Annotated in this window: 46 protein-coding genes and 1 tRNA gene (1 of these 47 running past the window's edge); 22 read left to right on the forward strand and 25 right to left on the reverse strand. The window is 67.5% G+C overall.

Annotation, left to right across the window (positions count from 1 at the left end; translation table 11 throughout):
- A partial coding sequence (locus G3N64_RS09990) for a biotin/lipoyl-containing protein (protein ID WP_346778812.1) occupies nucleotides 1–694 on the reverse strand: 694 nt, incomplete at its 3' end.
- Nucleotides 695–762: 68 nt separating this feature from the next.
- Nucleotides 763–3,459, reverse strand: a complete 2,697-nt coding sequence (aceE, locus tag G3N64_RS09995) for a pyruvate dehydrogenase (acetyl-transferring), homodimeric type (protein ID WP_205783652.1) — start codon at nucleotides 3,457–3,459, stop codon at nucleotides 763–765.
- 273 nt (nucleotides 3,460–3,732) lie between these two features.
- On the opposite strand from aceE, the gene fixL reads away from it, so the two are divergent.
- The 4 genes from fixL to G3N64_RS10015 all read left to right on the forward strand — a co-directional run bounded on the left by fixL (nucleotide 3,733) and on the right by G3N64_RS10015 (nucleotide 10,308).
- Entirely contained in the window at nucleotides 3,733–6,249 is a 2,517-nt protein-coding gene (fixL, locus tag G3N64_RS10000; RefSeq protein WP_205783653.1) for an oxygen sensor histidine kinase FixL, read from the forward strand.
- Nucleotides 6,246–6,884, forward strand: coding sequence for an oxygen response regulator transcription factor FixJ (gene fixJ, locus G3N64_RS10005; protein ID WP_006493245.1), 639 nt, complete (start codon nucleotides 6,246–6,248; stop codon nucleotides 6,882–6,884). The genes fixL and fixJ overlap by 4 nt, the downstream gene beginning before the upstream one ends.
- Before the next feature lie 238 nt (nucleotides 6,885–7,122).
- The gene (folD, locus tag G3N64_RS10010) at nucleotides 7,123–7,983 is read left to right on the forward strand and encodes a bifunctional methylenetetrahydrofolate dehydrogenase/methenyltetrahydrofolate cyclohydrolase FolD (protein ID WP_205783654.1); all 861 of its coding nucleotides are present in this window, start codon (nucleotides 7,123–7,125) and stop codon (nucleotides 7,981–7,983) included.
- Between the two features lie 237 nt (nucleotides 7,984–8,220).
- Nucleotides 8,221–10,308: a M3 family metallopeptidase gene (locus tag G3N64_RS10015; protein WP_205783655.1), complete on the forward strand. Its 2,088-nt coding sequence runs from the start codon at nucleotides 8,221–8,223 to the stop codon at nucleotides 10,306–10,308.
- Between the two features lie 62 nt (nucleotides 10,309–10,370).
- Here G3N64_RS10015 and dinB read toward each other — a convergent pair whose 3' ends face one another.
- Entirely contained in the window at nucleotides 10,371–11,534 is a 1,164-nt protein-coding gene (dinB, locus tag G3N64_RS10020; RefSeq protein WP_205783656.1) for a DNA polymerase IV, read from the reverse strand.
- 137 nt (nucleotides 11,535–11,671) lie between these two features.
- Between dinB and G3N64_RS10025 the strand changes: the two genes are divergently transcribed.
- Both G3N64_RS10025 and G3N64_RS10030 read left to right on the forward strand, forming a co-directional pair.
- Nucleotides 11,672–12,364 carry an aspartate/glutamate racemase family protein gene (locus G3N64_RS10025; RefSeq protein WP_205783657.1) on the forward strand — a complete coding sequence of 231 codons (693 nt, stop codon included), beginning with the start codon at nucleotides 11,672–11,674 and terminating at the stop codon, nucleotides 12,362–12,364.
- A 324-nt stretch (nucleotides 12,365–12,688) separates the two neighbouring features.
- The gene (locus G3N64_RS10030; protein WP_205783658.1) at nucleotides 12,689–13,492 is read left to right on the forward strand and encodes a hypothetical protein; all 804 of its coding nucleotides are present in this window, start codon (nucleotides 12,689–12,691) and stop codon (nucleotides 13,490–13,492) included.
- Nucleotides 13,493–13,588: 96 nt separating this feature from the next.
- Here G3N64_RS10030 and G3N64_RS10035 read toward each other — a convergent pair.
- A tRNA-Met gene (locus G3N64_RS10035) sits at nucleotides 13,589–13,665 on the reverse strand.
- A 183-nt stretch (nucleotides 13,666–13,848) separates the two neighbouring features.
- Between G3N64_RS10035 and xth the strand changes: the two genes are divergently transcribed.
- Nucleotides 13,849–14,625, forward strand: a complete 777-nt coding sequence (xth, locus tag G3N64_RS10040) for an exodeoxyribonuclease III (RefSeq protein ID WP_205783659.1) — start codon at nucleotides 13,849–13,851, stop codon at nucleotides 14,623–14,625.
- Nucleotides 14,626–14,644: 19 nt separating this feature from the next.
- Here the strand turns inward: xth and G3N64_RS10045 are convergent, their stop codons facing one another.
- From G3N64_RS10045 to glnA, 4 genes are all read right to left on the reverse strand, one after another.
- Nucleotides 14,645–16,759 carry a prolyl oligopeptidase family serine peptidase gene (locus G3N64_RS10045; RefSeq protein ID WP_205783660.1) on the reverse strand — a complete coding sequence of 705 codons (2,115 nt, stop codon included), beginning with the start codon at nucleotides 16,757–16,759 and terminating at the stop codon, nucleotides 14,645–14,647.
- 89 nt (nucleotides 16,760–16,848) lie between these two features.
- Nucleotides 16,849–18,366 carry a nitrogen regulation protein NR(I) gene (ntrC, locus tag G3N64_RS10050; protein WP_205783661.1) on the reverse strand — a complete coding sequence of 506 codons (1,518 nt, stop codon included), beginning with the start codon at nucleotides 18,364–18,366 and terminating at the stop codon, nucleotides 16,849–16,851.
- Between the two features lie 46 nt (nucleotides 18,367–18,412).
- Nucleotides 18,413–19,555 (reverse strand): nitrogen regulation protein NR(II), encoded by a 1,143-nt coding sequence (glnL, locus tag G3N64_RS10055; protein WP_205783662.1) that lies wholly within the window; start codon nucleotides 19,553–19,555, stop codon nucleotides 18,413–18,415.
- 160 nt (nucleotides 19,556–19,715) lie between these two features.
- Nucleotides 19,716–21,131 (reverse strand): type I glutamate--ammonia ligase, encoded by a 1,416-nt coding sequence (glnA, locus tag G3N64_RS10060; protein ID WP_205783663.1) that lies wholly within the window; start codon nucleotides 21,129–21,131, stop codon nucleotides 19,716–19,718.
- 405 nt (nucleotides 21,132–21,536) lie between these two features.
- On the opposite strand from glnA, the gene G3N64_RS10065 reads away from it, so the two are divergent.
- On the forward strand, nucleotides 21,537–22,001 hold the full coding sequence (locus G3N64_RS10065) for a rhodanese-like domain-containing protein (RefSeq protein ID WP_205783664.1): 465 nt from the start codon (nucleotides 21,537–21,539) through the stop codon (nucleotides 21,999–22,001).
- Between the two features lie 123 nt (nucleotides 22,002–22,124).
- Here the strand turns inward: G3N64_RS10065 and G3N64_RS10070 are convergent, their stop codons facing one another.
- From G3N64_RS10070 to hrpA, 5 genes are all read right to left on the reverse strand, one after another.
- Complete coding sequence (locus G3N64_RS10070) at nucleotides 22,125–22,940, reverse strand: molybdopterin-binding protein (RefSeq protein ID WP_205783665.1); 816 nt, start codon at nucleotides 22,938–22,940, stop codon at nucleotides 22,125–22,127.
- Nucleotides 22,937–23,764: an EI24 domain-containing protein gene (locus tag G3N64_RS10075; RefSeq protein WP_205783666.1), complete on the reverse strand. Its 828-nt coding sequence runs from the start codon at nucleotides 23,762–23,764 to the stop codon at nucleotides 22,937–22,939. The genes G3N64_RS10070 and G3N64_RS10075 overlap by 4 nt, the downstream gene beginning before the upstream one ends.
- 109 nt (nucleotides 23,765–23,873) lie before the next feature.
- On the reverse strand, nucleotides 23,874–24,848 hold the full coding sequence (locus G3N64_RS10080; protein ID WP_205783667.1) for a sterol desaturase family protein: 975 nt from the start codon (nucleotides 24,846–24,848) through the stop codon (nucleotides 23,874–23,876).
- Nucleotides 24,849–24,864: 16 nt separating this feature from the next.
- Nucleotides 24,865–25,854, reverse strand: coding sequence for a beta-propeller fold lactonase family protein (locus tag G3N64_RS10085; RefSeq protein WP_205783668.1), 990 nt, complete (start codon nucleotides 25,852–25,854; stop codon nucleotides 24,865–24,867).
- Nucleotides 25,855–26,033: 179 nt separating this feature from the next.
- Nucleotides 26,034–30,242, reverse strand: coding sequence for an ATP-dependent RNA helicase HrpA (gene hrpA / locus G3N64_RS10090; protein ID WP_205783669.1), 4,209 nt, complete (start codon nucleotides 30,240–30,242; stop codon nucleotides 26,034–26,036).
- Nucleotides 30,243–30,265: 23 nt separating this feature from the next.
- Here hrpA and argA point away from each other — a divergent pair, with 23 nt between their 5' ends.
- Together argA and G3N64_RS10100 are read left to right on the forward strand one after the other, a co-directional pair.
- Entirely contained in the window at nucleotides 30,266–31,645 is a 1,380-nt protein-coding gene (argA, locus tag G3N64_RS10095; protein WP_205783670.1) for an amino-acid N-acetyltransferase, read from the forward strand.
- Nucleotides 31,646–31,695: 50 nt separating this feature from the next.
- Nucleotides 31,696–31,971: an oxidative damage protection protein gene (locus tag G3N64_RS10100; RefSeq protein ID WP_205783671.1), complete on the forward strand. Its 276-nt coding sequence runs from the start codon at nucleotides 31,696–31,698 to the stop codon at nucleotides 31,969–31,971.
- 139 nt (nucleotides 31,972–32,110) lie between these two features.
- On the opposite strand, the gene G3N64_RS10105 is transcribed toward G3N64_RS10100, so the two are convergent.
- The 4 genes from G3N64_RS10105 to G3N64_RS10120 form a co-directional block, all read right to left on the reverse strand.
- Nucleotides 32,111–33,526 carry an MFS transporter gene (locus G3N64_RS10105; protein ID WP_205783672.1) on the reverse strand — a complete coding sequence of 472 codons (1,416 nt, stop codon included), beginning with the start codon at nucleotides 33,524–33,526 and terminating at the stop codon, nucleotides 32,111–32,113.
- A gap of 154 nt (nucleotides 33,527–33,680) precedes the next feature.
- On the reverse strand, nucleotides 33,681–34,883 hold the full coding sequence (locus tag G3N64_RS10110; RefSeq protein ID WP_205783673.1) for a CaiB/BaiF CoA-transferase family protein: 1,203 nt from the start codon (nucleotides 34,881–34,883) through the stop codon (nucleotides 33,681–33,683).
- Nucleotides 34,880–35,698 (reverse strand): RNA polymerase sigma factor, encoded by an 819-nt coding sequence (locus tag G3N64_RS10115; protein ID WP_241020872.1) that lies wholly within the window; start codon nucleotides 35,696–35,698, stop codon nucleotides 34,880–34,882. Before G3N64_RS10115 ends, G3N64_RS10110 begins: the two co-directional genes overlap by 4 nt.
- 247 nt (nucleotides 35,699–35,945) lie before the next feature.
- The gene (locus G3N64_RS10120; RefSeq protein ID WP_027791779.1) at nucleotides 35,946–36,245 is read right to left on the reverse strand and encodes a YXWGXW repeat-containing protein; all 300 of its coding nucleotides are present in this window, start codon (nucleotides 36,243–36,245) and stop codon (nucleotides 35,946–35,948) included.
- Nucleotides 36,246–36,568: 323 nt separating this feature from the next.
- Here G3N64_RS10120 and G3N64_RS10125 point away from each other — a divergent pair, with 323 nt between their 5' ends.
- The 3 genes from G3N64_RS10125 to yddG all read left to right on the forward strand — a co-directional run bounded on the left by G3N64_RS10125 (nucleotide 36,569) and on the right by yddG (nucleotide 39,764).
- A complete protein-coding gene (locus tag G3N64_RS10125) occupies nucleotides 36,569–38,254 on the forward strand; it encodes a metallophosphoesterase family protein (RefSeq protein ID WP_205783674.1) in 1,686 nt (561 codons plus the stop codon).
- A gap of 70 nt (nucleotides 38,255–38,324) precedes the next feature.
- Nucleotides 38,325–38,612 (forward strand): hypothetical protein, encoded by a 288-nt coding sequence (locus G3N64_RS10130; protein WP_205783675.1) that lies wholly within the window; start codon nucleotides 38,325–38,327, stop codon nucleotides 38,610–38,612.
- 207 nt (nucleotides 38,613–38,819) lie between these two features.
- Nucleotides 38,820–39,764 (forward strand): aromatic amino acid DMT transporter YddG, encoded by a 945-nt coding sequence (yddG, locus tag G3N64_RS10135; RefSeq protein ID WP_205783676.1) that lies wholly within the window; start codon nucleotides 38,820–38,822, stop codon nucleotides 39,762–39,764.
- A gap of 99 nt (nucleotides 39,765–39,863) precedes the next feature.
- Here the strand turns inward: yddG and G3N64_RS10140 are convergent, their stop codons facing one another.
- Together G3N64_RS10140 and G3N64_RS10145 are read right to left on the reverse strand one after the other, a co-directional pair.
- Complete coding sequence (locus G3N64_RS10140; protein WP_205783677.1) at nucleotides 39,864–40,496, reverse strand: LysE family translocator; 633 nt, start codon at nucleotides 40,494–40,496, stop codon at nucleotides 39,864–39,866.
- Between the two features lie 123 nt (nucleotides 40,497–40,619).
- Nucleotides 40,620–41,516, reverse strand: coding sequence for a LysR family transcriptional regulator (locus G3N64_RS10145; RefSeq protein ID WP_205783678.1), 897 nt, complete (start codon nucleotides 41,514–41,516; stop codon nucleotides 40,620–40,622).
- 319 nt (nucleotides 41,517–41,835) lie between these two features.
- On the opposite strand from G3N64_RS10145, the gene G3N64_RS10150 reads away from it, so the two are divergent.
- On the forward strand, nucleotides 41,836–42,684 hold the full coding sequence (locus tag G3N64_RS10150; RefSeq protein ID WP_205783679.1) for a sulfite exporter TauE/SafE family protein: 849 nt from the start codon (nucleotides 41,836–41,838) through the stop codon (nucleotides 42,682–42,684).
- A 352-nt stretch (nucleotides 42,685–43,036) separates the two neighbouring features.
- Here G3N64_RS10150 and G3N64_RS10155 read toward each other — a convergent pair whose 3' ends face one another.
- On the reverse strand, nucleotides 43,037–43,219 hold the full coding sequence (locus G3N64_RS10155; protein ID WP_205783680.1) for a hypothetical protein: 183 nt from the start codon (nucleotides 43,217–43,219) through the stop codon (nucleotides 43,037–43,039).
- 89 nt (nucleotides 43,220–43,308) lie between these two features.
- Here G3N64_RS10155 and G3N64_RS10160 point away from each other — a divergent pair, with 89 nt between their 5' ends.
- Both G3N64_RS10160 and G3N64_RS10165 read left to right on the forward strand, forming a co-directional pair.
- Complete coding sequence (locus tag G3N64_RS10160) at nucleotides 43,309–43,563, forward strand: hypothetical protein (protein WP_027791787.1); 255 nt, start codon at nucleotides 43,309–43,311, stop codon at nucleotides 43,561–43,563.
- A gap of 282 nt (nucleotides 43,564–43,845) precedes the next feature.
- Nucleotides 43,846–44,145 carry a DUF4148 domain-containing protein gene (locus tag G3N64_RS10165; protein WP_205783681.1) on the forward strand — a complete coding sequence of 100 codons (300 nt, stop codon included), beginning with the start codon at nucleotides 43,846–43,848 and terminating at the stop codon, nucleotides 44,143–44,145.
- A gap of 99 nt (nucleotides 44,146–44,244) precedes the next feature.
- On the opposite strand, the gene G3N64_RS10170 is transcribed toward G3N64_RS10165, so the two are convergent.
- The 3 genes from G3N64_RS10170 to G3N64_RS10180 form a co-directional block, all read right to left on the reverse strand.
- Complete coding sequence (locus tag G3N64_RS10170) at nucleotides 44,245–46,035, reverse strand: diguanylate cyclase (protein ID WP_205783682.1); 1,791 nt, start codon at nucleotides 46,033–46,035, stop codon at nucleotides 44,245–44,247.
- On the reverse strand, nucleotides 46,032–47,162 hold the full coding sequence (locus G3N64_RS10175; protein ID WP_205783683.1) for an extracellular solute-binding protein: 1,131 nt from the start codon (nucleotides 47,160–47,162) through the stop codon (nucleotides 46,032–46,034). Before G3N64_RS10175 ends, G3N64_RS10170 begins: the two co-directional genes overlap by 4 nt.
- 160 nt (nucleotides 47,163–47,322) lie before the next feature.
- The gene (locus G3N64_RS10180; RefSeq protein ID WP_124577172.1) at nucleotides 47,323–48,045 is read right to left on the reverse strand and encodes an FCD domain-containing protein; all 723 of its coding nucleotides are present in this window, start codon (nucleotides 48,043–48,045) and stop codon (nucleotides 47,323–47,325) included.
- Between the two features lie 268 nt (nucleotides 48,046–48,313).
- Between G3N64_RS10180 and uxuA the strand changes: the two genes are divergently transcribed.
- The 6 genes from uxuA (at nucleotide 48,314) to G3N64_RS10210 (ending at nucleotide 55,212) form a co-directional block, all read left to right on the forward strand.
- Nucleotides 48,314–49,378 (forward strand): mannonate dehydratase, encoded by a 1,065-nt coding sequence (uxuA, locus tag G3N64_RS10185; protein WP_205783684.1) that lies wholly within the window; start codon nucleotides 48,314–48,316, stop codon nucleotides 49,376–49,378.
- 71 nt (nucleotides 49,379–49,449) lie between these two features.
- Nucleotides 49,450–50,760, forward strand: a complete 1,311-nt coding sequence (locus G3N64_RS10190; RefSeq protein WP_205783685.1) for an MFS transporter — start codon at nucleotides 49,450–49,452, stop codon at nucleotides 50,758–50,760.
- 129 nt (nucleotides 50,761–50,889) lie between these two features.
- The gene (locus G3N64_RS10195) at nucleotides 50,890–52,323 is read left to right on the forward strand and encodes a PLP-dependent aminotransferase family protein (RefSeq protein WP_205783686.1); all 1,434 of its coding nucleotides are present in this window, start codon (nucleotides 50,890–50,892) and stop codon (nucleotides 52,321–52,323) included.
- Between the two features lie 101 nt (nucleotides 52,324–52,424).
- The gene (locus tag G3N64_RS10200) at nucleotides 52,425–52,820 is read left to right on the forward strand and encodes a hypothetical protein (protein WP_205783687.1); all 396 of its coding nucleotides are present in this window, start codon (nucleotides 52,425–52,427) and stop codon (nucleotides 52,818–52,820) included.
- A gap of 179 nt (nucleotides 52,821–52,999) precedes the next feature.
- Nucleotides 53,000–54,784, forward strand: coding sequence for a nitrite/sulfite reductase (locus tag G3N64_RS10205; RefSeq protein ID WP_205783688.1), 1,785 nt, complete (start codon nucleotides 53,000–53,002; stop codon nucleotides 54,782–54,784).
- Nucleotides 54,781–55,212: a DUF934 domain-containing protein gene (locus G3N64_RS10210; RefSeq protein ID WP_205783689.1), complete on the forward strand. Its 432-nt coding sequence runs from the start codon at nucleotides 54,781–54,783 to the stop codon at nucleotides 55,210–55,212. The genes G3N64_RS10205 and G3N64_RS10210 overlap by 4 nt, the downstream gene beginning before the upstream one ends.
- Nucleotides 55,213–55,290: 78 nt before the next feature.
- On the opposite strand, the gene G3N64_RS10215 is transcribed toward G3N64_RS10210, so the two are convergent.
- Together G3N64_RS10215 and mprF are read right to left on the reverse strand one after the other, a co-directional pair.
- Nucleotides 55,291–56,574, reverse strand: coding sequence for a virulence factor family protein (locus G3N64_RS10215; protein ID WP_205783690.1), 1,284 nt, complete (start codon nucleotides 56,572–56,574; stop codon nucleotides 55,291–55,293).
- Nucleotides 56,571–57,671 carry the 3' end of a bifunctional lysylphosphatidylglycerol flippase/synthetase MprF gene (mprF, locus tag G3N64_RS10220; protein ID WP_205783691.1) on the reverse strand. 1,494 nt of this gene lie beyond the right edge of the window, so the window shows 1,101 of its 2,595 coding nt (coding positions 1,495–2,595); its start codon lies off the right edge, out of view — the gene reads right to left on this strand; its stop codon occupies nucleotides 56,571–56,573. Before mprF ends, G3N64_RS10215 begins: the two co-directional genes overlap by 4 nt.

Below are 57,671 nucleotides of genomic sequence, written 5' to 3' on the forward strand. Positions count from 1 at the left end.
TTGAATAAGCCGGCGCCCGCCGAACTCTACACCATTGTTGACACTCTTTCCCTACCCGCCGCTCTTCCGATCTAGCCGGTGCGCTCGCCTGCGGGGCCGCAGCCGCTGTGCCTGCGGCTTCGAGCAGCACGATCAGCGTGCCTTCCGACACCGAATCGCCCACCTTGACCTTGACTTCCTTCACGACGCCGGCGGCCGGGCTCGGCACGTCCATCGTCGCCTTGTCCGACTCGAGCGTGACGAGCGACTGCTCCTTCTCGACCGTGTCGCCGACCTTCACGCCGATCTCGATCACCGGGACGTCCTTGTAGTCGCCGATGTCGGGGACCTTTACCTCGAGCGTGCCGCCGGCTGCAGCCGGTGCGGCCGCCGGTGCAGCAGCAGCCGGTGCCGGCGCTGCCGCCGGAGCCGGTGCGGCCGCGGGCGCTGCCGCGCCGTTCGCCTGCGCCGCGGCGCCGCCTTCGAGCAGGATGATCAGCGAGCCTTCCGACACGGAATCACCCACCTTCACCTTGATTTCCTTCACGACGCCCGCTACCGGGCTCGGCACGTCCATCGTCGCCTTGTCGGATTCGAGCGTGACGAGCGACTGCTCGGGCTCGACGGTATCGCCGACCTTCACGCCGATCTCGATCACCGGGACGTCCTTGTAATCGCCGATATCCGGCACCTTCACTTCGATCGCTTGACTCATCTGTTTCTGTCTCCATGGCCGCGCGCGCTCCTCGCGGGAGCGACGCGCGGCATCACACGGCGTGTGCGTTAAACGGTCATCGGGTTGGGCTTCGACGGATCGAGGTTGTACTTGGCGATCGCGTCCGCGACCACCTTGCGCTCGATCGTGCCCTCGTCGGCCAGCGCGTTGAGCGCGGCGACGGTGACCCAGTGACGGTCGACTTCGAAGAAGTGACGCAGCTTCTCGCGGGTATCCGAGCGGCCGAAGCCGTCCGTGCCCAGCACGACGAAGCGGCGATCGATCTGGCCGCGGATCTGGTCGACCAGCGCGCGGACATAGTCGGTCGAAGCGATGACCGGGCCCTGCGTGTCCTTCAGGCACTTCTGCACGTGCGACAGGCGACGCTCTTCGGTCGGATGGAGCAGGTTCCAGCGCTCGACCTGGTGGCCTTCACGCGCGAGCTCGGTGAAGCTCGGCACGCTCCACAGGTCGGCGGCGACGCCCCAGTCGTTCTTCAGCAGGTCGGCGGCAGCGATCACTTCGTTGAAGATCGTGCCCGCGCCGAGCAGCTGGACGCGCGGCGCCTTCTTGTCGGCGTCGGCCTTCCTGAACGCGTACATGCCCTTGATGATGTCGGCCGCCACGTGCTCGCCCTGCGGAATCGCCGGGTGCTCGTAGTTCTCGTTCATCACCGTGATGTAGTAGTACACGTCTTCCTGGTCCGCCACCATGCGGCGCAGGCCGTCCTGGACGATCACCGCGAGCTCGTAGCCGAAGGTCGGGTCGTAGCTCACGCAGTTCGGCACCGATGCCGCCCACAGGAGCGAGTGGCCGTCTTCGTGCTGCAGGCCTTCGCCGTTCAGCGTCGTGCGGCCCGCGGTACCGCCGAGCAGGAAGCCGCGCGAACGCATGTCGCCCGCGGCCCATGCCAGGTCGCCGATCCGCTGGAAGCCGAACATCGAATAGAAGATGTAGAACGGCACCATGATCTCGCCGTGCGTCGAGTACGACGTCGCCGCCGCGATCCAGTCGCACATGCCGCCCGCTTCGTTGATGCCTTCCTGCAGGATCTGGCCGGTTTCCGATTCCTTGTAGAACATCAGCTGGTCGGAATCTTCCGGCACGTACTTCTGGCCTTCCTGGTTCCAGATGCCGATCTGGCGGAACAGGCCTTCCATGCCGAACGTACGCGATTCGTCCGGAACGATCGGCACGACGCGCTTGCCCAGCGCCTTGTCCTTCAGCAGGATGTTCAGGATCCGCACGAACGCCATCGTCGTCGAGATCTCGCGGCCTTCGCCCGTGCCTTTCAGCAGCGGCTCGAATACGTCGAGTGCCGGCACCGGCAGCGACGTCGCCTTCTCGCGGCGGTGCGGCAGGTAGCCGCCGAGGTCCATGCGCTTCTGGCGCATGTATTCGAGTTCCTTCGAGCCTTCCTCGAACTTCAGGTACGGCACGTCGGCGATCTGCTCGTCGGTGATCGGCAGGCGGAACTGGTCACGGAACTTCTTCAGTTGCTCGACCGGCAGCTTCTTCTGCTGGTGCGTGATGTTCATTGCCTGGCCCGACTCGCCCATCCCGTAGCCCTTGATGGTCTTCGCGAGGATGACGGTCGGCGCGCCCTTCGTGTTCGTGGCTTCATGGAAAGCCGCGTAGATCTTGTGCGGATCGTGGCCGCCGCGGTTCAGCGCCCAGATGTCGTCGTCCGACCAGTCGGCGACGAGCGCCTTCAGTTCAGGCGTGTTGAAGAAGTGCTCGCGCACATATGCGCCCGACTCCGACTTGTACGTCTGGTATTCGCCGTCGACGGCTTCCATCATGCGGCGCATCAGCGCGCCCGACTTGTCGCGTGCGAACAGCGCATCCCAGCGGCTGCCCCAGATGACCTTGATCACGTTCCAGCCGGCACCGCGGAACTCCGATTCCAGTTCCTGGATGATCTTGCCGTTGCCGCGCACCGGGCCGTCGAGACGCTGCAGGTTGCAGTTGATCACGAACACGAGGTTGTCGAGCTTCTCGCGGCTCGCCATCCCGATCGCGCCAAGCGATTCCGGCTCGTCGGTCTCGCCGTCGCCGAGGAATGCCCACACCTTGCGGCCTTCCGTCTTCGTGATGCCGCGCGCCTGCAGGTACTTCATGAAGCGCGCCTGGTAAATCGCCATGATCGGGCCGAGACCCATCGACACGGTCGGGAACTGCCAGAAGTCCGGCATCAGCCACGGGTGCGGGTACGACGAAATACCGTTGCCGTCGACTTCCTGGCGGAAGTTGTCGAGCTGCTCTTCCTTCAGGCGGCCGAGCAGGAACGCGCGCGAGTACACGCCCGGCGACGAGTGGCCCTGCACGAACACGAGATCGCCGCCGTGCTGCTCGGACGCTGCGTGCCAGAAGTGGTTGTAGCCGACGTCATAGAGCGTCGCGGCCGACGCGAACGACGCGATGTGACCGCCGACGTTCGTGTCCTTGCCGGCACGCAGCACCATCGCCAGCGCGTTCCAGCGCGTGTACGAACGGATACGGTGCTCGACGTCCTGGTCGCCCGGAATCTTCGCCTGGGCTTCGACCGGAATCGTGTTGATGTACGGGGTGTTGGCGGAGAACGGAAGGTGTTCGCCGTGCATGCGGGCGAACTCGATCTGCTTTTCGATCAGGTAATGCGCGCGGCCGGCGCCCACGGAGGAGATCACGCCATCGAGCGACTCCAGCCACTCGACGGTTTCTTGCGGGTCGTCGTCACGTTCGGCGGCGACATATTTCATCACTTCGTTCGGTACAGCGGACATTCTCGTCTCCTGGGTCCTGGAATGTGAGGATCGCTCTCGTGCAGACGACGCGACGCGACCGGCTGCGGGCAAGCTCCAGCGGATTGTAATGAGCGCGCGCGGGCATGCGCAACAGAATTTTCGAATTATGAGATCTTTTCTTGTAATGTGAAATATTGCTGCGCTGCACCCATATTTCGGGGCGCTCCGGCGCGCGCCGGCTGAACAAATCCGTTTCCGTTCAACATATCCGGTATGGGTTTTCCATGTATTGCGCTGCGCTACAATCCTGCCATGTTGACCGATCGGCTTTTCGCACGCTCGGCGCGACCGTCGGGCCCGCCGGCGGAGTCGCAGCCGTCCCGTTGGCACCACGGACCGTGGTGGTCCAATTCCTATTTGCTGACGCCGCTGCTGTCGATCCTCGTGTTCCTGGTGGTGATGAGCCTCATCCTGTGGAGCCTCAACCGCCGCGAACAGCAGCAGCAGGAAGACACCCTCTTCCGTAACGTCGCGTGGGCGCAGCAGCAGATCCGCCTGTCGATGACGGGCGCGCAGGAGCAACTCCAGGCGCTGTCGCGCGATCTCGCCTCGGGCCGCCTCGACCAGAACGCGTTCCAGATGGCCGTCGCGGACGTCATGCAGACGCATCCGGAAATCCTCTACCTGAACTGGTATACGTCGCCCGGCGTGCAGCGCTGGCCGACCGTGCATCCGCCGCTGCTCGGCCAGCGGCTCGCGAAGCCCGGCGACGCGCAGATGCAGGAGGCCGTGCGCGGTGCCTACGACGAGGCGCGCAGCACGCGTCGCCAAGCCTATTCGCCGCTGATCTACGACGACTTCGGCAACGGCTTCATCACGCTGCAAACGCCCGTGATGCGCGGCGACCGCGAGTACCTCGGCACGATCGCCGCGGTGTTCTCGGTCGAAGGCATCCTGAAGCACGACATCCCGCAGGAACTGTCGTCGAAGTACAAGATCTCGATCACCGACGCGAACAATCGCGAGCTGTCGTCCACGTCGACGCGCCCGCGCCTGCCGCGCGACTCGCACTACGACCTGCCGCTCGATCCGCCCGGCCAGGGGCTGACCGTGCGCGTGTACGCATTCCCGCAGCTCACGAACCTGACCAACAACACGCTCGTGTGGCTCGTGGCAGGCCTGTCGTGCTTCGTGCTGTGGAGCCTCTGGAGCCTGTGGAAGCACACGCGCCAGCGCTTCGAGGCGCAGCAGGCGCTGTACGCGGAAGCGTTCTTCCGCCGCGCGATGGAAAATTCGGTGCTGATCGGCATGCGCGTGCTCGACATGCACGGCCGCATCACGCACGTGAACCCCGCGTTCTGCCGGATGACGGGCTGGGACGAAACCGACCTCGTCGGCAAGGTCGCGCCGTTCCCGTACTGGCCGCGCGACGCCTACCCGGAAATGCAGCGCCAGCTCGACATGACGCTGCGCGGCAAGGCGCCGAGCTCGGGCTTCGAGCTGCGCGTGCGGCGCAAGAACGGCACGCTGTTCCATGCGCGGCTGTACGTGTCGCCGCTGATCGACAGTTCGGGCCGCCAGACCGGCTGGATGTCGTCGATGACCGACATTACCGAGCCGAAGCGCGCGCGTGAGGAACTCGCGGCCGCGCACGAGCGCTTCACGACGGTGCTCGAAAGCCTCGACGCCGCGGTGTCGGTGCTGGCCGCCGACGAGGCCGAACTGCTGTTCGCGAACCGCTACTACCGCCACCTGTTCGGCATTCGCCCGGACGGCCATCTCGAGCTGTCGGGCGGCGGCTTCGACCGCGCGCAGGCTTCGTCCGACTCGATCGACATGGTCGACGCGTTCGCGGGCCTGCCGGCCGCCGCGCTGACGAGCAGCACCGCCGATGCGCAAGAGGTGTACGTCGACAGCATCCAGAAGTGGTTCGAGGTGCGCCGCCAGTACATCCAGTGGGTGGACGGCCACCTCGCGCAGATGCAGATCGCGACCGACATCACGACCCGCAAGAAGGCGCAGGAACTCGCGCACCAGCAGGAAGAGAAGCTGCAGTTCACGAGCCGACTGATGACGATGGGTGAAATGGCGTCGTCGATTGCTCACGAATTGAACCAGCCGCTCGCCGCGATCAACAACTACTGCTCGGGCACGCTCGCGCTCGTCAAGAGCGGCCGCGGCACGCCGGAGACGCTGCAGCCCGCGCTGGAAAAGACCGCGCAGCAGGCGCTGCGCGCGGGGATGATCGTCAAGCGGATCCGCGAATTCGTGAAGCGCAGCGAGCCGAAGCGCCAGCCGGCGCGGGTCGCGGACATCGTTGCCGACGCGGTCGGGCTCGCCGAAATCGAGGCCAGGAAGCGCAGGATCCGGATCGTCACGGAAATCCTCGCAAGAATGCCTATTATTTATGTCGACCCCGTGTTGATCGAGCAGGTGCTCGTGAACCTGATGAAGAACGCGGCCGAGGCGATGGCCGACGTGAAGCCGGCGTCGGCGGACGGCGTGATCCGCGTCGTCGCCGACATCGAGGCGGGATTCGTCGACATCCGCGTGATCGACCAGGGCCCGGGCGTCGACGAAGCGACCGCCGAGCGCCTGTTCGAACCGTTTTACAGCACCAAGTCCGATGGCATGGGCATGGGGCTGAACATCTGCCGTTCGATCATCGAATCGCATCGGGGGCGTCTGTGGGTGGTCAACAACGTCGAGCCGGATGGCCGCATTTCCGGCGCGACGTTCCACTGCAGCCTGCCCATTGGGGAACCCGCTGATCTCGGCCAAGGGGGGCGCGAGGCATCGGCATCACATACCGTTACGGGAGAACTATGAATAGCCCTGTCACCACCACTCAGGAAACCGTCTTTGTCGTCGACGACGACGAGGCCGTACGGGACTCGCTGCGCTGGCTGCTGGAGGCGAACGGCTATCGCGTGCAATGCTTCTCGAGCGCCGAGCAGTTCCTCGATGCGTACCAGCCTGCCCAGCAGGCCGGCCAGATCGCGTGCCTGATCCTCGACGTACGGATGTCGGGCATGAGCGGCCTCGAACTGCAGGAGCGCCTGATTGCCGACAATGCCGCGCTGCCGATCATCTTCGTCACGGGGCACGGCGACGTGCCGATGGCCGTCTCGACGATGAAAAAGGGTGCGATGGACTTTATCGAGAAACCGTTCGACGAAGCCGAGCTGCGCAAGCTCGTCGAGCGGATGCTCGACAAGGCCCGAAGCGAAAGCAAGAGCGTCCAGGAACAGCGTGCCGCGAGCGAACGCCTGTCGAAGCTGACTGCGCGCGAGCAGCAGGTGCTCGAACGGATCATCGCGGGCCGCCTGAACAAGCAGATCGCCGACGATCTCGGGATCAGCATCAAGACGGTCGAAGCGCACCGCGCGAACATCATGGAAAAGCTCAACGTCAACACGGTGGCCGACCTGCTGCGCCTCGCGCTGTCGAAGAAGCAGGCCTGAGCGAACGCCGGCCGCGGCGGCACTGCCCGCCCGGCCCGCAGCCAGCCCCAGCCGCCCCGCGCGATGCGGCCCACTCGCGCGGCGGCAGCGTTTCTCCCGGCGCGCGAGCGCCGCGGCCATGACGCTTCCCGCTTATTCGCTGTCGGACGGCAGCAGGCGAACGGTATAATCGCGTGCTTTGCTGCGACGCTTCGAGCGCCGCACGCCCGCATTCCAACTTCCCGGCAGGACCACCACCATGACAGCCCTCCTCATTGACGGCAACGCCCTTTCGAAGACCCTGCGCGCACAGGCCGCCGAACGCGCCGCCGCCCTGACCGCACGCGGCCACCAGCCCGGTCTCGCGGTGATCCTCGTCGGCGCCAACCCGGCGAGCGAAGTCTACGTGCGCAACAAGATCAAGGCGTGCGAGGACAACGGTTTCTTCTCGCTGAAGGATGCGTATCCGGCCACGCTGTCGGAAGCCGACCTGCTCGCGCGCATCGACGCGCTGAACCGCGACCCGAAGATCCACGGCATCCTCGTCCAGCTGCCGCTGCCCGCGCATATCGACAGCCACAAGGTGATCGAGGCGATCGCGCCGGAGAAGGACGTCGACGGCTTCCACATCGCGAACGCCGGCGCGCTGATGACCGGCAAGCCGCTGTTCCGCCCGTGCACGCCGTACGGCGTGATGAAGATGTTCGAGGCGCACGACATCCCGCTGCAGGGCGCGAACGCGGTCGTGATCGGCCGCTCGAACATCGTCGGCAAGCCGATGGCGATGATGCTGCTCGACGCCGGCGCGACCGTGACGATCTGCCACAGCAAGACGCGTGACCTCGCCGCGCACACGCGGCAGGCCGACGTCGTGGTCGCCGCGGTCGGCAAGCGCAACATCCTGACCGCCGACATGGTGAAGCCCGGCGCGACGGTGATCGACGTCGGCATGAACCGCGACGACGCGGGCAAGCTGTGCGGCGACGTCGACTTCGCGGGCGTGAAGGCAGTGGCCGGCCACATCACGCCGGTGCCGGGCGGCGTCGGCCCGATGACCATCACGATGCTGCTGATCAACACGATCGAAGCCGCCGAGCGCGCCGCCGACGCGGCCGCCTGACCCCCTGCCCGTTCAGCCGGCGTGCGATTCCGCACGCCGGCGCCTCTCCGGCCGCACCGCACCGGTCGCGCCGCCAGCGCCCCCGCCCCGCATTCGACCCCGCGTCAATCGCGTCGTTAGAAACTAACGATTGGAAAGCGCGCGATGCGCCCCAATAATGTCGATATCGGGCGCCGCGTTGCCTTGCGCGCCCTACCCTTTTCACTCCGGTTCATCCGGCAACAGACAGGGAGTCTTATGTCCGCCAGCGCCAACACCAACCCGCTTCTCGATTTCTCGGGCCTGCCCCGCTTCGGCGAGATCCGCCCGGAACACGTGACGCCCGCGCTCGATACGCTGCTCGATGCCGCCAACCGCGCGGTCGAGACGGCAAGCGCGGCCGCGACGCCGGCAACCTGGGCAGAAATCGTCGAGACGGTCGAGCACGCGACGGAGCCGCTCGGTCGCGCGTGGGGCATCGTCGGCCACCTGAACGCGGTCGCCGATACGCCCGAACTGCGGGCCGCCTATGGCGAGAACCTGCCGCGCGTGACCGAATTCTGGTCGAGCGTCGGCCAGAATCTCGCGCTGTACGAGAAGTACAAGGCGATCGCCGCGAGCGCGGAATACGCGACGCTGTCCACCGAACGCAAGAAGATTCTCGACAACGCGCTGCGCGATTTCCGCCTGTCGGGCGCCGAGCTGCCCGAGGACCAGAAGCCGCGCTTCGCCGAACTGCAGGAACAGCAGGCTGCGCTGTCGAAGGCATTCTCCGATCACGTGCTCGACGCGACCAACGCGTACGCGTACATCGTGCAGGACGGCGCCGAACTGGCCGGCCTGCCCGGCGACGCGATCGAGGCCGCCCGCGAAGCCGCGCAGAAGGACGGCAAGGAAGGCTGGAAATTCACGCTGCACTTCCCGTCGTACTTCCCGGTGCTGCAATACGCCGACAACCGTGCGCTGCGCGAGACGCTCTACCGCGCCTATGCGACGCGCGCGTCGGAACTCGGGCCGCAGTACGGCGACGGCAAGGCCGAATGGGACAACACGGCAATCGTCACCGATGCGCTGAAGCTGCGCCGCGAAGAAGCGCTGATGCTCGGCTACCGCAACTTCGCCGAAGTGTCGCTCGCGCCGAAGATGGCCGAATCGCCGCAGCAGGTGATCGCGTTCCTGGAGGATCTCGCGACGCGCGCCCGCCCGCACGCGGACAAGGACTGGGACGAGCTGCGCACCTTCGCCGCAAAGGAACTCGGCCTCGCCGAACTCGCGCCGTGGGACGTCGCGTACGCGGCCGAGAAGCTGCGCCAGCAGCGCTATGCGTTCTCGGAAAACGAGGTCAAGCAGTACTTCCCGGAGCCGGCCGCGCTGAAGGGCCTGTTCACCGTCACCGAGACGCTGTTCGGCGTGCAGATCAAACCGGACGACGCGCCGGTGTGGCACAAGGACGTGCGCTTCTTCCGCGTCGAGAACCGCGACGGCTCGCTCGTCGCGCAGTTCTATCTCGACCTGTACGCACGCGAAGGCAAGCGCGGCGGCGCATGGATGGACGACGCGCGTTCGCGCGCGAAGCGCGGCAGCAGCGTGCAAACGCCGGTCGCCTATCTCACCTGCAACTTCTCGGCGCCGGTCGGCGGCAAGCCTGCCTGCTTCACGCACGACGAAGTCATCACGCTGTTCCATGAATTCGGCCACGGGCTGCACCACATGCTCACGCGCGTCGACGAGCTCGGCGTGTCGGGCATCAACGGCGTCGAATGGGATGCCGTCGAGCTGCCGTCGCAGTTCATGGAGAACTTCTGCTGGGAATGGGACGTGCTGTCGTCGATGTCGTCGCACGTCGACACGGGCGCCGCGCTGCCGCGCGAGCTGTTCGACAAGATGATCGCCGCGAAGAACTTCCAGAGCGGGCTCGGCACGCTGCGCCAGATCGTGTTCTCGATGTTCGACATGCTGCTGCACGTCGACTTCGACCCGGCGGGCGCCACCGGTGTGACCGCGTTCGCACGCGAGATCAACGAACGCTATCACGTGATCCCGCAAGCCGCGTTCTCGCGCTGGCCGAACACGTTCAGCCATATCTTCGCGGGCGGCTATGCGGCCGGCTACTACAGCTACAAGTGGGCCGAGGTGCTGTCGGCCGATGCGTATGCGGCATTCGAGGAAGCGGCTGCCGCAAGCGGCAGCGTGCTCGATGTGGCGACTGGCACGCGCTATCGCCGCGAAATCCTCGAGGTCGGCGGCAGCCGCCCGGCGATGGATTCGTTCAAGGCGTTCCGCGGCCGCGAGCCGCAGATCGATGCGCTGCTGCGCCACAACGGGATGGCCGCGCCCGCGCACTGAGCGCGCCGCCCGGCCGTTCAGGCTGCATGGAAACCAGGGCACCGCTTCGGCGGTGCCTTTTTTCATGGCGCGGGCGCTTCGTCGTCGAACAGCGAGAACTGCCCGTGGCGCTCGGCCGTATCCTCGTCGATGCGCACGCCGACGCCGAGCAGCCGCACCGCCTGCGCACGCCGTTGCAGCCCCTTCGCGAGCAGCGTGACGGCCGTGTCCGCATTCGTCGCGTCGGCCACGCACTCGACCGTCGTGCGCTGGAAATCGGCGAAGCGGATCTTCACGTACAGCTTGCGGATCGACCGTGCGGCGCCCGCCCGCGCGATCCGCGCATCGAGCTGCACGACGAGGCGGCGGATTTCCTCCGCGCACTGTTCGAGCGTCGTCAGGTCGGTCACGTAGGTCGTCTCGACGCTGACCGACTTGCGCTCCTGGTCGGCCTGCACGGGCCGCTCGTCGATTCCGCGCGACAGTTCGTACAGCCGCCGCCCGAACGCACCGAATTCGCGGTGCAGGTCGATCAGCGGCCAGTCGCGCAATTGCGCGCAGGTCTGGATGCCGAGCCGGTCGAGCCGCGTGGCCGTGACCTTGCCGACGCCGTGCAGCTTGCGCACCGGCAGCGCCGCGACGAACGCGTCGATCTCGTGCGGCCGCACGACGAACAGCCCATCGGGCTTGTTCCAGTCGGACGCGATCTTCGCGATGAACTTGTTCGGCGCGACGCCGGCCGACACGGTCACGCCGACCGTGTCGTACACGCGCTGACGGATCTCCCGTGCAATCAGCGTCGCACTGCCCTGGCACCGCGCCGACCCGCTGACGTCGAGATATGCCTCGTCGAGCGACAGCGGCTCGACATCGGGTGTGTAGTCGCGATAGATCGCCATGATCTGCCGCGACGCCGCGCGGTACTTGTCCATCGCGGACGGCAGGATCAGCAGGTTCGGGCACTTGCGCATCGCCAGTGCCGACGACATCGCCGAATGCACGCCGTAGCGCCGCGCCTCGTAGTTGCAGGTCGCGATCACGCCACGCTGGTCGGGCCGGCCGCCGACCGCGAGCGGCCGGTTGCGCAGCGACGGGTCGTCGCGCATCTCGACCGACGCATAGAAGCAGTCGCAATCGCAGTGAATGATCTTGCGCATGCGTGGCAGCGCGCCGCCCGGCAGCGGCACGTGCGGATCGGCAGGCGGAATGATGGTCGGGTTCACGGTGCCGATACTGTACAAAAACACAGTGCCGGTTTCAACTGTCGCGTGCGCCCGCGCCCGGCTGCGCCGTACCGGCCCGCTTTGCGCGGATCGTACCGGCCGGGCGCAGGCAACGGCACCTATACTCGTCTGCCGCAAGACACGAAACGCAAAGGTGACGAATGAAGACGATCGGACTGATCGGCGGGATGAGCTGGGAATCGTCGGCCGAGTACTACCGGATGATCAATCGCCATTCGAAGGCGCTGCACGGCGGGCACCACAACGCGAAGAGCGTGCTGGTCACGGTCGATTTTGCGGAGATCGAAGCGCTGCAACGCACGCACGACTGGGCCGCGCTCGGCGAACGGATGGCCGGCGCCGCGCGACAGCTCGAAGCGGCCGGCGCCGATCTCGTCGTGCTGACGACCAATACGATGCATCGCGTATGCGATGCGATCGAAGCCGCAGTGACGCTGCCGTTCCTGCACATCGCCGATCCAACCGGCGACGCGCTGCGCGACGCCGGCGTCGAGCGCGTCGCGCTGCTGGGCACGCGCTACACGATGGAGCTGCCGTTCTACGCGGAGCGGTTGCGCGGCAAATTCGGGATGGAGGTGCTCGTGCCGGACGAACGCGGGCGCGACGACGTGCACCGGATCATCTACGACGAGCTGTGCCACGGCATCGTCTCGCCGGAATCGCGTGCGACCTACGCGACGATCATCGAGGCGCTGGCACAACGCGGCGCGCAGGCCGTGATCCTCGGCTGCACGGAAATCACACTGCTGATCGGCGCCGACGATTCGCCGCTGCCGGTGTTCGATACGACTGCGCTGCATGCGAAGGCAGCGGTCGAGTGGGCGGCGGGCTGACACCCGCGCGCCGTCGCGCGGCGGGTCGGCCGGATGCCCCCCCACTCGCCGGCAACCATCACCGCATTTTCGTGGCCGGATTATTCCGCGTGGCGGGAATCACCATTGCGGGGTTCTCGTCGCCCTGCTCGCAACACCGTGCTCTCGCCCGCTGCACGGGGCCCGGCGGGAACAGCCCGCCAATCGGCGGCGCGCGCCATGCGGCCTCGCCAACGCGACCGGTTATCCATTGGTAACAAAGTGAACGCAAATTGGTATGCGGGCGGAGTCGCTGCAATCGACGCTGCTCGTGCGATCTCTTTTTCCACCAACAGGAACCTGAACATGAATAGATTCAGCTCCGTGGCCGGTGTGCTGCTCGCCGTGTCGACCCTGCTCGACGCGCACGCCGATCCCAACATCACCGCGTCGGCCACGTCGACACCCCACGGCGGTTTCGACCGCATGACATGGGACATCACGCCCGAGGTCGTGCCGACCGACGTCAATGCCAGTTACTACTGGGCCAACGAGTTGTCGTCCGAGCACGGCGGGCACGCGATCTATACCGGCATCCAGCCACGCACCCAAGGCAGCAATCTCGTGATCTTCAGCGCATTCGGCACTGGCACGACGCCGTTGTCCACGAATTGCCGCGGTGGCGCCGACGGCGGTGCGGGAACATCATGCTCGCTCGCCTACGCATGGAACCCGGGTCATGCGTACCGGCTGCAAGTCGTCCATGCGCAGGCCGATCGCAGCGACGGGCGCTCGACCGTCGAAGGCTTCATCACGGACGTCGCCACCGGTGTCACGACGCCGACCGGCAGCATCGCCGTACCGGCGGACTGGGGCGGCCTGTCGAGTTCGGCTTACCTGTTCGATGAGTACTTCCCGTTCAATGGCGCATCAAGCGACCCGATGAAGCGGCCGTGCGTGCCGTATGCACGGTACACGACGTCACTGCCGCATTTCTATCTGAAGGATGTGGACTATCCGACGACCGAACGGTCGATCCGGCTGAATACGGGCAAGGACAAGTGCGCGGTGCTGGCCGGTACGCCGAATGCACGGGCGACGCTCGTCAACACGTCGACTTATCGGCTCGAGAACGGCTTCCTGCCCGGGAGCCCGGGCGCGCCGAAATAACGTTCGGACGCAGAAAACAAAAAACCCGGCACGGAGCCGGGTTCTTGTCGACGAAGCGCGCATCGGTCACTTGCGCTGCACATCGTCTGGTGTGCTTGGTTGCGGGGGTAGGATTTGAACCTACGACCTTCGGGTTATGAGCCCGACGAGCTGCCAGACTGCTCCACCCCGCGTCAGAGAAATAAATTATAGGGTGAGGGAGTACTCACGTCAACACTTTTGTCACAATTTCTTCTCGGTTCATCGAAACAGCGGCGCGCGGCGCCTCCCCCGCCCCGCACGATGCGCGCGTTCACACCGCGTGCTCGCGGTAAGATGGCGGCCTTCGCATTCACCCCGCTCGCACACTCCCGTTCATGAAAATCGCAACCTGGAACGTCAACTCGCTCAACGTACGCAAGCAGCATGTGCTCGACTGGCTCGCGCAAAGCGGAACCGACGTGCTGTGCCTGCAGGAACTGAAGCTGCCGGACGAGAAATTCCCGCGCGGCGAGCTTGAAGCCGCCGGCTACCGCAGCTGGTTCACGGGCCAGAAGACCTACAACGGTGTCGCGATCCTCGCGCGTGACACGCTGTCCGTCGACGAGTCGGACATCGTGCGCAACATTCCCGGATTCGACGATCCGCAGCAGCGCGTGGTCGCCGCGACGGTCGACGGCGTGCGCATCGTGTCCGCGTATTTCCCGAACGGCCAGGCGCCCGACTCCGACAAGTTCGTCTACAAGATGCAATGGCTCGACGCGCTGCAGGCATGGCTGCGCACCGAGCTGCAGCGCCACCCGAAGCTCGCGCTGCTCGGCGACTACAACATCGCGCCGGAAGACCGCGACGTGCACGATCCCGCGAAATGGGAAGGCCAGAACCTCGTGTCGCCGCAGGAGCGCGCGCACTTCGCGCAGTTGATCGAGCTCGGCTTCGTCGATGCGTTCCGCCGCTTCGAACAGCCGGAGAAGACCTTCACGTGGTGGGACTACCGGATGATGGCGTTCCGCCGCAACGCGGGGCTGCGCATCGACCACGTGCTGCTGTCGCCGGCGCTCGCGGAAACCTGCACGTCGTGCGAAATCGATCGCACGCCGCGCACGTGGGAACAGCCGTCCGACCACACGCCCGTCGTCGCGGTCGTCGGCTGATTACGCCGCCCAAGCGTACTCAGCGCCGCGCGGGCGCCGGCCCGAGATGGGCCCACAGGAACCCGAATTCCGCCGCGTCGGCTTCCGCGCGTTCCAGATCGTCGGCACTGCCGTGGCCGCCGTCGGTGTTCTCCCAGTACCACACCCGTTCGTGACCGAGCGCATGCATGCGCGCGGCCATCTTGCGTGCATGCGCGGGATGCACGCGGTCGTCGCGCGTCGACGTCGTCAGCAGTAACGGCGGATACGCGACGCCTTCGCGCACACGGTGATACGGCGAGTACGCGGCCAGCGCCGCGCCTTCGTGCGGATCGTCCGGGTCGCCGTATTCGTCGAGCCACGCGGCGCCCGCGTGCAGCTTCGGATAGCGCTGCATGTCGAGCAACGGCACGCGGCACAGCACCGCGCCGAACAGCTCGGGGCGCTGCACCATGCACGCGGCGACCAGCAGCCCGCCGTTGCTGCCGCCCTCGATGCCGAGCTGCGCGGCGGTCGTCACGCCGGTCGCGGCCAGATCCTCGGCCACCGCGATGAAATCGTCGAATGAACGCTGGCGGTGTTCGCGCTGCGCATCGACGTGCCAGCGCGGCCCGAATTCGCCGCCGCCGCGGATGTGCGCGAACGCCATTACGCCGCCACGCTCGAGCCACCCGATACCGAACGCATCGCTGTAGCCCGGCAGGTTCGGGATCGCAAAACCGCCATAGCCCGACAGCAAACACGGCCGCGCGACACGCGCGGCGCCGTCGGCCACGTCGAGTGCATCGCGCGGCCCGATCAGCGTGTACGGCACGATCGTGCCGTCCTGCGAGCGCGCGCTCGCGCGGCGCACGACGAGCCCGGCCGCGTCGAACTGCACTGGCGGCCGGTCGAGCAGCACGCGCCGGGACTGTGCGTCGTCCGCGCGGTCCGCAAGATCGGCCAGCCAGCATTCGGGCGGATCGAGACAGGTGTCGACGTCCACGTAAATCTCGTCGTTCAGCGTCGACTCGACGGGTTCGACGTCGATCTGCGCGTCGCCCGGCCCCGGCCACTCGAACGGCCGCGCGTCCCAAGTCCACGTGCCGTCGTCGGCCTGCCGCGGCTGCCACAGCATCGTGCGGTTGTGTACGTCGTCGAGCCAGCTCGCGATCAGCGTCGTGCGCGTATGCGTCCACGTGCATGCGGACGTCGACGGTTGCGGCGCGAACAGCGTCGTAAATTCGCGCGCCCCGGCCAGGAATGCCTGCTCGCGGATCGCGAGCAGCGAGCCGCCCGCATGGCGCACGCCGTCGCAATCCCAGTCGAGGCGCGGCTCCAGCACGAGCCAGCCTTCCCAGAACCCGACCTCGACATGGGTCGGCACGTCGTAGCGCGCCCACTCGCCCGCCTCCGTCAGCCGGTACGCATGGGAGTCGAAGAAATCGACGCTGCGCCACGCGACATGGCGGTTGTCGATCGGATCGAACCCCGCACCCGCGCTGATGTCGTCGGGTTCGCCGCTGAAGACGACAAGCGCATCGGCAAGCGCCGTGCCGCGCACCCAGCGGCGCGCTTCATACGGATAGCCGGCCGCGGTCGCATGCGCGTCGCCGCGATCCCAGCTCACGTAGACGGTATCGCGATCGATCCAGCCGACCGTGTGATGCCCCGGCTCGTCGATCGTGAAGCCATCGTCGACGAAACGACGTTCGACGAGATCGAATTCGCGCACGACGACCGCGTCGGCACCGCCCGGCGACAGCGACAGCAGCGCGCGATCGCCGTCCGGATACAGGATCGCGTCCTGCTCGAACACCCACGACTCGCCCTCCTCCGCGCCGAGCGCGTCGACGTCGAGCAGCGTTTCCCATGCCGGTTTTCCCGCGCGCCAGTCGTCCCAGCGCGTGCGGCGCCACAGCCCCTTCGGATGGAGATCGTCCTGCCATAGGTCGTAGGCCCAGTCGCGCCAGCGGGTCGGAATCACCGGGCGCTCGCGCGGCAGGTACGCTTTGGCGAGGCGCGCCGTCAGCGCGCGATATGCGTCGTCGTCACGCAGCGCGGCGCGCGTGCGCGCATTCTGCTCGTCGACCCACGTGCGGGCGCGCTTGCTGTCGAGCGCTTCGAGGAAACGGAACGGGTCGGCCCCGGCGGGCCAGCGGAAAGAATCGGACATTGCGGATGGGCGGAATGGCAATCTGCGTGCAAACCGCGATTATGTCCGATCGCGGCATGCGCGATGCCTGCGCATGCCGCGAATCGTGCTCAGGGCTCCAGATGGAGTTCCTGGATCTTGCGCGTGATCGTGTTGCGGCCGATGCCGAGCCGCTCCGCGGCCTCGACCTTGCGGCCGCGCGTGAAGTCGAGCGCCTCGCGGATCACGGCCGCCTCGAAGCGGCGTGCGAGTTCGTCCATCACGTCGGCCGAGTTTTCGCGCAACAGCCGTGCGACTTCGGTGCGCAAGCCATGCTCCCATATCGGGTAGCCAGCCGGCGCGCCGCCGTTCGGCGCAGCCGCGACGGGCGCGGTCGCCACCGGTGCCGTACCGGTCGCCGGTTGCGCGGGCGCCGCATCGCCACCGCCGACGTGCGCATCCGCGCTGTCGCCCGTCGTGCCGGCCGGCGCACCGGCCGGTACGAGGTCGGGCGGCAGGTCCTTGATCTCGACCGTCTGCGCGGGCGCCATCACGGTCAGCCAGTTGGCAAGGTTCTCGAGCTGCCGCACGTTGCCGGGAAACGCCAGCGACGTCAGGTACGCGAGCGCGTCGTCGGATACACGCTTCGGCTCGACGCCGAGATCGCGCGCGCTCTTCTGCAGGAAGTGGCGCGTGAGCAGTGCGATGTCCTCGCTGCGTTCGCGCAGCGGCGGCAGGCGCAGCCGGATCACGTTGAGCCGGTGGTAAAGGTCTTCGCGGAACAGCCCCTGCCGCACGCGCGATTCGAGATTCTGGTGCGTCGCGGCGATCACGCGCACGTTCGCGCGCAGCGGGTTGTGCCCGCCGACCCGATAGAACTGCCCGTCCGACAGCACGCGCAACAGGCGCGTCTGCAGGTCGAACGGCATGTCGCCGATTTCGTCGAGGAACAGCGTGCCGTTCTCGGCCTGCTCGAAGCGGCCCTGCCGCGTCGTCTGCGCGCCGGTGAACGCGCCGCGCTCATGGCCGAACAGCTCGGATTCGAGCAGGTCCTTCGGAATCGCCGCGGTGTTCAGCGCGATGAACGGCCCGTTCGCGCGCGGGCTGTGACGGTGCAGCGCACGCGCGACGAGCTCCTTGCCGGTGCCCGATTCGCCGGTGATCAGCACGGTCGCGGCCGAGTGCGACAGGCGGCCGATCGCGCGGAACATGTCCTGCATCGCGGGCGCCTGGCCGAGCATCTCGGGCGCCTCGGCCACGCGCTCGTCCTGCGGCGCGCCGCCGCGCAGGCTTTCCTCCACCGCGCGGCGGATCAGCTCGACCGCCTTGTCGACGTCGAACGGCTTCGCGAGGTATTCGAACGCGCCGCCCTGGAACGCCGCGACGGCGCTGTCGAGATCGGAGAACGCCGTCATGATGATGACGGGCAGGCCCGGCAAGCGCTCGTGCATCGCCTGCAGCAACTCGAGGCCCGAGCCGCCCGGCATCCGGATGTCGGATACGAGCACCTGCGGTGTCTCGTGGTCGAGCGCGGCCAGCGCGTCACGCACGTTCGCGAAGCTCTTCGTCGCGAAGCTGTCGCGGGCGAGCGCCTTTTCGAGCACCCAGCGGATCGATTGGTCGTCGTCTACTATCCAGATCGGCTTCATAGGTCGGTCAGATATTGGTGAATCTGGTGAATCGCGATGCTGCCGCTCAATGGTCGAGCGGCAGCAGGATCTGAAATTCGGTGCGTCCGGGCCGGCTTTCGACCTCGATCACCCCGTCGTGCTGCTGCACGAACGTCTGCGCGAGCGTGAGGCCGAGGCCACTGCCGTCGTCGCGCCCGGACACGAGCGGGTAGAAGATCCGGTCGCGGATTTCTTCCGGAATGCCGGGCCCGTTGTCGATCACGTGCAAGTCCAGTGCCAGCCGGTACAGGCGCTTCGCGATCGTCACCTTGCGCGCGATGCGCGTGCGCAGCTCGATCTTCGCGTCGCCCTGCGCGATCCGTTCGCGCAGCGCCTGCGCGGCATTGCGCACGATGTTGAGCAGCGCCTGGATCAGTTGCTCCTTGTCGCCGCGCAGGTCCGGCACGCTCACGTCGTAGTCGCGCTCGATCGTGAGCCCGCGCGGGAATTCCGCGAGCATCACCGCGCGCACGCGTTCGCATACTTCATGAATGTTCACGTCGCCGACGATGTGCGGATGCCGGTGCGGCTCCAGCAACCGGTCGACGAGCGTCTGCAGGCGGTCGGACTCCTTGATGATCACCTGCGTGTATTCGCGCAACTCGCCGCGCTCGCGCTCGCCGAGCTCGAATTCGAGCAGTTGGGCTGCGCCGCGAATGCCGCCGAGCGGATTCTTGATCTCGTGCGCGAGGTTGCGGATCAGCTGCTTGTTGACCGCGGTCAGGTCGTGGATGCGCTCCTCGCGATCGGTACGCGACTGCCGCTCGTTCTCGAACAGCTCGACGAGCACGAAATCGGGCGCGGTCTCGAGGAAGCCGACGATCGCATGCACGTGCAGCGGTTCGCGGCCGGGCCGGTCGAGCACGGTATCGAGGTGCGTCGCGTGAAAGCGTTCCTCGCCGATCGCGGTGATCGTCGACGCGAGCTCGTTCGCGTTCGGAAAAATCTCGCCCCACGGCCGCTGCGCGAGCTGCCGGCGCGAGATGTCGAGCATCGCCTCCGCGGACGGGTTCGCGAATGCGATCCGCAGCGTCTTGCGGTCGAGCACGATCACGACCGTCGGCAGCGCTTCCAGCCCCGCCAGCAGGCCCGAGCGTGCGAGCCGCTCGTCTTCCGTCAGTCGCTCGGGCTGCCCCGTTTTCGCCTTGATCAGATTCTTCAGAACCATCTGCGTGCTTGTCGCGCCTCAACGGGCCAGAATAGAAAAATCGCCGGAACAAAAAAGGGACGGCTGGACGCCGCCCCTTTCAGACTCCGCCGTTCCCGCCGCAGGCCGCGCGACGGGAACGAACCGGCATGACGGCGCTGAATCGAAGCGCCATCGCCGATTAGAGCGAGTAGTACATCTCGAACTCGATCGGGTGCGTCGTCATGCGGAACTTCGCCAGCTCCTGCTCCTTCAGCGCAAGGTACGCGTCCAGCATGCCGTCCGTGAACACGCCACCGCGCGTCAGGAACTCGCGATCCTTGTCGAGTGCTTCGAGTGCCTGGTCGAGGCCCGCGCAGACGGTCGGGATCTTGGCATCTTCTTCCGGCGGCAGATCGTACAGGTTCTTGTCCGCTGCTTCGCCCGGATGGATCTTGTTCTGGATCCCGTCGAGGCCGGCCATCATCAGCGCCGTGAAGCACAGGTACGGGTTCGCCATCGGATCCGGGAAGCGCGTTTCGATACGGCGGCCCTTCGGGTTCGACACGTGCGGAATGCGGATCGATGCCGAACGGTTGCGCGCCGAGTAGGCGAGCTTGACCGGTGCCTCGAAGTGCGGGACCAGACGCTTGTACGAGTTCGTCGTCGGGTTCGTGATCGCGTTCAGGGCACGGGCGTGCTTGATGATGCCGCCGATGTAGAACAGCGCCAGTTCCGACAGGCCGGCGTAGCCGTTGCCCGCGAACAGGTTCTGGCCGTCCTTCCAGATCGACTGGTGAACGTGCATGCCCGAACCGTTGTCGCCGACGACCGGCTTCGGCATGAACGTCGCCGTCTTGCCGTACGAGTGCGCGACGTTATGGATGATGTACTTCGACCATTGCGTCCAGTCGGCGCGCTCGACCAGCGTCGAGAACTTCGTGCCGATTTCGTTCTGGCCCTGGCCCGCCACTTCGTGGTGGTGCACTTCGACCGGGATGCCGAGCTGTTCGAGCAGCAGGCACATTTCCGAACGCATGTCCTGGAACGTGTCGACCGGTGCGACCGGGAAGTAGCCGCCCTTCGTGCCCGGACGGTGGCCCGTGTTGCCGCCTTCGAATTCCTTGCCCGACGACCACGGTGCTTCTTCCGAGTTGATCTTCACGAAGCAGCCCGACATGTCCGTGTTCCACTGGACCGAGTCGAAAATGAAGAATTCCGGCTCCGGACCGAAGAAAGCCGTGTCGCCGATGCCCGTGCTCTTCAGGTACGCTTCGCCGCGCTTCGCGAGCGAACGCGGATCGCGCTCGTAGCCCTTGCCGTCGGCCGGCTCGACCACGTCGCAGGTCAGCACCAGGGTCGACTCTTCATAGAACGGGTCGACGAATGCAGCGTTCGGGTCCGGCATGAGCAGCATGTCCGACGCCTCGATGCCCTTCCAGCCGGCGATCGACGAGCCGTCGAATGCATGGCCGCTTTCGAACTTGTCTTCGTCAAACGCCGAAACCGGCACCGACACGTGCTGTTCCTTGCCGCGCGTATCCGTGAAGCGGAAATCGACAAACTTGACGTCCTCGTCCTTCACGAGCTGCATGACGTCGGCGACGGTTTTACTCATAACCTCTTCTCCTGATTGAACAATTCCGGCGGACTGGGAACCGCCTCGTTTATCGAGCTGATCGGGGTCTTGCTTTGGCGCAGCGCGCCCCGATTCGACCGAATTCTATAAAGCAGCTTCCGTGCCATCTATGCGCAAGACTGGCGCGATTCGCGCCAGCGCTCGTCGCGACGGGGCTGTGCTGCGCAATTCCGGGGCTCGGCTTCACACCGCCCGCCGGCCGAAAGCACCGCAATGGTGCAATCATCCCGGCACACCGCACCAGCGGAATCATCCTGGTGCATTCGCGCCATTCTGCACTCTTTTGGTGAAAACGTGTGTGACGCGCGCACCGTCCCCCACGCGGACATCCGTGCTGCGGTGCCGCGCTAGAATGTTTGTTTGACCGCTAGGAGACTCCCTGCCATGAGTACGCTCGACCAGCTTTACGCGAAGGCCGACGAACGCCGTGCACAAGGCGCGCTGAACTACGCCGGGGCGTTGCTGCCGGCCGAGGCCTTCGAACTGCTGCAGCTCGATCCGTCGGCACGCCTCGTCGACGTGCGCACCCGCGCCGAACTCGACTGGATCGGCCGCCCGCTCGTCGGCGACGGCCAGTACCTGCACCTCGAATGGACGCGCTACCCGGGCGGCGTGCCGAACGCCGAATTCGTCAACGAACTGAAGGCGGCCCTCCCGGCCGATACACCCATCCTGTTCCTGTGCCGCAGCGCCGCGCGCTCGAAGCTCGCCGCGGTCGCCTCCACGCAGGCCGGCTTCTCGAAGGCGTTCGACCTGCTCGAAGGCTTCGAGGGCGCGAAGGACGCCGAAGGCCACCGCAAGACGGTCGACGGCTGGTGCTTCCGGAAACTGCCGTGGATCGGCGCCTGACGGCACGACGCTCCCGCCGGCTGCGACAACCTCATCGTCGAGCCGGGCGATGACATGCCGATGACGGGCCGCATTGCGCGGCCCGTGGTTTTTGTGCGGCCGGTTGAGAGGCCGAGGGGCCGCTCAGGCGCGCGGCGTATCGGGCTCGACGACGTCGCCGCCGAGCAGGTGCACGCCTTCGCGCAGCTTCACGTACGCGGCTGCGACCGCTTCCGGCTCGCCCTTCACGCCGAGGTCGATGTGACGGCGCGCGTAGATTCCGCCGCGCTCCGCATCGCCGACGCTCGGCAGGCTGAACACGCGCACGCCCGGGAAATCGCGCTCGATGCGCTCCATCAGCGGCGTGAGCGTCGATTCCGGCAGCTCGAACACGTACAGCGAGCGCTCCGCATGCGGCGTCGCGTGATGCAGGTGCGCGTACTTCGTATCGAGCACCCATTCGATCATCGGCCACGCCATCACCGGGAAGCCCGGCACGAAGTGCAGGTCGCCGACCGAGAAACCGGGAATCCGGTTGTAGCCGTTCGGGATGATCGTCGCGCCCACCGGGAACACGCCCATGTTGAAGCGGTGCTGGTTCTCCGGCGAGTCGAAGTCGACCGGCGTGGCCGGATCGGTGTGCGTTTCGCGGATCCGCTCCGAAATCAGCACCTTCGCTTCCGGATGCAGCTCGAGCGGCACGCCGAGCGCAGCGGCCGCGCACTGGCGCGTGTGGTCGTCCGGCGTCGCGCCGATCCCGCCCGTCGAGAACACGATGTCGCCCGACGCGATCGCGCGTGCCAGCGTCGCCGTGATGCGCGCCGGATCGTCGCCGACGTATTCGGCCCAGTCGAGCGCGAGGCCGCGCGCGCCGAGCAGCTCGACGACCTTCGCCAGATGCTTGTCCTGCCGGCGGCCCGAAAGGATTTCGTCGCCGATGATGATGATGCCGATGCTCATGCCTGCCCCATGTCGATTGCGGTGGCGCGCGAACTCGCACGCAGGTCCTCCAGCGCGCGCAGGCAGTAATGCCCGAACCACAGCGCCGAGAAGACGAGGATGAAAGCGTAAACCCAGATCATGGCCGCCGCGACGAACGGAAACAGCACCATCATCCAGACCGACGATACCCACACGAAGGTCGGCACGGTGCCGAGCAGCCCGGTCGCGACGCCGATGCCGATCAGCGGCCAGCGGTGCTGCCGCACGAGCGCCCGGCGCTCGTCGCGGCTCGCGTGCAGCGCGAGCGCGTCGTAGGTCATCACGCGGTACGTGAGCCAGCCCCAGATCACGGGCGGCAGCAGCGCGAAGAACGGTGGAATCAGCCACAGCGGGATCGTGACGACCAGCACGACGACGCCGGCCAGCGCCGCAAACAGCGAATTGAACACGCTGCCGAAGAAGGTGCCGCCCCGCTTCGGCTCGAGCGCCGCGAACTGCCGGTTCGACAGGTGCTTGATCACGACCGGCATCGAAATCGTCGCGATCAGCAGCAGCACGGTCAGCACGATCAGCGGAATCGCGAGCGACACCACCACGAACGGCGCGACGACCGCATGCAGCTGCGACATGCCGATCGCATCGAACGCGCGGTACAGCATGGCCGTCAGCACGAAGCCGTCGAGCGCGCCGCGCGCGAGGTCCAGCAGCGTCTGCCACGAGAACCACAGCACGACGCCCCACAGGACGGCCGAGACGAGAAACGGCATCAGGGTGAGCCACAGCATGCGCGGGTGCAGCGCACTCGCGAATGCCCGGACGAAGGAGCGCAGCAGGTCGTTCATGCGAGCCTGTATCGACGGAGAAAAACGGGGAAAGGATAAACCACGCGGCCCGCATGCGCCAAAGCACATGCGGGCCGCGTGGGGGAGCCGCTCAATGGGGAAGGCCGGATCAGGCCGATGCCGCGCCGCGCTTGGCGGGGAACAGGCGCCGGAAGATCCGCACGAACGCGAGGCCGTGCTGCGCCCAGAAGCCTTCGCCGTAGGACACGCCCTCGACCTGGTCGCGGATGCCGGTCGGCTCGACCGTGCGGTTCCACGACGCGGTGCCGAACATCATGTCCCACCACGGGAACAGCACGCCGAAGTTGCAGCCGTACTTCGTGCCTTCGTGGCCGTAGCCGACCGCGTGGTGGCGCCGGTGGAAGATCGGGCTCACGAACAGGCGCTCGCCGAGCCAGCCGAACGACAGCCGCGCATTCGTGTGCTGAATGCTCTGCATGAAATTGGTGAACGCGGTCAGCACGACGAACTGCGACGGCGTCACGCCGATCACGAGCGCGATCGCCGCGAAGAAGCACGACTGGATCACGTCGTCGAGCACGTGGTTGCGGTCGTCGCACCACAGCGACATCTGGCGCTGGCTGTGATGCACGGCGTGCAGCTCCCACCAGATGCCGAACTTGTGCTGCCAGCGGTGATACCAGTAGCCGGCGAAATCGAGCACGACGAGATAGATCGCGAACGCGACGATCGGCTTCGAGGTCACGCCCGGCCACAGGTAGTCGAGATTGACGTTCGCGATGCCGTGCAGCCGCAGCCACGCCTGGAAGTTGTCGAACAGCGGCTGCAGCGCGAAGAAGAAGAACAGCGAATAGATGCCGAGCTTCGCGATCGCCGTGTAGATCACGTCGACCCGCACGGCACGGCGGTCCGTCCAGCGCTCGACGGGCAGCAACGCCTCGAGCGGGCGCAGCAGCACGAACATCAGCACCATCTGCAGCGCGCCGACGATCACCCAGTACAGCGCGTCGTAGGTGTCCTCGTCATAGTCCATCAGGTTGAACTTGAAGAGGAGCGGCTGCACGACGTCGACGTACAGCCAGGTCTGGATGTCCGATACGAATGCATCGATCAGGTGCAGCATCGCTCTCCCCCGCCCGTCACGCGCCGTTCGCGGCGCGCCACGGCGCACGGTCGTAGAAGTAGATGCCGTGCGGCGAGCGGCCGACGGCGATCGTCTGCACCAGCTTGCGCGACGCCAGATCGATGATCCCGACCTTCTTCGCGAAGCGGAACGTCACCCACAGCGTCTTCTTGTCGGCGGACAGTTCCATGTCGTCCGGGCCCGGCAGCAGGCCGGTGATGTCGCCGACATTGGTGAGCGTGTTCTCGTCGATGATGCTGATCGTATTCGCGACCCGGTTCGTCACCGCGACGTGCGCGCCGTCGGCGAGCGAGCGGAAGTTGTGCGCGCCCTTGCCGGTATAGATCTGCTTGACGACCTTCTGGTTGCGCCAGTCGACCACCGCGACGTAATCCGCGCCGGTCATCCCGACGAGCAGGTACTTGTCGTCCGGCGTGAGCCACAGGCCGGCCGGCACCTTGCCGACCTTCATCTTCCACTTGACCGTCTGCGTCGGCAGGTCGATCGCCGCGATCTCGCCGGAGACCTGCAGCGACACGAGCAGCGTCTTGCTGTCCTTCGTGAACGCGAGGTGGCTCGGCATGACTTCGAGCGGCACGCGCTTCACGAGCTTCAGGTCGCGGCCGTCGTAGCCGTAGATGTCGACGCGGTCGAGGCGCAGGCCGGCGGCCGCGAACCACTTGCGGTCGGGCGAGAAGCCGAGCTGGTAAGGATCGTCGATCCCTTCGACGGTGCGCTGCAGCTTGCCCGTCTTCGGATCGAGGAACATCAGGCTGTTCGAGATCGAATTGGCGACGATCAGCGACGAATTGTCGGGCGTCGCCATCAGGTGGTGCGGTTCCTTGCCGGTCGGCATCGTGCCGACGACCTCGCGGGTCTGCTGGTCGATCAGGGAAAGCGTCGCTTCGGCCGAATTGAGGACGATCACGTTATTCGCGTGTGCGGCGGGCGCCAGCACGGCGGCGGCCAGCGCGAGCGTGCGGCCGAGGGAAAGGAAAGTGCGCATGAAGACTCACGTCGTGGAACAACCGTCATTGTAAAACGCTCAACCGGCCCGGCCGGTTGACGGAAACCGGCATTGCGCCACTTCGACGCACGCCGCAGCGGCCCCGTCGGCCTGCGCGGCAGGCGCCGCGCGGCCGGCCGGGGCCGGCCGCCGGTGCGGGCCCGGAAGCCGATGTTGCGCTAGCGCTGCATCGACTCCCAGACCTTGTGCAGACGCTTGACAGAGACCGGCATCGGCGTGCGCAGTTCCTGCGCGAACAGCGAAATCCGCAGTTCCTCGAGCAGCCAGCGGAATTCCGCGAGCCGCGGGTCGGCGACGCCGCCGCGCTGGGACACCGCGCGCTGGTACTGCTGGGCGAGCGGCAGCAGGTCGCCGGATTGCTTCGCGTCGCGCGCCGGATCGGCCTTCAGCTTGTCGATCCGCAGCGCGATGCCCTTCAGGTAACGCGGGAAGTGGGCAAGCTGCGTGTAAGGCGTGTCGATCACGAAGCGCTTGCCGACCAGCGCGGCGAGCTGCTGCTGCAGGTCCGCATGCGCCTGCGCGAACGGCTTCGCCTGCGCGAGCTTCTTCACGAGCCCGGCGTATTCGGCCAGGATCTGGCCGACCAGCCGCGCGATTTCCTGCGCGAGCAGGTTCAGGCGGCTCCGGCCCTCGTCGCGGCGCGCGTGGAAGCTCGCGTCGTCGTCGGGTAGCGGATCCTGCAGGCACGCGCGGTCGAGCGCCGTGTCGATCAGTTGGTCGCGCAGCTCGTCCTGCGTGCCGAGCGACATGTACTGCATCGCCATCTCGCGCAGGCCCGGCAGGTTCTTCTCGAGGAACTTGATCGGCTCCTTCAACTGCAGCGCGAACAGCCGCCGCAGGCCGGCCCGGTGGATGCGCGCAGCCTCTTCCGGCGAATCGAACACCTCGACGTCGCAATGCGTGCCGCGATCGACGAGCGCCGGGTAGCCGTACAACGTCTGGCCGCGCCGGCGAATTTCCAGCAGCTCGGGCAGCTTGCCGAAATTCCACGTCGTCAGGTTCTCGTACAGCGCCGTCGCGCCGGCTTCCGCCGGAGCGGCCGTCTGCGGCACCGCGCCCTTGCCGCCCTTCGGGCCACGGGCAGCGGTACCGGTCGCGGCCACCGTCGCCGGCGCCTGGCTGGTTATCTGGCCGGCATCGGCATCGCCGCCGGCCGCGATCGTCGACGCGGCCGCGATCTTCTGGAACTGCTGCTGCGCCTGCGCGCCCAGCTCCTGGCGAAGCTGCGCGAGATTGCGCCCCATCGCGAGCTGGCGGCCGTGCTCGTCGATCACCTTGAAGTTCATGAACAGGTGCGCGGGCAGCGTCTCGAGCTTGAAGTCGGCCGTCTTCATCGCGACCTGCGTCTCGCCGCGCACGTCGGCGATCAGCGCCTCGACGAGGCCGCCCGCGCCGAAGCGCTCGCGCCCCATCCGCTCGACGAAGCCGGCCGCGTACTCGGGCAGCGGCACGCAATGCCGGCGCAGCTTCTGCGGCAGCGACTTCAGGAGCAACTGCACCTTCTCCTTCAGCATCCCCGGCACGAGCCATTCGCAGCGGCGCGCGTCGACCTGGTTCAGCGCATACAGCGGCACCGCGAGCGTCACGCCGTCGCGCGGCGTGCCGGGCTCGAAGTGATACGTGAGCGCCATCTCGACGCCGGCCATCGTTGCGCGCTTCGGGAACAGCTCGGTCGTCACGCCGGCCGCCTCGTGGCGCATCAGGTCGTCGCGCGACAGGTACAGCAGCCGCAGCTTGTCCTCGGGCTGGCCGCCCTTCTTCACCTCGTCGCGATACCAGCGCTCGAATGCGACGCCCGTGTGAATCCCTTCCGGAATCGCCTGGTCGTAGAACGCGTAGATCAGCTCGTCGTCGACCAGCACGTCCTGGCGGCGCGACTTGTGTTCGAGCTGCTCGATGTCGGCGAGCAGCTTGCGGTTGTGCGCGAAGAACGCGAGCTTCGTGTCGAACTCGCCGTCGACCAGCGCGCCGCGGATGAACAGCTCGCGTGCACGCGCCGGATCCTGCCTGCCGAACGCGACGCGCCGGCGGTGGTAGATCGGCAGCCCGTACAGCGTCGCACGCTCGTACGCGCTGACCTGCGCCGGGCGCTTTTCCCAGTGCGGCTCCGACAGCGACTTCTTCAGCAGGTGCGCGCCGATCTTCTCGACCCATTCGGGCTCGATCTTCGCGAGGCAGCGCGCGTACAGCCGGCTCGTCTCGACGAGCTCGGCCGCCATCACCCAGCGGCCGGCCTTCTTCGCGAGCACGGAGCCCGGCCACAGATAGAACTTGATCCCGCGTGCGCCGAGATAGTGCGGATCGTCGTCGGCCTTCAGGCCGAGGTTGCCGAGCAGGCCCGTCAACAGGGCCAGATGGACCTGTTCGTAGGTCGCCTCGACTTCGTTCAGCCGCCAGCCGTGCTCGCGTACGACGGTCAGCAGCTGCGAATGGACGTCGCGCCACTCGCGCAGCCGCAGGTGCGACAGGAAGTTCTGCCGGCACGCGTCGACGAGCTGGCGGTTCGACTTCTTGTGCGCGACGGCCTCTTCGAACCACGCCCAGATCTTCAGCCACTGCAGGAATTCGGAACGCTCGTCGGCGAACCGGCGGTGCGCCTGGTCGGCCTGCTCCTGCGCTTCGATCGGGCGGTCGCGCGGATCCTGCACGGACAGCGCGCTCGCGATGATCAGCACCTCGCGCAGCGACTGCTGGTCGCGCGCGGCGAGAATCATCCGGCCGACGCGCGGGTCGAGCGGCAGCCGCGCGAGTTCGCGGCCGAGCGGCGTCAGCGCGTTGTCGTCGTCGACCGCGCCGAGTTCGTTGAGCAGCTGGTAGCCGTCCGCGATCGCGCGGCCCGGTGGCGGCTCGAGGAACGGGAACGATTCGATCGCCGTCAGGTGCAGCGACTTCATCCGCAGGATCACCGACGCGAGCGACGAGCGCAGGATTTCCGGATCGGTGAAGCGTGCACGCGCCTGGTAGTCGCTTTCCTCGTACAAGCGGATGCAGACGCCGTCGGCCACGCGGCCGCAGCGGCCCGCGCGCTGGTTCGCGGCCGCCTGCGAGATCGACTCGACCTGCAGTTGCTCGACCTTGTTCCGGTACGAATAGCGCTTCACGCGCGCGAGCCCGGTGTCGACGACGTAGCGGATGCCCGGCACCGTCAGCGAGGTTTCGGCCACGTTGGTCGCGAGCACGATCCGGCGCGCGTTCGACGCCTTGAACACCTTGTCCTGGTCGGCCGCCGAGAGCCGCGCGAACAGCGGCAGGATCTCGGTATGCGGCGGGTGGTGCTTGCGCAGCGCCTCGGCCGCTTCACGGATCTCGCGCTCGCCGGGCAGGAACACCAGCACGTCGCCGGGGCCTTCGCGGCACAGCTCGTCGACCGCGTCGACGATCGCGTCCATCAGGTCGCGCTCGGCTTCGCGCGCGGTCTTCACGCGATCGCGGCCGGCCGTGCCTTCGGCGTGCTTCACGGCCGGGCGATCCTCGGCCACGGGCCGGTAGCGCATCTCGACCGGATACAGCCGCCCGCTCACCTCGATCACGGGCGCCGGGCGCTCGTCGGTGCCGAAGTGGCGCGCGAAGCGATCGGCGTCGATCGTCGCGGACGTGACGATCAGCTTCAGGTCCGGCCGCCTCGGCAGGATTTCCTTCAGGTAGCCGAGCAGGAAGTCGATGTTCAGGCTGCGCTCGTGCGCCTCGTCGATGATCAGCGTGTCGTACGCCTTCAGCAACGGGTCGGTCTGCGTCTCGGCGAGCAGGATCCCGTCCGTCATCAGCTTCACGGACGCGCCCGGCGCGAGATTGTCGGTAAAGCGCACCTTGTAGCCGACCACTTCGCCGAACGGCGTGCCGAGTTCCTCGGCGATCCGGCGGCCGGTCGACGACGCGGCGAGGCGGCGCGGCTGCGTATGGCCGATCAGGCCCGTGCCGCCGGCGCCGAGGCCGCGGCCGAGATCGAGACAGATCTTCGGCAGCTGCGTGGTCTTGCCCGAGCCGGTTTCGCCGCAGACGATGACAACCTGATGACCGGCGATCGCGCGCGCGATTTCGTCGCGCTTGCCCGACACGGGCAGGCTTTCGGGGTACGTGATCGGGGGGACCGGGTTCGGCGCGACGACGGCGCGCGGCGGACGCTCGCGGCGCGGCGCTCGCTCGCCCGTTGCCGGGGACGCGTCCTTCGCGGCCGGCTGGCGCGCCTCGCCGCGCGGTTCGTCGCCGCGCGGCCCGCGCGGTGCGTGTACAGGTTTGCCCGCCTGCTGTTCCTGCGGCCGGCGCGGCGGCTGGCCCTGCTGCTGGCGTGCATCGGCCGCACCATCCGGGTGCCGGGCCGACGGCGCTTTGGCCCGCGTCGGCGCGGGACTTTTAGGTACATTCGACATGGGGGCGCATTATAATCCCGCCCATGAATTCCCAAACCGACCTCCCTCCCGCCCAGTCCGGCTCCACGACGCCGCCGGCTGCCGATGAATCGGCCGCCAGCCACGCGCAGTTCGTCGACTGGATGCGCTCCGTCGCGCCCTATATCCACAAGTTCCGCAACAGCACGTTCGTCGTGGGGTTCGGCGGCGAGGTGGTGCAGCAGGGGCTCCTGAACGCGCTCGTGTCCGACATCGCGCTGCTGCAGGCGATGGGCATCCAGATCGTGCTGGTGCACGGTTCGCGACCGCAGGTCGAGGAGCAACTGAGCCTTCACGGAGTCGAATCCGAGTTTTCGCACGGCCTGCGCATCACCGACGCGCGCGCGCTCGAATCCGCGAAGGAAGCGGCCGGTGAAGTGCGTCTCGACATCGAGGCCGCGATCAGCCAGGGTCTGCCGAACTCGCCGATGGCGCACGCGCACATCAGCGTCGTGTCGGGCAACTTCGTGACCGCGCGGCCGGTGGGGATTCTCGACGGGGTCGATTTCGCGCATACGGGCATCGTGCGCAAGATCGACGCCGAATCGATCCGTCATTCGCTCGCGAGCCGCAAGCTCGTGCTGCTGTCGCCGCTCGGCTTCTCGCCGACCGGCGAAGCGTTCAACCTGTCGATGGAAGATGTCGCATCGGCCGCCGCGATCGCGCTGCGCGCCGACAAGATCATCTTCCTGACCGAAGCGCCCGGCATCGTCGACGACGAAGGCGGGCTGGTCCGCGAAATGTCGCTCGACGCGGCCGCCGAGCTGCTCGATTCCGGCAACGTCCAGGGCGACGACGCGTTCTTCCTGAAGCACTCGATCCGCGCGTGCCGCGGCGGCGTGACCCGGGCCCACCTGATCCCGCAGTCGCTCGACGGCAGCATGCTGCTCGAACTGTTCCTGCACGACGGCGTCGGCACGATGATCTCGTACGAGAACCTCGAAAGCCTGCGCGAAGCGACGCCGGACGACGTCGGCGGCATCCTGTCGCTGATCGAGCCGCTCGAGTCGGACGGCACGCTGGTGCGGCGCGGCCGCCACCAGATCGAGCGCGACATCGACCACTTCTCGGTGATCGAGCACGATGGCGTGCTGTTCGGCTGCGCGGCGCTGTATCCGTACCAGCAGGAGAAGATCGGCGAGATGGCGTGCCTGACGGTCGCGCCGGAAGCGCAGGGCTCGGGCGACGGCGAACGCCTGCTCAAGCGCATCGAGCAGCGCGCCCGCGCGCGCGGCCTCACGCATATCTTCGTGCTCACGACGCGCACCGAGCACTGGTTCCTCAAGCGCGGCTTCGTCAAGGTCAGCGTCGACGACCTGCCGGAAGACCGCCGCAAACTCTATAACTGGCAGCGCAAGTCGCTCGTGCTGATGAAGCAGCTCTGAGCGCAGGCACGACTGCCCTCCCCCCAGACCGATTACAGGAGAAGTACACGATGGCTCGAATGATCCAATGCGCGAAGCTCGGCAAGGAAGCCGAAGGCCTCGATTTCCCGCCGCTGCCGGGCGAACTCGGCAAGCGCATTTACGAGAGCGTCTCGAAGGAAGCGTGGCAAAACTGGCTCAAGCAGCAGACGATGCTGATCAACGAGAACCGCCTGAACATGGCCGACCCGCGCGCGCGCCAGTACCTGATGAAGCAGACCGAGAAGTACTTCTTCGGCGACGGTGCGGACCAGGCGTCCGGCTACGTGCCGCCGACGGAAGGCTGAGGACGCGATGCGTGCGGCCGGCAGCCGGCCGGCCGCACGCTCCGGGAAAGACGGCACCGTGTTGCGCACGGTGCCGTTTTCTTTTGGGGACGCGCGTTCGGTGTGCTCCGGCCTCGCGCGCGGCGGCATTCCGCTCGGCTCAGCCGGCCGGCTTCAGCGCGCCGCCCTCGCCCGGCTGCGCGTTCCCGTCGGCCGCGGGTTCCGCGCCGCCGCCTTCGGTGCCCCATTCGGCCGCGTCGCTGCGTTCGGCCGTCGACAGTTCGTCCGCGCGATAGCCGGTGCGATTCAGCAGCGCCAGCATGCAGACGAGCGACACGAACGCGTAAAGCCCCGATGCGACCGCGACGCCGACGATGCTGCCGGTCGCATTGAGGATCGCCTGCGCGAGCACGGGCGTGCCGCCGCCGACGACGAGCGCGCTCAGTTGATACGCGAGCGACAGGCCCGTGTAGCGGATGTTCGCCGGGAACACGCGCGCGAGCACACCGCCGACCGCGCCATAGAACATCGCCGACGGAATCGTCGAGATGCACATGCCCGCGACGGCTACCCAGTACGAGCGTGTCGCGAGTGCATGGAACATCACGGGCATCAGCACGATTTCCGGAATCAGGATCCAGCACATCGCACGGCGCATGTCGACCTTCGACACGAACCACGCGCCGACCGGCTGCATCAGGAACTGCACGACGAGCGAGATCGACAGGATGCCGAGGAACGTGCCTTGCGCGTAGCCGAGTTCCTTCGTCGCCCACGACAGCGCGAACGTGCTGCGGAAGTACGTGACGTTGATCACCGGCAGCGTGCCGGCCGCAAGCAGCACGACGACCCAGTGATCGCGCACGACGTCGCGCAGCGGCAGCTTCACGGTGCGCTTGCGCGCGAGCACGCGCTGCATGTCGGCCGACTCCTCGAGCTTCAGCCGGATCACCATGCCGATGATCACGAGCACGGCCGACAGCAGGAACGGAATGCGCCAGCCCCACATCAGGAACGACGGGGTCGGCAGCGCGCTCAGCGCGAAGAACGCGGCCGTGGCCAGCAGGTTGCCGGTCGGCGAGCCCTGCTGTGCGAACGCCGCATACAGGATGCTGCGATGCTTCGGCGCGTTCTCGCTCGCGATGAGCACCGCGCCGCCCCACTCGCCGCCGACCGCGATGCCCTGCAGCACGCGCAGCACGACGAGGCCGGCCGGCGCCCATACGCCGATCTGCGCATAGCCGGGCAACAGGCCGATGCCGGTCGTGGCCAGGCCCATCATCACCAGCGTGATCACGAGCGCGGTCTTGCGGCCGACACGGTCGCCGAGATGCCCGAACACGATGCCGCCGAGCGGCCGCGCGGCGAAGCCGGCCCAGAACGTGACGAACGCCAGCAGCGTCGCAACGCCGGGATCCATCGTGCTCGAAAAGAACACCTTGCCGAACACGAGCGCCGCGGCCGTGCCGTAGATGTAGAAGTCGTACCACTCGATCGTGGTGCCGACGAACGCCGCGAGGGCGGCGCGGCCTGGCCGCGGCGGCTGCGAGGTGGTCGGGGATTGCGGACGGCTCATCGATGTCTCCATGTTTGTGATCGGCGGCGCGACTGGCGCGCGCCTTGCCGGATGGCCGGCCTTGCGCCGCCGGCTGGCGGTATTGCTTGACGTTGCGCTGCCTGACGTTCCGTTTCGTCGGCCGGCCTTGCTCACCGGCGCGCGTGCCGGTCGGTCACGTCTGGTCGGAGGCGATCTTCAGCACGCCGGCATCGAGCAGTTGCTGCTGGAGCGCGGGATCGACGCCGAGGCGATCGAGTACCGCGCGCGTGTCGCCGCCCAGCGCGGGCGGCGGCGAACGATAGGCGGCCGGCGTGCGCGACAGCTTCACTGGCGAGGCCGTGCCGCGATACGCGGCGATCTCGACGAACAGGTTCCGGTGCAGCGCATGCGGATCGCGCGCGACGTCGGCCACCGTTCGCACCGGCCCGCACGGCACGCCGGCTGCCATCAGGTCGCGCGCGAGCGGCTCGCAGGCGTGCGCGGCGAGCCGTGCTTCCAGTTCGGCCTTCAGCTCGGGCCGGTGCGCGCAGCGGCTGCGGTTGTCGACGAAGCGCGGATCGCTTGCGAGCGCCGGCACGCCGAGATGCGCGACGAGCCGCGCGAACTGCCGGTCGTTGCCGACGGCGAGGAAGATCGGCACGCTCGCCGTGCGGTAGCTGTCGTACGGCGCGATGTTCGGATGCGCGTTGCCGCTGCGCTCCGGCACGCGCCCGGAACCGAAGAAGTTCGGCAGGTGTGGATGCAGCAGCGACACGCCGCAGTCGTACAACGCGATGTCGATCGACTGCCCGCGCCCGCTCTTCTCGCGCTCCGCGAGCGCCAGCAGGATGCCGGCGAGCGCGTTGAGCCCGGTGACCATGTCGACGATCGGCAGGCCGATGCGCGTCGCGTCGCCGTCGCGCTCGCCGTTCACGCTCATCAGCCCCGCCATCGCCTGGATCACCGCGTCGTAGCCGGGCAGCCCGCCGAGCGGGCCGCCTTCACCGAAACCCGTCACCGCGCAGTGGATCAAGCGCGGGAACCGCGGCTGCAAGTCGCGCGCGTAGTCCATCCCCCAGCGCGCGAGCGTGCCGGGCTTGAAGTTCTCGACGAGCACGTCGGCCTCTTCGAACAGGCGCCACAGGATCGCGCGCCCCTCGTCGCACGACAGGTCGAGCGCGAGCCCTTCCTTGTTGCGGTTCACGCCCATGAAGTACCACGCGGTATCACCGAGGAACGGCGGCCCCCAGCCGCGCGTCTCGTCGCCGTCCGGCGGCTCGATCTTGACCACCGTCGCGCCGTGGTCGGCGAGCGCCTGCGTGCAGTACGGGCCGCCGAGCACGCGGCTCAGGTCGACGACCTTCAGGCCGTCCAGTGCGCCACGCGTCGTGCTCATCGGTCGACCTCCGGCAGCAGGTCGAGCGCGGTATCGAGTGCGATCGGCGTGCCGCGCAGCAGCGCGCCGTATGCGGCCGATTCGTCGTCGCGCGAGGCCGGCGCGAGCGGATCGACCGGCAGCAGCCTGTGGCGCACGACCAGGTGCGCGAGCGCAAGGCGGCGGAAATCCGGCGCGAGCCGTGCGCCTTCGCACGCCATCAGCACGGCCGCGCTCGCGTAGTACAGCGCGGCCGCGGCCTGCCGCACGCGCGCGTCGCGCGAACGGGTCTCCGCACGGGTGGCCGGCTCCGGTTGCGGATCGGGCACGTCGGGCAACACGTCGACCGGTTCCTCGCGGCGGCCGCGCAAGCGGTCGTAGCACAGGTTCAGCACGACGCGATGCAGCCACGTGTCGAACCGTGCCTCGCCTTCGCGCCAGCCCGGCGCCTGTTTCCAGATCCGCAAGAACGTCTCCTGTGCGACGTCCTCGGCTTCCGTGCGGTCGCCGAGCATGCGTGTCGCGAGTGCGAGCAGCCGCGGCAGCTTGCGCGCGACGAGCACGCGCACGGCCGACGCGTCGCGTGCGCCGACCCGTGCCACCAGTGCCGCGTCCGGATCGCCGTCGCTCAACGCGGGGCGCTCCAGCGCATCGCGCGTCTGTGCATTCGCGCGATCGTTGATGCGCCCGCCGGCCGACTGAAGCTCATCGTCGTGCTCTCCTTGCATGCGCCGCGCCATTACCCGGCCCCGCCACACCGGCGGTTCGGGATCGCCGCACGCATCGCGCACGGCATCGGCAAGGTCCGTTTCATCGGCATCCGTTTCAGGCCGCATGGCGATCGTGTCGATCGGGTGCCGGCCGCCCGATCGCGTTCGCGTGAGCGGCGGCCGGCGCGCTCAATATACGACGACCGGCGCGGGCCGGTAATAGGCCGGGCGCGCCGGCACCACGACACAGCCGGCCAGCACGATGGCGGCGGCCGCCAGTATCACCACGGTTCGAAAAGGCATGGCTGCGACTCATGACGTTGCGGGAAGGCGCCGCCGCGCCGGCACCGCGTGCCGTGCGGCGGCATGCGCATCAGGCCCAGTGGCCGGGAACCCAGCGCCACGCCGGGCCGCGCGCAGCCCAGTGGCCCGGCACCCAGTGATAACCGACGCGAACCACTTGCCAGTGGCCCGGAATCCACACGTAACGGCCCTGCCGCCAGTGCCAGTGGCCCTGGTCCCACACGTAGCCCGCGCGCGGCGCCGGCATCACTTCGACGCGAGGCGGCGGCGGCGCGTAAGGCGCGACGATGACGGCCTGCGCGAACGCGGCCGACGCAGCCAGCGCGGCCACGCATGCGGTGGCAAACCGCAATGGGATGGAAAGCTTCATGAAAGACTCCGAAGTAGCGGGTATCGACCGGAAGCGGCCGTTCATGCGTTAAACGGTGCGGGCGAACGGAATCCGTCGCGGTGCCGGCAAATAAATTTCAGCCGAACCGGACACGTATCGGCGCAGTCCGGATACCGCGATGCGCAAGCCCGTGCATGGGCTCTCGCTCGTGCGCGGTTGCCGGGCTGTCACAACCCGGCAAAACTGCCCGCCGACAATGCTTGCCACCGGGATCCCGCTCGTTTCCGGCCCACGCCCCGGCCGCGCACGCGCACGGCCGGGCGGTTCCGCATCTCGCGTCTCCACCCACGAAAACACCGACCATGTCGAACCAGGACAACTCCCCGATCCAGCCGAACGAGCCGGCCGCGTCCGTCTCGCGTCGCGGCTTCCTGAAACTCGCCGGCGTATCCGGCCTCGCCACCGCCGCCGGCGGCCTCGCGGCAGCCCGGGCCGCTGCGTCGAACCCGGACGGCACGCCCGAACAGGTCCACCTGACGTGGGGCAACGACCCGGCGTCGGAAGTCGTGATCTCATGGGCATCGCTCGCGCCGGCCGTCAATCCGCGCGTGCGCATCGTCGCCGACGGCGAGCCGGCGCACATCGTGCACGGCGTCCAGCGCCTGTATACCGACGGCCTGAACGGCGAGACCGTGTTCGCGTACCACGCGCGCGTGCACGGGCTGAAGCCGAATACGCGCTACCGCTACGAGATCACGGCCGACAACGACAGCAACGCCGCGCAGCCGTTCTCCGCGAATTTCTCGACCGCGCCGCGCGGCCGCGCGCCGTTCCGCTTCACGAGCTACGGCGATCTCGCGACGCCGAACGGCGCGTGGGTGCTGTCGTCGCCGCAGAGCCGCTTCGCGGTGCAGGCCGTCGAGCAGTTCCAGCCGCTGTTCCACCTGCTGAACGGCGACCTCTGCTACGCGAACCTGAACCCCGCGCACCAGCCCGAGGTGTGGCGCGATTTCGGCAACAACAACCAGACGTCGGCCGCCAATCGTCCGTGGATGCCGTGCCCCGGCAATCACGAGATCGAGTTCAACAACGGCCCGCAGGGGCTCGACTCGTATCTCGCGCGCTACACGCTGCCGGAGAACGGCACGCGCTTCCCGGGCCGCTGGTACAGCTTCCGCGTGAGCTCGGTGCTGTTCGTCTCGCTCGACGCGGACGATGTCGTGTACCAGGACGCCGCCGCGTTCGTCGGCGGCCCCGCGCCGCTCGTGCCGGCCGCGAGCACGGGCCACCCGCCGATCGAGCCCGGCACGTCGTTCTACGTGCGCGGCTACAGCAACGGCGAGCAGACGCGCTGGCTCGAACACACGCTGCGTCATGCCGCGCATGACGACGACATCGACTGGATCGTCGTGCAGATGCACCAGGACGCGCTCAGTTCGTCGAAGACGGGCAACGGTTCCGACAAGGGCATTCGCGAAGCATGGCTGCCGCTGTTCGACCGTTACGGCGTCGACCTCGTGCTGTGCGGCCACGATCACGACTACGAGCGCAGCTACCCGGTGCGCGGCTGCAATCACCGCGCGGGGGTCGATGCGACGACCGGCGAAGTCGTCGAGACGCTGCAGCCGCGTCCGGTCGCCTCGAACGACCCGGACCGCACGACGTTCGACACGAGCCACGGCACGATCCACCTGATCCTCGGCGGCGGCGGCACCAGCGCGCCGCTCGACGTGTACGGCGAGAACCCGGCGACCGGCTTTGCGCGGGCGAAGGTGTTCACGAAGCCGAACCGGCCGGTGCCGGGCACGGCGCCGAATACGTTCGTGCGCCAGCCGGCCGATGCGCTCGAGGATGCGATCTGGTCCGCGCGCCGCGATACGGGCACCGGCTACGGGATCGCGGTGTTCGACCACGACCCGGGCAAGCCGGGCGGGCACACGACGATCACGATGCGCTACTACCACGCGCCGGGCGCCGACCAGCACCCGACCGCCGACTACGAACTGTTCGAGACGATCGAGCTGAGCAAGAAGCGGAACGAACGGTGATCGGGCAGGCGCCCGTTGCGAGGCGTTGCACCATGACACGCGTTAGACTGCGCGCCTCGCACTCCGGCCCATGAAGATGAGTTTCGAATACCGCATCCACACAATTGCGTCGGCCGACGCATTCGCTGCCATCGCGAATGCGTTACGGCAAGCGCGTGACGACATCGACATCGATCCCGACCGACGACAGATTGAAGTCCGTGGCAACGCCGGCGGCTGGCCGCGGGTCAACCTGTCGACCGACGAAGACGGTTTCTTCGTTGTCACGACGCTCGGGCCGACACGGCACGCGATGCTCGACTCGATCGGCCGCGCGTTGTCGGCAATCGGCGCGGCATGGCGCATCGACGATGCATGACCGGCTGCCGCGTGACACCCGCTCGCCTTGATCGGCCGCAAGCGCCGGGCTGATCGCCGCCAACTCCGCTGCTCGACCACCCTCGCCCCGCTAAACTACGCGTTTCCGTCTGCAATGGCCGTATCGCGTGCCGATCGCGCGCGCGGCTCATGCAGGCGGAACCGAATCATCCGAAATCGAATTTGCATGTTGAAACAGGCAGGAAGCATGAAGCGCAAGAATAAGGCAACGCTCGCCGGGCTCGGCGCGGTGTTGTTGTGGGCCTCCGTGGTCGCCCTCGTGCGCGGAGTCAGCGAAAGCCTCGGCGCAACCGGCGGCGCCGCGATGATCTATACGGTGGCATCCGTGCTTCTGCTGTTTACGATCGGCTTCCCCGATCTGAGCCGGTTTCCGAAAAACTATCTGATCTGGGGTGGCCTCCTGTTCGCCGCGTACGAGCTGTGCCTGTCGCTGTCGATCGGCTATGCAAGCAACGGCCAGCAGGCGATCGAAGTGGCGATGGTCAACTATCTGTGGCCGAGCTTCACGCTGGTCGCGGCGATCGTATTCAACAAGCAGCGCGTCAACCTGCTCGTCGTGCCCGGCGTCCTGCTGTCGATGCTCGGGATCTGCCGCGTCCTCGGCGGCGACCAGGGTCTCGACCCGGCCGGCATGCTGCACAACGTTGCGGACAATCCGCTGAGCTACGGCCTCGCGTTCTTCGGCGCACTGATCTGGGCCGGCTATTGCACGGTGACGGCGCGCATCGCCGACGGCAAGAACGGCGTCACGCCGTTCTTCATGCTGGTTGCGCTGGCACTCTGGATCAAGTTCGCGATCGAAGGCGGCGGCGGCATGACGTTCAGCCTGCATGCGGTCATTTACATCGTGCTGGCGGCATCGGCGCTGGGGTTCGGCTATGCGGCCTGGAACACCGGCATCATGCACGGCAACGTGACGGTCATCGTCGGCGCGTCGTACGTCACGCCGGTGCTCGCCGCCCTGCTCGCCGCGACGCTGCTGCATACGCCGCTGTCGATCGAGTTCTGGCAAGGCGCATCGATGGTTTGCGGCGGGTCGATCCTGTGCTGGCTCGCGACGCGCGGCCAGCGCAGCGTAAAAGCCGCGCCCGCTCGGGTCGGCAAAGAAGCATCGGGCAGTTGCCAGGGCTGACGATGCCGGGTGCTTTCGTTGCGATGCAGCCCGAAAGCCCCCGTCGGTCTCGCAAACCGTCGGCTACTCGCGCTAGCTGCGCGACGTCGGCTACTCGCGCTAGCTGCGCGACTCCAGTGCGATACGCACGGCGAGCCCGGCCAGCACCGAGCCCATCAACCAGCGCTGGACCGACGCCCAGACCGGCCGCCCCGCCAGGAAGCCTGCGATGGCGCCGGCCATGCAGGCAATCAGCGCATTCACGCTGACGCTCACCGCAATCTGCACGCAGCCGAGCGCCAGCGATTGCGCAAGCACGCTGCCATGCCCCGGCGAAATGAACTGCGGCAGCAGCGACAGATACATCACCGCAATCTTCGGATTCGCGAGGTTCGTGACGAAGCCCATCGTGAAGAGCCTGGCGCGACTGTCGTGCGGTAACTGCCTGACCTGGAACGCCGAGCGGCCGCCCGGCTTCAGTGCCTGCCACGCCAGGTACGCGAGATAAAGCGCGCCGGCAAAGCGCAACGCGTCGTACGCAAACGGCACGGCCATCACCAGCGCGGTGATGCCCAGCGCCGCGCACACCATGTAGAACACGAACCCCAGCGCGACGCCGCCGAGCGACACCAGCCCGGCACGGCGGCCCTGGCAGATCGAGCGCGAAACCAGGTAGATCATGTTCGGCCCGGGCGTCAGCACCATGCCGAGCGACACGAGTCCGAAAGCAAGCAAGGTGGCCAAGGCCGGCACGGCAATCTCCTTCGGGGCGGAACGGTCAGGGGCGAGTTCGAACAATGTATTGCATCTCGACTGATATCGACATGAATAAACTGCAAGCTGCCCATGAGCGCTGTTCATCGCACCGGCCGTTCGTTACCGGCCCTTTCTCGCGCGCGTGTGAATCGCCTTCGCCGCCTTCGCGCGTTGCGCGTCGACGAGCCGCACGAACGCGTCGGTGATCGCATTGCCGGCCGCGCTCCACGACAGCCGCACGGATCGATGCAGCCGCGGCGACAGCTCCAGCACGCGGCCGCCGAACGGCGTGTACGTGAGCGTGATGCGTGGAACGATCGACACGCCCATGCCGGCCTCCGCCATCGACAGGATGGTGCGCATCTCCACCACGTTGAATGCGGCGCGCAGCGGCGTGCCGCTGCGCGCGAAGTAATCCGCGATCACCGGGCCGCATCCTGCCTTCGAGAAAATGAACGGCGCCGCGGACAACTGCTTCGCCGACACGCGCTTGCGGCCGGCGAACATGCCATCCGCCGCCACTGCGACAAAATCCTCGTCGAGCAGCGGCAGATTGTGCGCGAACGTCTTCGTGCCGGCCACCACGCCGACGTCGGCCGTACCGTCGTCGATCCACCCTTCGACCTCGCTGTCCGTGCCTTCGAGCAGCACCGCCGACACGCCCTCGTGCATCTCCTTCAACGCCTCGAGCGCGGGCACGACGAACGCCAGCGACACGCTCGGCAGCGACGCGACCACCAGCTTCCCTTCGAGCTTGCCGCGCGACAGGCTGAACTGCTGGCGCAGCAACTGCGCTTCGCGCACCACGTTCTGGACGTACGGCCACAGGCGTTCACCCGCCGCCGTCAGGACGACCGGCTGCCGGTCGCGCCACAGCAGCTTGACCGCCGTGATGTCTTCCAGCTCGGTCAGTGCATGACTGATCGCGGATTGACTGCGGCTGAGCCGTTCGGCCGCGGCCGTGAGCGAGCCGAGTTCGACCACGGCCGCCAGGGCCTGCAACTGGGCAAGCGTCATCGGGTCTCCTTGTTCCAGGGTATGTAGATCGCGCATGATGCGACAAACTCGCATGAATTATATTGAACCGTGGAAACGCTCACGCCGACGATACCGGTGGCACACCGCGGCCAGCGCCGAATGTCTGCCGCGACGCTCGGGTAAGATGCATCCTCGAACCGCGTGCCGATTGCCTGCGGCCCCGGCCGCACAACGGCGCGGCACCAGGCGATCGACGTCCGGTTCAAGCCGATCCAGAAAACATGCGTGCCACACGCACGCCGCCGCAACGGGCTCGTCGACAGCGCTCGCTGCCGGATATGCCGCGACATGCCATGCCATGATGCATTTCAATCTGACTGACGGTGTGCTGGTCTCCGGCCTGCAGAGGCTCGGCGCGTTCGATCTGGCCGGCATCGCCGTCGCGCTATTTCTGGGCGGCATGGCCAAGGGGATCACGGGCATCGGCGTGCCGCTGATCGCGATGCCGATACTCAGCCAGTTCCTGCCGATCCGGCATGCGGTGCTGCTGCTGTCGATGCCGATCATCCTCGGCAACATTCCGCAGGCGCTCGAAGGCGGCCAGGTGCTGGCGACGGCACGCAAGATCGCCGCGCCGATCGCGGGCACCGTGCTCGGCAATATCGTCGGTGTCGCGATCCTGCTGTCGCTCAATCCGGGTCATGCGCAGGCAGCGTCCGGCGCGCTGCTGATCGTGGCCGCGGCGCTGATGCTCGCCGCGCCGAAACTCAACCTGCCGGACGCGTGGCGGAAGCCCGTCGGTTTCGTACTCGGCTTCGGTGCGGCGCTGATGGAGAGCATCGCGTCGGTTCCCGGCCCGCTGCTCGCCACCTACCTGATTTCGTCCGGTGCGACCGGGCGCGTGTTCACGAAGCAGATCGCGATCATCCTCGTGGTATCGATCGTCACGCTGATCACGACGTTCAGCGGCGCCGCGCACGCGAGCGGCGCCGACCTCGCGATCTCGGCGGCGGCCAGCCTGCCGGCCATTGCCGGCATGTGGCTCGTTCGCCCGCTGCGGGACAAGATGTCGCCCCGCATCTTCAGGAGGGTCGTGCTGCTGTTCGTGCTCGTCGCGGCGTCGCAGATGATCTGGAAATCGGGTGTGTTCCGGCACGGTGGATCGCACGTCACCCAGATGGACAACGCGCACGCGGGCAAGCACTAGCAGGCGGCGCACCGCCGTCGATCGCGCATGCGTTCTGAAAGCTGCCAGGCGTAGTATTCGCGGACACGGCGTACCGCCCCGCCCGACGAGGCGGACGATACGTCACCGACTTTGCTGCTTGCACGCCGATGCCCACATCGGCGCTGCCACGCTTTCAGAGGCATGACATGGAAACCTACGTATTGCTCGGCTGCGGATTCGGCCTCGGCCTGTTGATCGCCATCTGGGGCATCTGGCAACTCAAGTAACGCTCGCCAGCGCCGTCCGCGCGCAAGCAATCCGTATGGAAATGGACGGGAAACTGTAGTTTGCGGCGGTGTTCATCGCCCAAGTATTTCGCACTCCGATTCAGCTACCCGTGGCGGCTTCCGTTCGAAAGCACGTGTGATCGAGCCGCCTCGAAGCGCGCGCACTCGGTGTTGAGCCAGTCCGAAAGAATCGCAGTACGCGGATCGTCGGGATTGCGCGACACCAGCATGTAGCGCGCCGGCGCACGCTCGTGCCGCCGGAAGGACACCGCCGCTTCCAGTCTCATGCGCAAGTGCTCGCCGGTGCCGCACCCGGCGCATGACACGTCGGGGCCGGCGTCCAGCCCCGTTCCCGAAGACGCGTTAGACTGTCTCGATGGAACAATGCCGTTATTGCCAGAGAATCCGCGATGAATGGGATTGCCACGGTGACGAATGCCGCCGGGCAATCGCCAAGGCGCTGCGCCGGCAGCGCGCGGGCCTGCCGATGGTGCCCGATCGCATCCGCAACGAACTGCCGTCCGGCGCGCCGACCCAGCAGGTGATCGCCGTGCTGTCGCGCCAGCGCCTGCGCGCGCGCCGCGGCAACGAGGAACGCCGGGAGCGCAAGGAAATCGACGACGACGTCTGATCCGGCAGCATCGCAGCCCGTCCTCCCCCTCCGCCCGCGCCTTCTCCGCCGAGCGCGCTTCCGTGCACGCCCCTCTCCGTCGCACGCCTTTGCCCCGTCTCCCTTGCAAATCCGGCAAGACCGAATAGGGACAGAAGGCATTTATCCCGCAATTATTATCCCGGCTGAAAAGATCTTTCACCAAAACTCACGTTTACCCTAGGTCGACCGACGCCTACGATGTAATCAACCGCTTACGACATGGTGTCGAACGCGGAAAGCCAATAAACATCGGAGGTCATCATGAAATCGCTCGTTTCCGCAGTCGTTGCCGCTGTCGCCCTGTCCGCCTCGTTCGGCGCATTCGCCCAAAGCACCGTGACCCGCGCCCAGGTGCGCAGCGAGCTGGTCCAGCTCGAAAGCGCCGGCTACAAGCCGAGCCAGTCGAGCCCGCACTACCCGGCCGACATTCAGGCCGCGCAAGCCCGCGTGCACGCCGCCGACAACAGCGGCTACGGTGCGCAACCGGCCGCGACCGTCCAGGGTGGCGCACCGGCCGCCAAGGTGCACAACCCGCGCGACTCGGTCTACTTCGGCCACTAAGCCTGCCGCTGCGCGCCTTCGCGCGCAGTCCGCACCGGCCACGAGCCCGTCCCGCGACGGGCTCGTAGCGTTTGCGCCGCGCGGATCAGCGGCCGGCCGTCACCGGCTGCCGCCCGACGCGACACGGCTGGCCGCTTCGTCCGTTCCGCTGGCCGTGCCGCTCGCGCTGCCGACCAGTTCCTGATAGCGCACGTACGCACACTGCGCGGACGCCTTCGCCGCATACATCGCCGCGTCGGCCTTGACGAGCAACTCCTCGGCCGACGCGCCGTCGGCTGGAAACTCGCTGACGCCGATGCTCGCGCCGACGGCCACGCGCCGGTCGCCGAACTCCAGTTCCTCGGCCATCACGAGCTGGATGCGCGACGCGACGTCACTGATCTCCGCGGGTGAACGCACATCCGTAATCAGCACGATGAATTCGTCGCCGCCGAGTCGCGCGACCATGTCGCCGCTGCGCAGCGCGAGGCTCAGCCGCTTGGCGACCGCCACGAGCGTGCGGTCGCCGGCCGAGTGCCCGTGCTGGTCGTTGATCTGCTTGAAGCGGTCGAGATCGACGAACATCACGGCCAGCCCTTCGTGCATCGCGGCCGCGCGCCGGATCGCGGCATCGAGATGTTCCATGAACAGCAGGCGATTCGGCAGCGCGGTCAGCGCATCGTGACCGGCGAGGTGCGTGAGCTCCAGCTGCTTCGCACGCAGCATCGCGACCTGCGTGCGGATCTCGACGCGCATGCTGTCGAAACAGCGCGCGAGGACGCCGATCTCGTCGGCGCGCCCGACCGGCAGCTGCTCGGCGACCGGATCGTCGAACACGTGCGTCGCGGCGCGCGCGAGCGTCTGCAGCGGCCGCGTCATCGCACGCGCGAACAGAATCGCGAGAATCACCGCCATCAGGCTCGATACGAGCACCATCCGGACGATCCGTTCGCCGAGCATGCCGGCCGGTGCCAGCACATCCGCCAGCGAGCGCGCCATCCCGAGCACGACGAAGCGGTTGCCCTCGTCGTGCCCGAACGGCGTGCGCGCGAACGCGAACATCTGTCCCGGCGCTGCGTCGGGCTCCGCGAGGCCATTGAGCGTCACGCTGGTGCGCGTGCTGTCGAACACCGCGCGCGTGACGGCAAAGCGATCCTGCATCAGCACTCGCCGCCCGCGATCGAAGCCGAACGTCTGCGACGGATCGGGATGCACGAGGAAGTCGCCCCACTCGTTCGCGAGATACACCGCATAGTCGTCCGGCAGATCGCGTTCGAGCCGGTCGAACACGCGCGACAGCTCGACGTCGACGACGAGCGCGCCGACCGTCTGGCCCGACGTGTCGACGACCGGCGTGCCCACGCGCAGGATCGGCAGCCCTTCGGCCGCGTGCGACCCCGTCTCGTGGTTGATCACGATAGGCGACAGGTAGATATGACCGGGCGCCGTCGCGAGCGTATCGAATACGTAGGAAAACTGTCCTTTTTCCTGGAACACGCTGTCCGGCAGCACGACGATGCCGTTCGCATCGCGATCGACGCGAATGCGTTCGAGCCCGAAATCCCCGCGCGCGATCAGCCGGACCTGCAGGTATTCCGGGTGGTTTCTCATGAAGCTGCAGAACACCTGCTCGAGCCGCGCGCGTGGCGCGTCATCCCGGTTGTCGCCGCCCGAGACCAGCGCGGACGACGGCAACTGCGCAAGCACGAGCGCATCGTCCGCGACGTCGGACAGCGCGGTGGTAAAGCGCTGCCCGAGCAGTTGCGTCGACATCAGCAGGCTGTGCTCCGCTTCCTGCACGAGCATCGCGCGGTTCGCACGATACGCGTAATAACCGGTCGTGCCGGACGCAATCACGCCGATGCACGCGAACAGCATCGACAGTTTCGATGTGAGCCCGAGCCGGATCATTTTCCGAATCGCTCCGGACGGTCGCCCGACACGATGCGGCTCCACAGCGATTCGCGCTGCGCGATGTTCTCGACGGGCTGGAGCCAGACGAGATGCTGGTGCCCGGTGTCGAGACCCGGTGGCGGCGCAAGCGTGTTTGCGAGGCCCTGGCGTTCGGTCAGCAGCGCACCGATCGCCGGTTCGAGCATGTAGTTGATCCACGCGAACGCGAGCTCGGGATGTGGCGCGCCGCGCGTGACGGCCCAGCAGTCGAGCCACGCGAGCGCACCTTCATCCGGGATCACGTAGCCGACGTCCGCGCCGGCACGCCGCAGCAGTTCCACCTGCTGCGTACCGTAGTTGCCGAACATCAGCGCCGCGCGATGCTCGACGAACAGCGCGGTCGCCTCTTCAGGAAGCGTGTAGTACGTCAGCAGGTTGCGGCGCAGGTCGATCAGCTTGTGCGCGACGGCGAGCGTCTGCGCGGGCGACAGGCGAAACGGATCGGGATAGCCGAGGGCCAGCGCCGTGAACGAAAAATTGTGCTGGGCGCTGTTGAAGTCGAGCACCTTGCCGCGGTAGCGCGGATTCCACAGCTCCCGCATCGAGTGCGGCGCGGCCGAAACCTGCTTGCGGTCGTAGATCAGCCCCATCGACGAATACGTGAACGGGATCGCATACGTGGCGCCGTCTTCGACGAGCCCGTCGATCGTCGCGAGCTGCTGGAAGTTCGGCAACTGCCGCCGCCGGTTCGGGATGCGCGACAGGTCGATCGGCGCGAGCAACCGCTCGTGCTCGTAGCGCTGGATCTCGGCGGTGTTCGCGGCCAGCACGTCGTAGGGCGGCGGCGCCGCGCTATGCATCCGCGTCCACAGTGCTTCATCGGAGTCGACGAACGTCACTTCGACACGTGTATGAAATTGCGTCTCGAACGCATTGACGACGTCGCGGTCCGCATAGCCGGGCCATGCGAGCACGCGCAGCACGTTGTCGTTGACGGTGTCGGGAGAGGCGGAGAAAACCGGAAGCGCAGGCGCAAGCAAGCCCGCTGTCAAAATGACGAGCAGCCTGCGCACGGCGATCCGTACGCGCGTACGTGCGCCGATTCCCCTGATCAATTGGACCCCGTATGAATCGCCCGGCTGCATTCGACTGTCCTTTTTCGAGTCGATGCGATATCCCGCAACGAGACCATAAATCGTACGGTCGCGCAATCGGAAGAAGCCGTACGCGGCGCGCGCGCCCTCACCATCGACGCGGCATGCGGACGCAGTTACGCCGGCCCGCTTCCGTTTGCCGAAACGAAGGTCAGCGCCACGCCTGCGTGAATTCCGCGATCACGCGCGACAGGTGCGCACGCATCGCATCGCGTGCAGCGGCCGCATCGCGCGCCATGATCGCCGCGAAGATCCGCTGGTGATCTTCCTGCGACGCCTCGCGCAGCGCCGTCGAGTGAAAATGCTCCTCGATCTTGTCCCACAGCGGATCGCTGCGTGCGCAGTCCCACATCGCGGTGACCATGTGCAGCAGCACCGTGTTGCCGGTCGATTCGGCAATCCGCAGATGAAACTGGCGATCGGCCGCGTCGTACGCGGCCTTGTCGTCCATCTGCTCGCGCATCGTCGTCAGCGAGAAAAACAGCCGGTCGAGATCCGCGTCCTTGCGTTCGGTCGCGGCGAGCGCCGCGACTTCCGCCTCGATCAGCCCGCGTGCGCGCAGCGTCTCGATCGGCCCCGGGCCGCGCGGCACCTCGAACGTCACCGGCCGCGCGGCGTCGGCCGCCGATACATAGATACCCGAACCGATCCGCACTTCGACGATCCCCTGCACCTCGAGCGCGATGATCGCCTCGCGCACCTGCGTGCGGCTCACGCCGAACTGGTCGGCCAGGCTGCGCTCGGAGGGCAGCCGCGCGCCGGCCTCGAACGCGCCGGCGGCCACCATCGCATGGATCTGCCGCGCAAGGCCGATATAGGAGCGGTCCGCGGCATCGGTATCGCGGCTGGCTGGCAGGCTGGAAAGATCGGTCATCGAAAGGCTCGCAACAGGCTGGCCGGCGCCGTCGCGGCGCCGGATCGCCAAAATGGTACACCAATTCCGGCCCGCGTCCGGTTCGGAGTATTGGCCAGGGTCGCGCGGTGTTTCCTGAAGCGCTATGCCGGCCGGTTCCGATCCCGACAACTGGTAAACCACTATCCCACGCAACTGGCATACCAATCATAATCCGCACACCGGAGACGGGCCGGCACGCCGCCGCCCGTCTGCCCGATGCATCAATCGCCAGCCAGGAGCCGCTCCAGTGAAGATGTCTTTCCGTTGGTACGGCGAGTCCGATCCGGTCTCGCTGCAATACATCCGCCAGATCCCGGGCGTCACGCATATCGTGTCCGCGATCTACGACGAGCCGGTGGGCGAAGTCTGGCCCGCGCACAAGATCGACGCGCTGAAGGCGACGATCGAACGCGCCGGCCTGCAGTTCGAAGTCGTCGAATCGGTGCCCGTCCACGAGGACATCAAGCTCGGCAAGCCGGGCCGCGACCGCCTGATCGACAACTACCGTCAGACGATTCGCCATCTCGGCGCGGCCGGCGTCCGCGTCATCTGCTACAACTTCATGCCTGTCTTCGACTGGACGCGCACCGAACTGTCGAAGACGCTCGACGACGGCTCGACCTGCCTCGCGTTCAGCACCGACGCCGTCGACCGGATCGATCCGAACGACGGCATCGCGCTGCCGGGCTGGGATTCGAGCTACCGGCCCGAACAATTGCAGGCGCTCCTCGCCGAGTATCGCGACGTCGACGAAGCGGCGCTGTGGGCGAACCTCGAATACTTCCTGAAGGCGATCATCCCCGTCGCCGAGGAAGCCGGCGTGAAGATGGCGATCCACCCCGACGATCCGCCGCGCCCGATCTTCGGGCTGCCGCGCATCGTGAAGAACCGCGACGATCTCGCGCGGATCGTGCGCATCGTCGACACGCCCGCGAACGGGCTGACGCTGTGCTCGGGCTCGCTCGGCGCGGGCCCGCAGAACGATGTCGAGGCGCTCGTGCGCGAATTCGGCGCGATGGGCCGCATCCACTTTGCCCATCTCCGCAACGTGAAGGTCGACCCGAACGGCGATTTCGAGGAAACCGCCCACCTGTCGAGCTGCGGCTCGCTCGACATCGCCGCGATCGTGAAGGCGTACCACGACACCGGCTTCACCGGCTACGCGCGCCCCGACCACGGCCGCATGATCTGGGGCGAGACGGGCAAGCCCGGCTACGGCCTCTACGACCGCGCGCTCGGCGCGGTCTACCTGAACGGCCTGTGGGAAGCGCTCGCGAAGTTCGACCGCACGCCGTCGCAAGCCACCCGATAACCCGCCCATCGAGGCGGCCGGCGCAGCGGATCGCCGGCCGTCCGTCACGACATTCCCCGCGGAGACACCCCATGCCACGCATCCGATGGACCATGATCCTGATGTGCTTCCTGGCCAACGTCATCAACTTCATCGATCGCGCGAACCTCGCGATCGCGGCGCCCAGCATCCGCGCCGACCTCGGCCTCGACGCGGTCGGCATGGGACTCGTGCTGAGCGCGTTCTTCTGGACCTACGCGTTCCTGCAACTGCCGGCCGGCTGGTTCATCGACAAGGTCGGCGTGCGCGTGAGCCTCGCGCTCGCGGTCGGCTGGTGGTCGGTGTTCACGGTCGCGACGGGTGCCGCGCGCGGGCTCACGCAGCTCGTCGGCGTGCGGCTGATGCTCGGCGTCGGCGAAGCGGCCGCGATCCCGTCGTTCGCGAAGGTCGCGTTCAACTGGTTCCCGCGCAGCGAACGCGGGCTCGCGAGCAGCATCTTCGACAGCGGTTCGCGCGTCGGCTCCGCGCTGTCGCTGCCGCTCGTCGCATGGCTGATCTCGATCGTCGGCTGGCGCGGGTCGTTCGTGATCACGGGCGGCATCGGCATCGTATGGGCACTGGCGTGGTGGTTCATCTATCGCGACCCGGAACGCTATCGCGCGATCGCGCCCGATGCCGTCGATGCGCTGCTCGCGCAGCGCGGCGCGCCGGCCGCTGCGGCCGCAATCGACGGCCCGAAGGTGTCGTGGCTCGATCTGTTCCGCTACCGCACCGTGTGGGGCATGATGATCGGCCTGTTCTGCCTGAACTTCGCGATCTACTTCTTCATCACGTGGTTCCCGAGCTACCTGCTGCAGTCGCGCGGCTTCTCGCTCGCATCGCTCGGCACATGGGGCATGCTGCCCGCGCTGCTCGCGATTCCCGGCGGCTGGCTCGGCGGCTATGTGTCGGACAGCCTGTTCCGCCGCGGCTGGAGCGCGACCGCCGCGCGCAAGACCTGCCTCGTGCTCGGAATGCTGCTGTCTTCGTCGATCGCGCTGTCGGCGTTCGTCGAAAACGTGTGGGCCTGCCTCGGCCTGTTCGCGCTGGCTTATGCGAGCCTGTCGTTCGCGGGCGCCAACGTGTGGACGCTCGTCGGCGAAGTCGCGCCGACGCCGGCGCATGTCGCGTCGCTCGGCGGCATCCAGAACTTCGCGGGCAATCTCGCGGGGATCTTCATCACGACGTTCACGGGCGTGATGCTGTCGATCACGAAGGGCTCGTTCGTCGTGCCGCTCGCGGTGGCCGGCGCGTTGTGCGTGGTCGGCGCGCTGTCGTACCTGTTCATCGTCGGCAAGGTCGAGCCGTTGCCGCCGCTGCGCGCCGCGGCGAACCCGCAGAACGTCGAGCCGAACGCGGCCTGACGCGGCAGGAAAGCGCGGCCTTCCCGCCTGCGCTTTCCTTTTCGGGCCGCGCATCGGACAATGAGCCGCGCCCGCCGGCGCGGCGCCACTCCGGCCCGCGCGTGGCGACGGCGCGCGCCCCCCTCGCCGATGAAACGCTACGAAACCCTCGCCCACACGATCGCCGACGACATCCGCAACGGCAACCTCGCCGTCGGCACGCGCCTGCCGTCGTTGCGGCAGATCATCGCGCAGCACGGCGTGAGCCAGTCGACGGTGTTTCGCGCGTACTACCTGCTCGAACAGTGGGGGCTGATCCGCGCACGCGAACGCTCGGGCTACTACGTCGCGCCGGGCGCCACGCCGGAGGCGAGCCCGGCTGCCAGGCACCGCGCAAGCCGTGCCGGCGCCACGCGCAAGGTCGACATCAGCAGCCTCGTGTTCTCCGTCCTCGACGCGGCCACGCAGCCCGGCATCGTGCCGCTCGGCTCCGCGTTCCCGTCGCCGCAACTGTTTCCGCTGCCGCGTCTCGCGAAATCGCTCGCGCAGGCCACGCGGCTCGTCAGCCCGTGGAGCACGGTCGTCGACCTGCCGCCCGGCAACGAGGCGCTGCGCCAGCAGATCGCACGGCGCTATCTCGCGACGGGCATCTCGCAGCCGATCGACGAGATCGTCGTCACCAACGGCGCGCTCGAGGCGCTGAACCTGTGCCTGATGGCCGTCACGCGGCCCGGCGACATCGTGGCCGTCGAAGCGCCCGGCTTCTATGCGGCACTGCAGGCGATCGAGCGGCTCGACCTGCGCGCGGTCGAGATTCCCGTCGATCCGCGCACGGGCCTCGATCTCGATGCGCTCGCGAACGCGCTCGACCGGCACGACATCCGCGCGTGCTGGTTCATGACCAACTTCCAGAATCCGACCGGCGTCACGCTGTCCACCGAAAAAAAGCGTGCGCTCGTCGAGTTGCTCGCCGCGCGCGACGTGCCGCTGATCGAGGACGACGTGTATGGCGAGCTGCACTTCGGCCCCGACTATCCGCTGCCCGCGCGTGCGTTCGATCGGCACGGCCTCGTGATGCACTGCAGTTCGTTCTCGAAGACGCTCGCGCCCGGCTACCGGATCGGCTGGGCCGCCGCCGGCCGGTTCGCGGAGAAGGTGCAGCGGCTCAAGCTGATGACGACGCTGTCGGCCAGCATTCCCGCGCAAGTGGGCATCGCGAACTATCTCGAGCATGGCGGCTACGACCGGCACTTGCGCAAGCTGCGCGGCGCGCTGCACACGCAGCTCGACCGGATGGACGACGCGCTGCGGCGCTGGCTGCCGGCCGGCGTCGAGTGGGTGCGGCCCGAAGGCGGCTACTTCCTGTGGCTCGCGTTTCCCGACGCGATCGACGCGATGGAGCTGCATCGCCAGGCGATCGAACGCGGGATCAGCTTCGCGCCGGGGCCGCTGTTTTCGGCCGCGCACGGCTTCGAGCGGTGCGTGCGCGTGAACTTCGGCCACCCGTGGAGCCGCGACATCGAGCGCGCGATCCGCGTGCTCGGCGAGCTCGTCGCACAGCCTTCGGTCCGCAAGGGCGGTTGAACCGCACGCGACGTACTCGGTGCGCACTCCGTGCGTTACGGCGATGCATACAACCCACGCGCGGGTTACAGTGCTGATCCCGCCGCCCTTCATGATTTCCCATGAGTCAACTGCCCTACCTCGATCACGACGCGCTGTTGAAACTGGCGGCTGAAGCCGCGCACGTCACGCAGCCGTGCACCTGCACGAAAACGCCGCTCGCCGGATGGACGACCCTGCCGCTGTCGCTGCAGGACGCGCAACTGACCGAAGTCGCCACGCTCGCGCCGCCCGGCGAGACGGAGCCGACCTACGCCGAATATCATCCGGGCGGCACGCGCTACGCGTCGGACGACGCGCCGATCGCCCTGCGCCATTTCCCGTACAACCGCTGCACCGTCAACCGCTGCCGCTCGTGCGGCCGCCTGTTCCTGCGCTACCAGGAAGGCGGCGGCTACTTCATCGACCAGCGCATCCGCGCGCTCGATCCGGCGCTCGTCGTCGACGCCGACGCATAAACACCCGCCACGGCCCCGCGCCGGCATCACGCCGGCCATCTGCTGCGCCCTTTTCATCCCGATCTGCTGCTTGTCCCGCCGCACCGCGTTCCCTACGCTGTCTCCAGTTGCCTGACACCCGTCGCAACGTCCCTCCCGAGCCGCGCGCTTCAGCCGCGGCTCCTCTCGCGTATCACGTCATGTATCGATATACCGTTTTCGACCGGGCGCTCGTGCACAGCCGCGCCGCCCAGTTTCGCGACCAGCTCGAGCGCTGGCAGCACGGCACGCTGAGCGAAGACGCGTTCCGCCCGCTGCGCCTGCAGAACGGCTGGTACGTGCAGCGGCACGCGCCGATGCTGCGCGTGGCCGTACCGTATGGCGAACTGTCGAGCGCGCAGCTGCGCGTGCTCGCGCGGATCGCACGCGACTACGACGTGCCGGACGACGCCACCTACCGCGCCGCATGCGACGCGCAGGCCTTGCTCGGCACGCTGCGCCTGCCGACCCGCAGTGCGCACTTCACGACGCGCACCAACGTGCAGTTCAACTGGATTCCGCTCGCGAAAGCCGCCGACGTGATGGACCTGCTCGCGACCGTCGACATGCACGGGATCCAGACGAGCGGCAACTGCATCCGCAATATCTCGTGCGACGAGCGCGCGGGCGTCGCGCCGGACGAGATCGCCGATCCGCGCCCGTTCGCCGAAGTGATGCGCCAGTGGACGACGCTGCACCCCGAGTTCGCGTTCCTGCCGCGCAAGTTCAAGATCGCGATCACCGGCGCGGCCGAAGACCGCGCGGCCACCGACTGGCACGACGTCGGGCTGAAGCTCGTGCGCGACGACGCGGGCGCGCTCGGCTTTCGCGTGAGCGTCGGCGGCGGGATGGGCCGCACGCCGATGATCGCGACGCTGCTGCGCGCGTTCCTGCCGTGGCAGCACGTGATGAACTACATCGAGGCGATCGTCCGCGTGTACAACCGCTACGGACGGCGCGACAACAAGTACAAGGCGCGCATCAAGATCCTCGTGAAGACCGAGGGGCAGCGCTACATCGACGACGTCGAGGAGGAGTTCCGCCAGATCGTCGATCACGACGGCGGGTTGCACACGATTCCACAGGTCGAGTTCGACCGCGTCGCCGCGTCGTTCGTCCCGCCGCGGCTCAAGCCGCGCACGGCGAGCCTGCGCGACGCGAACCTGCGCGTGTCCGCCCAGGCGGCCCGCCATCCGGCCTTCGCGCGCTGGCTCGCACGCAATGTCGCCGACCACCGCGACCCGGCGCTGCGCATCGTCACGCTGTCGTTCAAGCGCCGCCTGCAGGCACCGGGCGACGCGTCGCCGGACCAGCTCGACGCGCTCGCCGATCTCGCCGACCGCTTCTCGGCCGGCGAGGCGCGCGTCACGCACACGCAGAACGTCGTGCTGCCGTGGGTGCATGTCGACGACCTGTTCCTGCTGTGGGAAAACGCGCGTGCGATCGGGCTCGCCAGCGCGAACGTCGGACTCCTGACGGACATGATCGCGTGCCCGGGCGGCGACTTCTGCGCGCTCGCGAACGCACGCTCGATCCCGATCGCCGACGCGATCGCCGAGCGCTTCCAGGATCTCGACATGCTGCACGACGTCGGCGACATCGACCTGCACATCAGCGGCTGCATCAACTCGTGCGGCCATCATCACAGCGGCCACCTCGGCATCCTCGGCGTCGACAAGGACGGCACCGAGTGGTACCAGGTCACGCTCGGCGGCTCGGACGGCTCGACCGCGAGCGGCCCCGCGCGGCCGGGCAAGGTGATCGGCCCGTCGTTTTCGGCGAACGAGATCGTCGATGTCGTCGACGCGATCGTCAACGCGTATCTCGACGCGCGGATCGACGACGACGGCCGCAGCGAACGATTCATCGACACCGTCCGCCGCATCGGGACGGAACCCTTCAAGGCTGCCGCGAACGACGCGCGCCACCAGGTGGAGCCCGCATGAAGCAAGCGCACCCGACCGCACGCATCCGGCTGCTGACGCCGGCCGAACACGCCGGCGACATGCAGCGGCACGACGCTGCGACGCTGACGATCGGCAACGACGAGGAACTGCCGCCGCTCGCCGGGCAAATCGCGCAGGCGGTGCGCATCGACCTGGCGTTTCCATCATTCACCGATGGCCGCGCGTACAGCCAGGCGTACCTGCTGCGCAAGCGCTACGGCTTCGCCGGCGACCTGCGCGCGACCGGCGACGTGCTGGTCGACCAGTTGCTGCTGATGGAGCGCACGGGGTTTTCGAGCGCAGTGCTCGGCGACGGCACGGACATCGCTGCCGCGCGACGGCAGCTCGACCGGTTCACGGGCTTCTACCAGCACGATGCGCGCACGGCGATGCCGCCTCCGAACGCGCCAACGCCAGCCGGAAAATGAAACGGGCGGCACGCAGGCCGCCCGTACGATGAACCGGAAGCTACCGGCCGGCCCCCGCCGCGAAGCGGGCGCCGGCGTTCAGCGCGCCGCCACCGGCTTGCCGAACGCGCCGAGAATCTTCTTCTCGAGCGCGATGTAGTCGCGGCCGAAGTGGTGATCGCCCTGCGTCTTGATCACGTCGGCACCCGTGTTCGCGAGCGCCGGGCACATCGTGTCCTTCTCTTCCGCGCCATAGAAGCACTGCACGAGCTGCGGCGGCACCTTCGCGATTTCCGGCGCGACCTTCAGCGCCTTGTCGCTCGCGGGCATGCCGAGCCAGCCCGTCACGCGGATCTGGAAATCGGCGGCCGGCGCGAAGCCGAGCAGCGACATCACGGCGACCTTGTCGCGCAGGTCGGCCGGCAGCCGGTTGTACGCGAACGGCATCACATCGGCACCGAACGAGTAGCCGACCAGCGCCACGCGATTCGCATGCCAGCGCGCCATGTAGGTGCGCATCACGCGTGCGAGATCGCGGCTCACCTGTGCCGGCGGCTTCTCGCTCCAGAAATAGCGCAGGCTGTCGATGCCGACCACCGACACGCCGTCGCGCTGCAGCGCCTCGGCGATCGTCTTGTCGAGATCGCGCCAGCCGCCGTCGCCCGAGATCACGATCGCGAGCTGGCCGCTGCCGCCCTTGGCCGGCAGCTCGACGAGCGGCAGGTCCGATACGTCGAGCTCGTCGCCGCTGCTGCTGCTCTCACGCAGATGCGACGTGACGAGCGACACGAGCTTCGCGGAATCGCCCGCAGCCGCCGTTTCGACGAAGCCCGGCATCGCGCGGCGCACGATCGTCGGATCGGGCGGGCACGGCTTGAAGCGCGGATCGAGCTTCGCGGCCGGACCGACCGATACGACCCCGGCGATCGTGTTCTCCGGCGCCATCGACAGGATCTGCTTCGCGATCACGCCACCCTGGCCCACGCCCGCGACGATCGGCGTGAAGTAGCGCGACGATTGCGCAAGGCGTTCGAGCTGGTGGCTGACCGCTTCGGCGTCGCCGTCGAGGTGGTGGCAGGTCTCCTGCTTCGCGGCGAGATTCGTCGCATAACGCTCCGAATCGACGCCGACCGTCATCGCACCGGCCTTCGCGAGTGCATCGGCGGCCTGCTGGTCGGCCGCATTCCAGCCGGCCTCGCGCGAGAACAGCACGACGAAGCCGCGCAGCGGCCCGCTGGGCTTGGTCACCGTCACGGGCCCATAGCGGCCGCCCGATACGGTTTCGGCCTTCACTGCGGCCGGCTGCGTGGCGCACGCGGCGCCGGCCAGCATCATTCCCGCGCAGGCGGCTGCCGCCCGCGCGATACCCTTCTTCAACATCATGAACGCCGACCTCCAGCCAGCAATGACAGATCCGCCAGCGTGACGAACACGCCGACCGTGCCCGAGGCCGCGAGGTAACGCGGCTCCCAGTGCGGTTCGAACTTGCTCTTGAATGCGCGCAAGCCGCGGAAGTTGTAGAAGCGGCCGCCGAAGCGCCAGACCATCAGGCCGATCCGGTGCAACGGCGACGGCATCTTCGCAGCCCCCATCCCCGAGAACGGCGCGATACCCAGGCTCAGTTTGCGGAAGCCCGCTTCCTTCAGATGCAGCGCGAGCTGCGTAAACAGATATTCCATCGCGTACGGCGACGCGTCCGGCAGATGGCGCATCACGCCGACCGTCGCCTCGGTGTTGAGGTCCGTCGTCATGAACGTGACGAACGCGATCGGCTTGTCGGCCTGCCGCACGAGCATCACCGACTGCGTCGCCAGATAGCCGTCGTGGAACGCGGCGACCGAGAAGCTCTTCTCGCGCGCGTCGCGGCTGTCCAGCCAGCCGTCCGAGATGTCGCGCAGCGCCGGCAGCGTGGCCGGCACGTCGCTCGGCGGGATCACCTCGACCGTCAGCGCGTCCTTGTCGCCGCGGCGCAGCGCGTAGCGCAGGTGCGACCGGTTCGAACCCTTCAGGTCGAACCGGTCGAGCGCGATGTGCGCTTCCTCGCCGAGCTTCATCAGCGTGAGGCCCGCGTCGAGATACAACGGCAGCGCGTTCGCGCGCACCTGGTAGAACGCCGCACGGCCGCTGTGCGCGTGTGCGAGCGCGATGAACTTGCTGATCAGCGCCGGCCATTCCTCGCGCGGCCCGACCGGGTCGTGCAGCGCGGCCCACGTGCGGCCGTTCTTCGCGTACATCAGGAATGCCTGGCGGGACTCCGAGAACAGGAACGACTTGTCGCCCATCAGCGCGAGGCCCGCATCGCTGCACTCCTGCGCGCGAATGATCCGTTCGGCGTCCGACAGATCCTGCTCCGCGGGCTTCACGAAACGGCCGGGCGCCGGGCGCAGCAGTTGCCACAGCGCGAACAGCGCGACGAACACGCCGGCCGCAAGGGTTGCGCGCAGCGCACGCGGCGCACGCGCGTCGAACGAGAAATGCGA

Source organism: Burkholderia sp. Ac-20344 (assembly GCF_017104975.1).
In the GTDB taxonomy this organism is placed as follows: Bacteria; Pseudomonadota; Gammaproteobacteria; order Burkholderiales; family Burkholderiaceae; genus Burkholderia.

Bases quoted from the DNA above. Each gene is read 5' to 3' on its own strand.
- aceE (WP_205783652.1), bottom strand. From the start codon at position 3,459: ATGTCCGCTGTACCGAACGAAGTGATGAAATATGTCGCCGCCGAACGT.
- fixL (WP_205783653.1), top strand. From the start codon at position 3,733: ATGTTGACCGATCGGCTTTTCGCACGCTCGGCGCGACCGTCGGGCCCG.
- fixJ (WP_006493245.1), top strand. From the start codon at position 6,246: ATGAATAGCCCTGTCACCACCACTCAGGAAACCGTCTTTGTCGTCGAC.
- folD (WP_205783654.1), top strand. From the start codon at position 7,123: ATGACAGCCCTCCTCATTGACGGCAACGCCCTTTCGAAGACCCTGCGC.
- G3N64_RS10015 (WP_205783655.1), top strand. From the start codon at position 8,221: ATGTCCGCCAGCGCCAACACCAACCCGCTTCTCGATTTCTCGGGCCTG.
- G3N64_RS10025 (WP_205783657.1), top strand. From the start codon at position 11,672: ATGAAGACGATCGGACTGATCGGCGGGATGAGCTGGGAATCGTCGGCC.
- G3N64_RS10030 (WP_205783658.1), top strand. From the start codon at position 12,689: ATGAATAGATTCAGCTCCGTGGCCGGTGTGCTGCTCGCCGTGTCGACC.
- xth (WP_205783659.1), top strand. From the start codon at position 13,849: ATGAAAATCGCAACCTGGAACGTCAACTCGCTCAACGTACGCAAGCAG.
- G3N64_RS10045 (WP_205783660.1), bottom strand. From the start codon at position 16,759: ATGTCCGATTCTTTCCGCTGGCCCGCCGGGGCCGACCCGTTCCGTTTC.
- ntrC (WP_205783661.1), bottom strand. From the start codon at position 18,366: ATGAAGCCGATCTGGATAGTAGACGACGACCAATCGATCCGCTGGGTG.
- glnL (WP_205783662.1), bottom strand. From the start codon at position 19,555: ATGGTTCTGAAGAATCTGATCAAGGCGAAAACGGGGCAGCCCGAGCGA.
- glnA (WP_205783663.1), bottom strand. From the start codon at position 21,131: ATGAGTAAAACCGTCGCCGACGTCATGCAGCTCGTGAAGGACGAGGAC.
- G3N64_RS10065 (WP_205783664.1), top strand. From the start codon at position 21,537: ATGAGTACGCTCGACCAGCTTTACGCGAAGGCCGACGAACGCCGTGCA.
- G3N64_RS10070 (WP_205783665.1), bottom strand. From the start codon at position 22,940: ATGAGCATCGGCATCATCATCATCGGCGACGAAATCCTTTCGGGCCGC.
- G3N64_RS10075 (WP_205783666.1), bottom strand. From the start codon at position 23,764: ATGAACGACCTGCTGCGCTCCTTCGTCCGGGCATTCGCGAGTGCGCTG.
- G3N64_RS10080 (WP_205783667.1), bottom strand. From the start codon at position 24,848: ATGCTGCACCTGATCGATGCATTCGTATCGGACATCCAGACCTGGCTG.
- G3N64_RS10085 (WP_205783668.1), bottom strand. From the start codon at position 25,854: ATGCGCACTTTCCTTTCCCTCGGCCGCACGCTCGCGCTGGCCGCCGCC.
- hrpA (WP_205783669.1), bottom strand. From the start codon at position 30,242: ATGTCGAATGTACCTAAAAGTCCCGCGCCGACGCGGGCCAAAGCGCCG.
- argA (WP_205783670.1), top strand. From the start codon at position 30,266: ATGAATTCCCAAACCGACCTCCCTCCCGCCCAGTCCGGCTCCACGACG.
- G3N64_RS10100 (WP_205783671.1), top strand. From the start codon at position 31,696: ATGGCTCGAATGATCCAATGCGCGAAGCTCGGCAAGGAAGCCGAAGGC.
- G3N64_RS10105 (WP_205783672.1), bottom strand. From the start codon at position 33,526: ATGAGCCGTCCGCAATCCCCGACCACCTCGCAGCCGCCGCGGCCAGGC.
- G3N64_RS10110 (WP_205783673.1), bottom strand. From the start codon at position 34,883: ATGAGCACGACGCGTGGCGCACTGGACGGCCTGAAGGTCGTCGACCTG.
- G3N64_RS10115 (WP_241020872.1), bottom strand. From the start codon at position 35,698: ATGCGGCCTGAAACGGATGCCGATGAAACGGACCTTGCCGATGCCGTG.
- G3N64_RS10120 (WP_027791779.1), bottom strand. From the start codon at position 36,245: ATGAAGCTTTCCATCCCATTGCGGTTTGCCACCGCATGCGTGGCCGCG.
- G3N64_RS10125 (WP_205783674.1), top strand. From the start codon at position 36,569: ATGTCGAACCAGGACAACTCCCCGATCCAGCCGAACGAGCCGGCCGCG.
- G3N64_RS10130 (WP_205783675.1), top strand. From the start codon at position 38,325: ATGAAGATGAGTTTCGAATACCGCATCCACACAATTGCGTCGGCCGAC.
- yddG (WP_205783676.1), top strand. From the start codon at position 38,820: ATGAAGCGCAAGAATAAGGCAACGCTCGCCGGGCTCGGCGCGGTGTTG.
- G3N64_RS10145 (WP_205783678.1), bottom strand. From the start codon at position 41,516: ATGACGCTTGCCCAGTTGCAGGCCCTGGCGGCCGTGGTCGAACTCGGC.
- G3N64_RS10150 (WP_205783679.1), top strand. From the start codon at position 41,836: ATGATGCATTTCAATCTGACTGACGGTGTGCTGGTCTCCGGCCTGCAG.
- G3N64_RS10155 (WP_205783680.1), bottom strand. From the start codon at position 43,219: ATGAGACTGGAAGCGGCGGTGTCCTTCCGGCGGCACGAGCGTGCGCCG.
- G3N64_RS10160 (WP_027791787.1), top strand. From the start codon at position 43,309: ATGGAACAATGCCGTTATTGCCAGAGAATCCGCGATGAATGGGATTGC.
- G3N64_RS10165 (WP_205783681.1), top strand. From the start codon at position 43,846: ATGAAATCGCTCGTTTCCGCAGTCGTTGCCGCTGTCGCCCTGTCCGCC.
- G3N64_RS10170 (WP_205783682.1), bottom strand. From the start codon at position 46,035: ATGATCCGGCTCGGGCTCACATCGAAACTGTCGATGCTGTTCGCGTGC.
- G3N64_RS10175 (WP_205783683.1), bottom strand. From the start codon at position 47,162: ATGCAGCCGGGCGATTCATACGGGGTCCAATTGATCAGGGGAATCGGC.
- G3N64_RS10180 (WP_124577172.1), bottom strand. From the start codon at position 48,045: ATGACCGATCTTTCCAGCCTGCCAGCCAGCCGCGATACCGATGCCGCG.
- G3N64_RS10190 (WP_205783685.1), top strand. From the start codon at position 49,450: ATGCCACGCATCCGATGGACCATGATCCTGATGTGCTTCCTGGCCAAC.
- G3N64_RS10195 (WP_205783686.1), top strand. From the start codon at position 50,890: ATGAAACGCTACGAAACCCTCGCCCACACGATCGCCGACGACATCCGC.
- G3N64_RS10200 (WP_205783687.1), top strand. From the start codon at position 52,425: ATGAGTCAACTGCCCTACCTCGATCACGACGCGCTGTTGAAACTGGCG.
- G3N64_RS10205 (WP_205783688.1), top strand. From the start codon at position 53,000: ATGTATCGATATACCGTTTTCGACCGGGCGCTCGTGCACAGCCGCGCC.
- G3N64_RS10210 (WP_205783689.1), top strand. From the start codon at position 54,781: ATGAAGCAAGCGCACCCGACCGCACGCATCCGGCTGCTGACGCCGGCC.
- G3N64_RS10215 (WP_205783690.1), bottom strand. From the start codon at position 56,574: ATGATGTTGAAGAAGGGTATCGCGCGGGCGGCAGCCGCCTGCGCGGGA.